The following is a 40,987-nucleotide window of genomic DNA, read 5'->3' as shown; positions in this document are numbered from 1 at the left end:
GATGTGAGCAAGGATTGAAATTACTCACGATGGATGTGAGCAAGGATTGATAAAATCCACATAGGAGTCAGTGGGCAGGAGGTTTAGGATATATCAAAGGATGATGCAGTGTTTTCACACGGATTAATATGGAGATAACTAGGATGGTATCTAACAAATCATAAGTGCATGCTTATAATTAATTAAAAGTATGCACTTATGAACACTTCATAAAAAACAAGTCTGTTAAACTTCGAAAAGCCATGTATCTAAATTAGCAGCCAAGTCGCAGTGCCTAAAAAGGCGAAAATGCCCACGATGTCAGTAACTGTGGTTAATACAACACTCCCTGCAAGTGCAGGATCTATCTTCATTTTTTTCAATAGTAATGGAATACTTGCTCCCGCAATACCGGCCGCTACTAAATTCATAAACATTGCAAATGCTAATACGCCACCAAGCTTGAAGTCCCACTGCCACAGTGCAACAACACCGGCAATTAAAATAGACCACACCATACCGTTGATAGCACCGATTGCCAGCTCTTTTAATAGCAAGAATCGTTGGTTTGTCTGATTTATGTGCCCTACAGCAATACCACGAATAACCAGTGTTAGTGTTTGACTACCTGCAACTCCACCCATTGAAGGCACAATACCATTAAGTACAGCTAGGATCGGTAATATGGCTAAGGTGTTTTCAAAAAAGCTTGCCACAATTGCTGCTAATAATGCTGTTAGTAAGTTTACTCCAAGCCATATTGAACGCTTTTTGGAGCTTTTTAATACGGGAGCAAAGGTGTCTTCTTCATCATCAAGACCAGCGAGGCTTAATAAACTATGCTCAGCATCTTCTCGGATTACATCAACGATATCATCGATTGTGATTCGCCCTAATAAGTGGTCGTTATCGTCAACAACAGGGGCCGAGATCCAATTGTGGCGCTCGAATAATTGAGCAACTTCACTTTCATCCATGGCAATAGAAATAGATTCACAATCTTCGTCCATTAAATCACGAATTATTTTATCAGGTGGGTTGGTCAGTAAGGTAGTAAGTGACATCGCACCTAAAAAGCAATTATGTTTATCAACAACGTATAAGTCATCGGTTCCCTCAGGTAGCTCGCCACGCAAACGTAAGTAACGTAATACCACATCGATAGTGACATCGGGGCGTATGGTTACCGTATCGGTATTCATCAATGCGCCCGCAGAACGCTCTTGATAAGACAGGGCTTGTGTTGCTCGCTCTCTATCTTGGCTATCCATAGCGCCAACAACGTCTTGATAGACGGTCTCTGGTAAGCTACGTAATACTTCCCCTAAATCATCGTGGCTCATGTCCTCTGTCGCCGCGGCAATATGCTCAGGCTCCATTTGGGCAATGATCCCTAGGCGTACGTCTTCAGAAAGTTCTTCTAAAACATCGCCTCTGACATCCGGATCAACAAGTTGCCATAGCAGAGTTCTTATTTTATGGGGGGAAGATTCAAGAAGAAGTGCCGTATCACACGGTGCTGTTTTTGCCAGCATGCGCCTAACTTGAACAAATTGACCACTATTAAGTGACTGAGTCACCTGTTTTAGTTGTTGTAGTGGGTAATCTTGTTCAAAAGCTTCTGGCATTAGTGTCCTTATATCATGTGTTTTTCAAAGGGTAGGTCAAAAACTAATAATAAATTGCAGTGCTTACATGCATGGTTAGTTTAACTTACTTTTAAGTGACTGACCACGCGCTATTCATGCTCGTGAAAGCGTTGTTCTATCAGTTCTCCAATAGAGTTAAGAGCCGGCTCTGCATCAGGCCCTTCACACACAACTTTTACTTCTTTTCCTTGACTGCTTTCTAGTAACATCAAAGCTAACACGCTGTCACCTGCCGCTTGTTTCTCATCTTGGAAAAGTGTGATGGTTGCATCAAATTTAACAGCGAGTTGAGCTAATACAGTCGCGGCCCTTGCGTGCAAACCTAGTTTATTTCTAATTAAAAAAGTACCTTCTGAACGCATACACAACAGGCCTATTTAAAATCAGTCTTGCTCGCGATGGCGAATTTTTACATTGTTATGGCTCATAGCAAAGCTTTCACCTATGGTTTGAGCTAAATATACGGAGCGGTGTTGCCCTCCGGTACAGCCAATAGCAATAGTTAAATAGCTACGGTTGTTTCGTTCTAAATGCGGTAGCCATGTTTGTACAAACGTTTGGATTTGCCACGTAAATTTTTGCACTATGCTGTGGCTGGCCAAATAATCTTTTACAGGCTGGTCTAAACCTGTTAGAGGCTTTAATTCTGGTTCCCAATGTGGGTTGGGTAAAAAGCGTGCATCAAAAACATAATCTGCTTGTTTAGGTATGCCGTGTTTAAAGCCAAAAGATTCAAATGTTATGATCAGGGTTTTATCTTTTTTGCCTAAGATCTTTTCTCGAATTGATTCTGCCAGTTGATGCACACTGAGCTCAGTGGTATCTAAGATAAAGTCAGCGCGAGTTATCAGCACATCGAGTAATATTTTTTCTTGTTTAATTGCCAAATCTAGCGGCAAACTATCGATAGAAAGAGGGTGTAAACGACGCGTTTCAGAAAAGCGTTTGATGAGTGTTTGGTCATCACTATCGAGGTAAAATAAAGTTGGGTTTGCAAAGCCTGGCAAATACTCAAGGATGTCGTTGAACTCTTCTTGTTCTTTAGGTAAGTTGCGTACATCAATGCTGACTGCAATCTTATCGTAATTTTCTGACACACTTCGTACTAAGGAAGGGAGCAAATTGACCGGAATATTATCAACACAGTAATAGCCAAGATCTTCAAGCACGCGAAGCGCGACGGACTTACCTGAACCAGACCGTCCACTGATAATAATCAATTCCATGTAACCTCTCCTTCACTTTCTTATGAATGCTCAACAATAACTTGATACAAATCGTGATCTGTTTTTGCGCTACGTAGTTGTTTACAAAACTCTTTATCGTTAAGTTTATCAGCAATTGTTGCTAACGTCTTTAAATGAAGTTGGCAATCTCCATCAGGTACGATCAGTGCCACAAAAATATCGACAGGACGATTATCAATTGCATCAAAGCTAATAGGGGTTTCACTCACTAAGATTAGTGCTAGTGGAGATTGCGCGCCACTCATGCGACCATGTGGTATAGCAATACCTCGACCAATGCCTGTGCTACCAAGCTTTTCCCGGTTTAATAATGCGTTAAGGATCTCTTGCTGTGTGAGGTGAGGAAGCTTTTCATGAGCCAATTGGCTAATAAATTCTAGAATTCGTTTTTTGCTATTAAAAAGGACCGCAGCTTTACTGCAGTCCTCAGAAGTAAGTGAACTTAATTTCATAGTATTAGTGTCGAGCGTGCTTCTCTTTGTGTTTTATTACTTGGCGGTCTAATTTATCAATTAGCCCGTCAATCGCAGCATACATATCTTGATGTTCAGTTGAAGCAAACAAATCAGCACCGCTAACATGTATTGTGGCTTCTGCTTTTTGACTTAATTTTTCTACGTCAAGAATCACATGTACATTATTAATACTATCAAAGTGCCTTTCAAGCTTCGCAAACTTATTATGTACATAGTCTCTAAGTGAATCGGTAATTTCTACGTGGCGACCAGTTAAGTTAATTTGCATAAGCATTTTCCTTCTTTGTTTTTTACGCCTTAAATCAAACTCTTTCTTTGATTTGACGGTGGAATAGCTAGTGACTCACGATATTTTGCAATGGTGCGTCTAGCTACTTTGATACCTTGCTCAGCCAATATATCTGCAATTTTACTATCACTCAATGGTTTCGCTGAGTTTTCTGCGCTAATTAACTTTTTGATTAATGCGCGAATAGCTGTAGAAGAGCATTCGCCGCCATTTTCAGTACTTACGTGACTGGAGAAAAAGTACTTCAACTCAAAAATACCCCGTGGAGTATGCATATACTTTTGAGTTGTTACGCGTGAGATCGTTGACTCATGCATTTCTACCATTTCAGCTACGTCATTAAGTACCATTGGGCGCATAGCTTCGGGGCCGTGTTCAAAAAAACCTTGCTGTTGTTTTACTATACAGTTAGTTACTTTGAGTAATGTCTCATTACGGCTTTCTAAGCTTTTAATAAACCATTTTGCTTCTTGCAGATGCGAACGAATAAACTGACTGTCACTGCTCGATTTTACTGAGCGAGACATGGCGGCATACTGGCTGTTCACTCTAATTTTAGGCATGCTGTCTGGATTTAATTCCACCATCCAGCGCCCTTTAACTTTTTTCACTGAAACATCAGGGATAACATACTCAGACTCTTCGCGAACAATGGTATCTGCTGGCTTAGGGTTTAAGCTGTGTATCAGTGTCATGACTTCTTTTAGCTCATCTTCTTTAAGCTTAGTCTTTTTCATTAAAGTGCGATAGTCACGACTTGCCAAAAGATCGATATGCTCGGTTAAAATCATTTTAGTCTCTGCAAGCCATGGCGTTGCAGGGTCAAATTGATTCAGTTGTATACATAAACACTCTTGTAAGCTGCGTGCGGCAATCCCTATTGGATCAAATAATTGGATGCGCTTTAAAACAGCTTGGACTTCATCAAGTTCTATTTCTTCTTCGTTATTATCTTTATTTAGACTTTCTACAATATCTTCGCAGCTCAATGTTAAAATACCCGATTCATCAATCGCTTCTACAATAGCAATGGCGATGGCTTCGTCGGTCGGGCTAAATGGCGTTAATTGTAGTTGCCACATGATGTATTCATGCAGGGTTTCAGTGGAAGCACCTTGGTAAATAGACTCATCTTCAGGCATGGGTCCTGATGAGCTAGAAGGAGCAGCGCTCATATACTCATCCCATGTCACATCCATTGCCATTTCGTCACTGACAGTTTCTTTATTGAGTGCTTCACTACTTTCTTGTTCGTATTCACTTGGCGTTTCATCAGCAGATGCACTGACAGTTACTTCATCGGTGTCTTGCTTTTGCTCATTTTTGCCTGCAGTTTCATCACTAAACTCATGTTCCTCAACTTCAAGTAAAGGATTACTATCGAGCGCTTCTTGAATTTCTTGTTGGAGATCCAATGTACTGAGTTGCAACAAACGAATAGCTTGTTGTAACTGAGGTGTCATTGTCAATTGCTGGCCCATGCGCAGCTGGAGTGATTGCCTCATTTATCTTTAACAATCCTTTTAATATGTAATCAAAATTAAGTTTAGCAGATAGTTAGCTGAATGTTGGTTTATAGCCTAAATTGCTCACCCAGATAAACATCGCGTACTGTTTGGTCGGCAAGCACATGTTCAGGAGTTCCTGAAGCAATTAACTCACCATGAGAAACAATGTAGGCTTTTTCACAAACATCAAGGGTTTCTCGTACATTATGGTCTGTAATCAACACCCCGATGCCTCGGTTTTTTAGGTGTTCAATTATCTTCTTTATATCTAACACTGAAATTGGATCAACACCAGCAAAAGGCTCATCTAATAGAATAAACTTGGGGTTTGCGGCTAATGCGCGAGCAATTTCAACTCTGCGGCGCTCACCACCTGATAACGCCATACCTTGGCTATCGCGTATGTGTTGTATGCTAAATTCATCCAGCAGGCCATCAAGTGCTTGTTCTCGGCCTTGCTTATTTAAATCGTTTCGTGTTTCTAATATCGCCATCAAGTTTTGATAAACCGTTAATTTACGGAAAATAGATGACTCTTGCGGTAAGTAACCAATACCTAATCGCGCACGGCTATGCATGGGCAGTAATGTAATATCGTTATCATCAATGCTTATTTTGCCTTTGTCGCTCGGTACTAAGCCAACAATCATATAAAAAGTGGTCGTTTTACCTGCACCATTTGGGCCTAGTAAACCGACAATGCTTCCTGCACTTACTTCTAATCCGACACTCTTTACAACTTGGCGGCCTTTATAGCTCTTAGCTAAAAATTCAGCTTTTAATGTACTCATGGCTGGCCTTTTGACTTTGCTTTTTTATTTTCGATGGGCACTAAAATAGTATGCACGCGGTCATCTGAGTCTTCATCTTTTTGCGCACTAATTAGTTGCTGTTCCATGTCGTAAGAGATGCTTTTAGCATTAATCTTTTGACCTGCTTGAGTAACCTGGGCATCACCAATTAGGGTTAAGTAACGTTCAGCTACGTCGTAACGAACTTCGTTTGCGCTGGCACTCATGATTGAACCATCATCTTGTTTTTCTTCGAAATAAGCTGGACTGCCTGTTGCAATAAGGAGTTGCTTATTCTCGCCTAACTTGTCGCGTTTATGTACTTCTAAACGGTCAGCAGTAATGCGTCTTGCGCCATGGATTATTTCAACGTTCGATTCAAAAATACCGACATTAGATTTTAACTGTGCTTGCTGTTTATCAGCACTGATTGATACTTGGTTTGCAGTAGAAAGTTCGCTTTGCGCAACACTTGAGTAAGCAATGAATAGGCTTGGAATTACAAGCATTTGGGCAAGTTTATTGGTCATAATATATGGTTCGCGTATGGTTAATTAATTCAATTACTTCGGCTTTTAAATCGGCTTTTAGCCCGCGCCCAGTAATTTTTAAATCAGGCCCGACTAACTCTACAGGTTGTTCTGAACTCATAGTTTGTAGCTCAATATCAACTTGGATGTTATCGGCATTAATATGATCTATCATGGCATTTTCTGTAAGGTTAATTGCCGTCACATTGCCTTCTAAAATCAGCTGGTTATTTTCATATAATGTGGCCTCAGCTGCATTAATTTGCCACATTTGCTCTTGGTTATATAAGGTAAAAATAGGCTCTTCAAAGTAAGTAAATCCTAACTGCTGATAGAGTTCCATTTTTGCAGCAGTTACTTTGTGGCTTATTTTTCCTTGCTCGTCAAAGGCGGTTTGTTTTAATGCGACAGCTGTGTAATCAGGCTTTGCAATAATATCCTCTTCAACGAGCTGCTGTGTGTTAGATTGGTTAAAGTATGGATACCAAAGCCAAACCATACAGCCTATAAATAGTACGCTTAAAATTAAACGCGCACTATTCATGAGCTAGTCCCTTCGTTTGTTAGTGCTTTGCCATTTTCCAACATGAGTAAATCGGTTAGTTCACGTACTGCACCAAACCCACCCGGTAACATGGTTGTATAATGTGCTATTCGTTTTACCAACGGGTGCGCATCATTTACGGCAACAGCAAAGCCAACTTGCTGCATTACGGGTAAATCAGGGCCATCATCACCAATGTAGGCAATTTGCTCATCGGTTAAAGCCAGCTTATCTTTTAATTCTTGATAGGCCTGCAATTTATTCTCTTGGCCTTGATAAATATGTTTAACAGTTAGACTAGTCATGCGCTGCTGAACAATGTGTGAATGGCGACCCGTAATCACTGCCACTTCAATATCGCTGTTTATCAACGCTTTAATACCAAAGCCGTCTTTAGTGTTAAAGGCTTTTAATTCTTCGCCTTGGTTACCAAGGTAAATACGACCATCAGAAAAAACACCATCAATATCGCAGATTAGTAGCTTTACTTTTTTTGCGCGGGTCTGCGCATCTTTACTCAGTGGTTGATATAAATCAGCAAACTGCATTTATAAAACTCCTGCTTTTAGCAAGTCTTGCATATTTAGGGCACCAATAGGGTGTTGGTTATCGTCAATAACAATAAGACCATTTATTCGTTTACGTTCCATGATGTTTAGCGCTTCGGCAGCAAGCATATCGGCTGTCGCTGTTGTACAAGAGCGCGTCATAACCTCACTGATTAGAGTGTTATGGATATCAATACGCTGCTCTAAAATTCTGCGTAAATCACCATCGGTAAACAGGCCTGTTAATTGTCCAGCTTCATTGACCACCGCGGTCATGCCTAACCCCTTGGCTGACATTTCTATTAAGGCATCTTTAATGCGCTGGGTGTCTTTAATGATAGGTGTTGCATCACCATTGTGCATCAAATCTTTTAGGCATAGTAACAAACGCTTGCCTAAACTTCCTCCAGGGTGAGAAAGCGCAAAGTCATCGGCGGTAAAGCCTCTGGTTTCAAGTAAAGCAACTGCAATAGCATCGCCCATAGCAAGTGTTGCAGTTGTACTTGCTGTGGGGGCTAATCCAAGCGGGCATGCTTCTTGTGAAACTTTTATACATACGTGTGCATCCGCCCATTTTGCCATTGAAGAGCTTGGGTTACCTGTCATAGCAACCATTTTAGCCCCTATGCGCTTGATAACAGGAATAATATTGAGTACTTCGCTAGTTTCCCCTGAGTTAGAAATCAGCATAACGACATCATTTTGCGTTATCATGCCCAAGTCACCGTGACTTGCCTCTCCAGGGTGAACAAAAAATGCGGGGGTGCCAGTACTTGCAAGTGTTGCAGCAATTTTGTTACCAATATGACCGGACTTGCCCATACCAACAACAATAATTCGCCCTTGGCATTGAAACATTAATTGGCATGCTGTGTTAAAGCTATCATCTAAATACTGAATGATATCATCAAGTGCTTGGCGCTCAATTGTGAGTACGCGCCTACCTTGCTCAATAAAATTTAACTGCGTCATTTGTTATCCATTTATGTTGGCATTAAGCTACTTGGCTGAAAATATAACCTTGGTACGCTACAAATGCAGCGAGCAGTAAACCACCTTCAATTCTATTTATTCGCTGAGTCCCTTTAATACTTAGTGACATAGCTATTAACGCGAGTGTTGCACCAATCATTATAAGTGCGTCACGGTTTGCTGCTGATGGGTCGATAATTGATGGATTGATAATACCTGCTAAAGGCAATACAGCTAATATATTAAAAATATTTGAGCCAACAATGTTGCCTAATGCAAGATCATCTTCATTTTTTAACACCCCGGCTATACAGGCTGCTAATTCAGGTAAGCTGGTGCCAATGGCAATAATCGTTAGACCAATAACAAGGTCGCTCAAGCCAAAATACTTTGCGATATCAACAGCAGACCCAACTAGAAAGTGTGAACTTAAGGGCAGTAATATCATGCCTACCACGAGCCAGAAAAAGGCGTTTTTAGTTGGCACGTTATCTGGTACATCTTCACATGCTTCACTTACAAAAGGGTCATCAGCTTGGTTTTTGTCACGAATAGAAATAATGATTAACCCGGCGATAAACACAATAAAAGCAATTAATAATGCTACACCTTCGGCAAATGAAAAGTAGTTATCAGAAAAAACAAACCATGCACCCAGAGAAACAATCAATACAAGCGGCATTTCACGCTTGAGTGTTGTCGATGACACTAAAAGAGGGCGAAGAAGTGCTGTAATACCGAGCACTAATAAAATATTAGTAATATTTGAACCAACGGCATTACCAACTGCTGTGTCGGTTTTACCCGCAAGCGCGGCAGAAGCTGAGACCATCATTTCTGGTGCAGAGGAGCCCATAGCAACAACGGTTAAACCTACAATTAAAGTAGGTACACCAAAGTTTTTTGCCAGCGCTGCTGCGCCATATACAAAGCGATCTGCGCTCCAAACAAGCCCAGCAAATCCAAGAATCAAAATGACAAAAGAAGTCACCATTACATTACGCCAATTATTCAATATCAAATTGACTTAAATAATATCAAAAGCCAGCTTGAAAGTATAAATAAAAGAATCAGGTCAAATTGTTAGTAAGAGAGAAGTTATACATATAAAAACAATGTTAGATATCATGCTAACCTGTGTTTTCAATGCTTAGGTTGTTATTACATAGAATATTACAAAATTTTACGATTTGTTTTTTCCATCTGAGTACAAAAAGCTTTAAAATAGAAAAAGTAGTGAAAATGATAATGGAGAGCGACTTGTCGCAACCAATAGTAGAAATCAAGGATGTAAGCTTTTCAAGGGGCGACAGAAGCATATATAAAAATATGAGCTTCAGTGTTCCTAAGGGTAAGATCACTGCCATTATGGGGCCCAGCGGTATAGGTAAAACAACCATGCTGCGATTAATTGGTGGCCAATTAAAACCTGATAGCGGCACGATTTTATTTGAAGGTGATAATATCCCAACCATGACGCGCAAAGAGCTTTATGCCGCGCGTACAAAAATGAGCATGTTATTTCAAAGTGGCGCATTATTTACAGATATGTCAGTGTTTGACAACATCGCTTTTCCACTTAGAGAGCATACCCGTCTCAGCGAAGATTTAATCCGTCTTGTCGTATTGATGAAACTTCAGGCCGTTGGCTTGCGCGGTGCTCAAGACTTGATGCCTTCGGAACTCTCTGGTGGCATGGCACGACGTGCTGCCTTGGCGCGTTCAATTGCACTTGATCCAGAACTCATTATGTATGACGAGCCATTTGCTGGACAAGACCCTATCTCAATGGGGGTTTTGGTCAAGCTAATCAAATCACTTAACCAAGTATTAGGCTTATCCTCATTAATTGTTACACATGATGTAACAGAAGTTATGAGTATCGCAGATCATGTGATTATCATTGCTGACCAAGGTGTGATTGGAAGTGGTTCTCCAGAACAAATGCGTAATCATGAGTCGCCATTAGTACAGCAGTTCTTAAAAGGATTGTCTGATGGACCAGTACCGTTCCATTTCCCCGCAGAACCTTATAATGACGAATTACTTGGAGTGCTTAGCTAATGTTCGATATGTTACAAAAGCTAGGCCAGAAAACATTTGGCCGATTTGCAGCGCTTGGCCGCTCTACCCAAATGTTAATTGGCGCGTTGTGGAACTTACCAAACTTTCGTAAAGGAACCCCGTTACTTGTTCGTCAGTTATATATGGTTGGTTCGCAATCTTTACTGATTATTATGGTATCAGGCTTATTTATCGGCATGGTGCTCGCGTTGCAAGGTTACACCGTATTGGTGGGCTATGGTGCTGAGGATAGTCTTGGGCCATTGGTTGCGTTAAGTTTACTTAGAGAGTTGGGGCCTGTAGTGACAGCTCTGCTATTTGCTGGACGAGCAGGCAGTGCGTTAACTGCAGAGATAGGCCTTATGAAAGCAACCGAGCAGCTTTCAAGCCTAGAAATGATGGCTATCGACCCACTTAAACGCATTATAGCGCCACGGTTTTGGGCAGGCTTTATCAGTATGCCGTTACTTGCATTGATATTTTCAGCGGTCGCTATAATCGGCGCTCACTTAGTGGGCGTAGATTGGCTAGGGGTTGATACAGGTAGTTTTTGGTCAATCATGCAATCTCAAGTGTCATTCCAACAGGATATTTTAAATGGCATGATCAAGAGTTTTGTATTTGCCATCGTTGTCACGTGGATTGCACTTTATAAAGGGTATGACTGTGTGCCGACATCAGAAGGTATTAGTAAAGCAACAACAGAGACCGTTGTGCACTCATCTCTGGCTGTTTTAGGGTTTGATTTTATTTTGACAGCGGTAATGTTTACCAGCTAAAAAAGGTATAGATAATGAATTCACGGAAATTAGAAATTTTAGTTGGCTTTTTCGTCGCTTTAGGGATTGCAGCATTTGCAATGTTGGCATTGAAAGTGGCTAACGCAGGTATCAGTGGTAATGGAGATACTTATTTATTAAAGGCTAAATTTGATAATATTGGCTCACTAAAAGCGCGAGCGCCGATTAAGGTCGGTGGCGTAGTTGTTGGCCGTGTTGAAGCAATCTCAATCCATCCACAAGAGTTTTTACCCGTGGTTGATATGACAATTGATGCGCAATATCAATGTCGATTTTCGGATACTAGCTCAGTGTCTATTTTAACATCAGGTATCTTAGGTGAGCAGTACTTAGGCATTAACCCTGTTATTGCGCCTAAATCAGCTGAGCAGTCATGTTTAGGGCTTGAAGTAACAAGCAATGATGGCGATTTAGGATTAGACGAGTTGTTTGGTGTAGAGAGTAAAGCATTAAACGATGGTGACTTTATTACAGACACTAAATCAGCACTAGTACTTGAAGAATTAATTGGTCAGTTCTTATTCAACCAAGGTGGCGAGTAATTATTATGTTTAAAAAACTTTTAGCTTTAATCACGTTTGTTTTTATCGCAACCAATGCAAATGCAAATACAGATTCGGTCAATTTAAAAGACCCATACAAGATGGTGCGTCAAGTATCAGATAATACCTTTCAACGTATTACGCGTGATCAGCCACTCATCGAAAAAGATAAAGAACATTTACGTATTATAGTTTCTGAGGAGTTAATGCCTTATATCGACTATAAATACGCTGCTCTTCGCGTGTTAGGTAGCCATGTTTCGAAAGTGCGTGCGATTAAAGATCCCGCAGAACAAAAACAAGCTATCGAAGATATCAAAACATTTATTGATGTTTTCCAAGAGTACTTAATTGCCACGTATGCGGGTGTGTTTACGCAGTACACTAACCAGCAGGTTGAGTTTGCTCCTAGTCGAGAATTTGCTGGCCAAGATGTTGTATTAGTTAAAACTAAAATTGTTGATCCAGGTAAACCTGATATCAAAATTGATTTTAAAGTACGTGAAGATAGAAGCGGCGAATGGCGTGCGTACGACATGGTAGCAGAAGGCATTAGTTTACTTGATGCAAAGCAAAGTGAGCTTCAAGGCATTCTTCGCCAGCAAGGCATTGAGCATGTAAGTAACTTACTAAAACAAAAAAGTCAGTTACCTGTCCAGTTCAGAGGTGAGGGTGGTAATGAGTAAAGTCAGTGTTACTCAAGTAACCGATCATGAGTTTCGTATCAGTGGCGAGCTGACGCGAAACTCAATCGCAACTGAACGGCTTCTTAATAAAAACCCACAAAGTAACCATAAAACCTGGTATTTTGACCTTTCTGAGGTGTCTAGGGTTGACACGGCGGGCTTAGCTTGGTTAATTCACTCTTTCGCAGAATTAAAGCAACAAGGCATTCGCCTTGAATTGCAAAATATTCCTGAGCAACTGCAAAATTTAATGCAGTTGGGACAGGTTACAACCTTATTTGAGTGAGAGTTATGCAAACAAGCGAAGTCGAAACATTATTACGCGACGAATTACAATTAACAGAAGTACATGTAAAAGCCAACGGTAGCCATTATGAAGTGGTTGCTGTGGGTGAGTGTTTTGATGGCTTAAGCCGTGTTAAAAAACAACAGTTAGTGTACGGCCCATTGATGAATACTATTTCTGACGGAACAATCCACGCTGTGTCTATTCGTGCATTTACACCGACAGAGTGGAAGCGTGAACAAAAATTTATCTTACCGCAATAGTTAAGGCCTCCCAATGGATCAATTTGTAATTCAAGGTGGCACTGGCTTAGCTGGTGAAGTGACCATTTCTGGCGCTAAAAATGCCGCATTACCTATTCTTTTTGCTGCGTTGTTGGCTGATGGAAAAAGCACTTTTAACAATGTTCCACGTTTACGTGATATTGGCACAACAGAGGCGCTATTACAGACCCTTGGTGCAAAAGTGCTGTGGCAAAATGACCAACTTGTAATTGATGGTGCGACAGTAAATAAAACACTCGCACCTTACGAGTTAGTAAAACAAATGCGGGCCTCTGTGCTTGCGTTAGGACCTTTGGTCGCTCGCTTTGGACAAGCGCAGGTTTCCCTTCCTGGTGGCTGCGCTATTGGTGCTCGCCCTGTTGATATCCATATTCAAGGCCTTGAGCGCATGGGCGCGACGATTAAGGTTGAAAACGGCTATATCAATGCCAGTGTAGAAGGGCGTTTGAAAGGCGCTGAAATCTTCATGGAAATGGTTAGTGTCGGTGCAACTGAGAACTTGCTAATGGCAGCTACTTTGGCCGATGGTAAAACGGTTCTAGAAAATGCAGCACGCGAACCTGAGATCGCTGATTTAGCGGCCTGCTTAACTGCGATGGGTGCTAAAATATCGGGTGCAGGTACTAGCCGCATCGAAGTTGAAGGTGTTGAGAAGCTAAATGGTTGTGAGCATCGTATTTTACCTGATCGCATAGAAACCGGTACTTTCTTGGTTGCTGCGGCAATGGCAGGTGGCGAAGTACTTTGTAAAGCAACTGATTTTCACAGCCTTGAACCTGTTATTGAAAAGCTTCGCGCAGCTAATGCACTAGTTGAGGTGACTGATAACAGCATATATTTAGATATGCGTAACCGTGAATTAAAAGCGGTTAATATCAAAACCATGCCACACCCAGGCTTCCCAACAGACATGCAAGCGCAATTTACAGCGCTAAATGTGGTGGCTAATGGCAGTGCAACAATCACAGAAACAATTTTCGAAAACCGTTTTATGCATGTACCAGAACTACAGCGCATGGGTGCTAATATTCGTTTAGAGGGAAACACTGCAATTTGTGGTGAGACTCAAAGCTTAAGCGGTGCGCAAGTGATGGCAACAGATTTACGTGCTTCGGCGAGTTTGATTTTAACGGGGATTGTAGCCAAAGGTGAGACTATTGTAGATCGTATCTATCATGTAGATCGCGGTTACCAACGTATAGAAGATAAGCTCAGTGCCTTAGGTGCTAATATCAAGCGAAGAAGTAGTTAATAGCCTAGAACCCAGGGCCTAGAACCTAGGTCCTAGCTTCTAGGCCCTGGGTTCTATAATTCTGTTTCAAGTTCGGCCACTTTGACCATCACTTTTAGAATTTCCCCACTTCGATAAAGCTGAAACTCAATCTCATTTCCAGGTTCTGAATTTCCTATTAACGTAAGCGTACGTTGCGGGTTACTAACATCTTTCCCTGCTATCTTAACGATTATATCCTGCTCTTTTATACCAGCCTGCCATGCAGGGCCGAACGGATCTAAGCTTGTAATACGAAGCCCTGCAACAGGGGTATAATTATCGCTGACTTCTTTACCTGTATTATCAACAGCAGTGCCTGTGAAGCCCAAATAACCTCTTACAACACGGCCGTGTCGAATTAACTTATCCATCACTTCTTTTGCTAAAGAATAGGGCACAGCGAAGAAAATACCTTGAATGTCCAAATTTTCACGCGTTTTGAACTGTGCCGATGTTATCCCCACCAAGTCACCTTTAGAGTTGACTAACGCGCCGCCTGAGTTTCCTACATTTATGGCAGCATCCATTTGTAATAGGCTATTGAATGGGCTGTCAGTGATTTTTTGTTTGCCTGTTGCGCTGATTATTCCTTGAGTAATTGTTTGCCCTAAATTAAGTGGATTTCCTATCGCAAGTACTACATCTCCCACACGTGGGTTAAAGTTATTATTCACTGGAATGACAGGTAGGTGTTCGGCATTAATTTTTAATAACGCCAAGTCTGTTATGGTATCAAAGCCGATAAGTTGTACATCAAAAAAGCGACGGCCATCAGTGAGGATCACCATTATTTGATCTGCATTATTAATCACGTGATAGTTAGTTAATATATAACCATCACTGGACATGATAACGCCTGATCCGAGTTCTTGAACTGTGTTTTGGCGTTTATATCGAGGTTGGCTAGAAATACTCTCAGAGAAAATGGTGACAACGGATGGCCCAGCTCTCTCTACTGCATCAGAAAAGCTCAGGTGCTGACTTGTTATAGCGCTGGGCAGGGCAACATTTGGTAAAAGAGCCGCTCGCATATTAGGGCTAAAGAATACCACTAAGAAAGCGATACCGAGGCCAGCAAATAGAGGGGGAAGTACAAATTTAAAAAATCTTAGCACGGTATTCTTATTATTAGAGGGCAATCCTGTTATTTTGGCACAAAAAAAATAACAGCGGCAAGTGCCGCTGTTATAAATTTTATTATTTAATCGATATTTATACTATTGAATCAATACAAACACAGATTCACGGCCTCTTTGAACGCCTAGAACGATATTACCTCTTGTGTTTTCGATGATTTTATTCATTTCTCTGATATTTTCTACGCGTTGACGGTTAACCTGCATAATAATGTCACCTTCTTCTAAGCCAACACGTGCAGCTGGAGAACGAGGATCGACAGATTCAAGCTCAACACCTTTTGCGCCATTTCGCTGGGTTGATTTGAGTGTTGCACCTTGGAATGCCGGATGTAATTCATCACCTGAAGCGCTTTGACCAGAAGCACCATCAAGAGTGACGCTCACTGTTTTTACTTTACCGTCACGATAAATCCCCAGTTTCACTTTTTTACCTTCGCCTAGCGTAGCAATCTTACTGCGCAGTTCAAGGAATCCGCTGATTTCAGTGCCATCAACGCTAGTAATTACATCACCTGCTTTGATACCTGCTTTACTAGCTGCAGAATCATCCATTACTTGCATGACATAGGCCCCTTGCTTAACATCGAGTTTCTGTGCTTTAGCAAGACCAGCATCCAGTGGGCGTCCAGAGATACCTAAAGATCCTCTTCGGGTTTCACCATGTTCAATTATTTGATCAACCAGGTTTTTCATCATATTGGAAGGAATAGCAAAACCAATACCTACATTACCACCCGATGCGCCCAATATGGCGGTATTGATACCAATTAGTTCGCCATTTAAGTTAACAAGTGCGCCACCGGAATTACCTTGATTGATTGCAGCATCTGTTTGAATGAAATCTTCATAACCTTCAATATTTAAGCCGCTGCGGCCAAGTGCACTAACAATACCTGATGTTACTGTGTGACTTAAGCCAAATGGATTTCCGATTGCGACCGCAAAATCACCAACACGCAATTGATCTGAATTAGCAAGTTTAATTTCGACCAAGTCATCCGCATCGATTTGTAATAAGGCAATGTCGGATTCTTTATCACTGCCGATCCGTTTAGCTTCGTATTCACGGCCATCCTCAAGTGTAACAAGCATTTTTTCAGCATCTTGTACCACGTGATTATTGGTTACTACATAGCCCTCATCGGCATCAATAATAACGCCTGATCCTAATCCGCTAAATTCACGTTTTTGGCTGCGTGGCTGAGGATTGCCAAAAAAGAAGTCAAGGGGATCGGCGCGTCTGCGTACTTCTTTAGACCCTGATACTTGAATACTAACAACTCCAGGGGTGATTTGTTCTAGCATTGGGGCTAAAGTTGGTAATTGTTGACCATTTACTGCAATTGGCATTTTGGCCGTTGAAACTGCAGGGGTTAATAGTAGGCTCGCAGATAGGACAGCTGAGCTGATTAACGATAATTTCATTTTCATAGTCAAGGTTTACTCCACATCACAGGAAAAGCAAAAACTAAAAAGGCTGCAAATAGCAGCCTCATTAAGGTATAGATATTATATAAAGCTGTTATATCTAAAGACTATGGGGTCAAAAAAAAGTTCCTCAAGATGCTTTTGATTGTTCTGAAACTTTGTTTTCACCAGCAAATAAACCAGATTCACCCGAGACATAATCAGCGGGTTGAGCATTAGCAGATGAACGGTCGCTTTGGCGCTCTTTTAAGGAGCGCTGAAGTTGTTCTGTGGTTTCTTTTGAGAAAAATGGTTCAGCAGGGTGCTGCTTTTTATCATTTAATAACAGCTTATTGGTTTCATCAACGTGGTTAAGCAATTGATCGTAGTTGTCTTTCATTCGATTAACTAATTTGCCAGTGCTGGCTAAATGGTCGGCAACATCTTGTCTGTATTGCTCCAAAGCGTGCTTAGCTTGTTCAGCTTGTTGTTCAAGCTCGTCTTGCTTAAATTGTTTTTTTGTAACAAACGCACCAAGAAAAAAAGCTGCTACTGCAACGATAACGGTAATACCAATCCAAGTAATTGTACCCATAAAATCCACCCCTTTGGGAAATGCAAAAATAACCAATAATAGTTCGCACGATGGATAACTCAATACGTGCTTTGATAACCTGATGTCAGGTTACATAAATCTTACTATGACTAATATACCCCGAGTTACGATGCGTGTTAATATGTTGCGTAAATTAAACCGTCTTTTATTGTAACTACCTATGACACCTTGGCAAAAGTACCAACAAGATTTACAGCGTGACGATTTTGTACATGATGCTGCGCAAGAAAATGCAGTGCGTCATTTACAGCGGCTATACGATGATTTAACGACAGCAAAGCCAGCTGAAAAAAACTGGTTTGCAAAGCTCTTTAATAAAGATAGCACGCCACCAATAAAAGGACTGTATTTTTGGGGAGGTGTCGGACGTGGTAAAACCTATTTAGTTGATACTTTTTATGAAGCCTTGCCGGGTAAACGAAAAATGCGTGTGCACTTTCATCGTTTTATGCACCGCGTTCATGATGAGCTAAAAAAGTTAAATAATAAGTCGAATCCATTAGAAATCGTTGCAGACATATTTAAGGCTGAAACGGATATTATCTGTTTTGACGAATTTTTTGTGCAAGACATCACGGATGCTATGTTGTTGGGTGGTTTAATGGAGGCGTTATTTGAACGTGGTATTGTTTTAGTCGCTACTTCTAATATCGTGCCTGATGAGCTTTACCGCAATGGGCTTCAGCGTGCACGTTTTTTACCTGCAATTGCATTGGTTAATGAAAATACTGAAATTGTTAATGTTGATTCGGGTATTGATTATCGCTTACGGACACTTGAGCAAGCTGAAATTTTTCACAGCCCACTAGATGCACAGGCTGATAAAAACTTGTTTGAATATTTTGATAAGTTATCGCCAGAGCCTGGCACCTTGGATACAGCGATAGAAATTGAAGGGCGGATGATCAAAACGCGTAAAGTATCGGATTGTATCGTCATGTTTGATTTTCCTGAACTATGTGAAACGGCCCGTAGCCAAGTGGACTATATGGAAATAAGCCGTTTGTATAACACGGTTATCTTATCAAACGTAAAACAGCTTGGACAAACTAACGACGATGCTGCGCGCCGCTTTATTGCATTAGTGGATGAGTTTTATGAGCGTAATGTGACATTAATCATCTCTGCGGAAAAACCAATCACTGAACTTTACACTCAAGGAAACCTAAACTTTGAGTTCAAACGTTGTATTAGTCGATTACAAGAAATGCAGTCACTGGAGTATCTTGCAAGAGAGCATTTAGCTTAATTAAACAGAGCAGTTAAATTTCTTGCGGAAAAAACAAGCGCCAGGTAGCAATGTGGTTTAAGTGCTGGTATACTCCCGCGTCTGCCACGTTGCGTTCTATTGCCTTCATTAGCTTAGCCTCTTTTGAATGGCGCAAAAGTCTTAAACTCGAAGGGGTTGGAGCAAACATTTAGAGCGGTAATTAATAATAATTACCTGTGGTTTTAATTGAAAAACATTGGATTTTTATAAATGAAAACGTTTGTTGCTAAGCCAGAAACAGTAAAACGTGACTGGTACGTAGTTGACGCTGAAGGTAAAACTTTAGGTCGCATCGCTACTGAAATCGCTCATCGCCTACGCGGTAAGCACAAAGCTGAATATACTCCACACGTAGATACTGGTGATTACATCATCGTTATCAACGCGGAGAAAGTTACTGTAACTGGTAACAAATTCAAAGATAAAGTTTACTACGCTCACTCTGGTTTCCCAGGTGGTCTTAAGTCTACTACTTTTGATAAACTTCAAGCTGCAAAGCCTGAAATGATCATCGAAAAAGCTGTTAAAGGCATGTTGCCACGTGGTCCTTTAGGCCGCGCTATGTACCGTAAACTTAAAGTTTACGCGGGTACTGAGCACAACCATGCTGCACAACAGCCTCAGGTTCTAGACATTTAAGGAGCACTATCATGGCAAATCAATACTACGGTACAGGTCGTCGTAAAAGTTCAAGTGCTCGCGTATTCTTACGCCCAGGCACTGGTAACATCGTAATCAACAAGCGCTCTTTAGAAGAGTACTTTGGTCGCGAAACAGCACGTATGGTTGTTCGTCAAGCTCTTGAGCTTGTAGATATGACTGAAAAGTTTGACTTACACATCACTGTTGCAGGTGGTGGTACTACTGGTCAAGCTGGCGCAATCCGTCACGGTATCACTCGTGCACTTATGGAGTTTGACGAGTCACTACGTCCACAACTTCGTAAAGCCGGTTTCGTTACTCGTGATGCGCGTAAAGTTGAGCGTAAGAAAGTGGGTCTTAAGAAAGCACGTAAGCGTCCACAGTTCTCAAAACGTTAATATTACGTTTTACAGAATTCCAAAAACCCAGCTTCGGCTGGGTTTTTTGTTTATGGATGAAAAAGTTAGCGATAAACACAGTGTTATCCTATACACCGTAGCGTGGGTTGAGTATCACCAAACCTACGAGCAAAAACTCCCCCCCAAAGCTCGATGCATCCCTTTAAACCGGATTGCAGTAAATTTGAGAAACTCGTACTTTTTATCAAGTAATCAGCAAACGAGTATTAAATATACGCCTAATAATTAACCTGCTTGGGCCTTTACTGCGTATAACTTTAAAAAAAGTTCAATAATAATCATAATAAGTGTAAATCCATCAGTTAATTGATGGATTTTTTTGCTACAATTGTCTGGCAAGTAATGTGAGTGAGTTCAACAGCACCATGTGCAGTTTATCTGCTTCCTCTTAGTGAGGTTGATCTTGGTCAGTATATTGTTTTTGTAAAAGTTATATCATAGAGACGGCTCTATGCTCGAGCTAGCTTAATCAGTTTTTGATAAAGTCAGGATTATTCGAGCATGAGGCTGTTAATAACCTTGTTTTAATAATGGGTTTTAATTATGATCGCTTCTATTTTAAAATTTCGAAAAATTAACCTGCTGTAACTGATGTTCTCAATATAGCAAGTGTTGGGAATCATAGTGGAGATAAGTGGATGAGCAATGCGCCTGTAGACAATGGCCGACGTCGCTTTTTAACCATAGCTACCTCTGTTGTTGGTGGTGTTGGTGCGGCTGGGGCTGCTGTTCCTTTTATTGCGTCTTGGAATCCAAGTGAGCGAGCTAAATCTGCGGGTGCGCCTGTAGAAGTAGATATCAGCAAACTTGAGCCAGGACAATTAATACGTGTCGAGTGGCGTGGTAAACCTGTATGGGTTGTATCACGGACCCCAAAAATGCTTGAGCAGATGAAAGCTCACGAAGGTCAACTTCGTGATCCGCAATCGCAAGAGCCACAACAATTAGAATCATCAACGAATGATTTCCGTTCAATACGTCCAGAGATTTTTGTCGCTGTTGGTATTTGTACGCATCTAGGGTGTTCACCTAGCTTCCTACAAGGTGGCTTTGGTGAAAAAGTGGAAGGGACTGAAGACGGTTTTTACTGTCCATGTCATGGTTCTAAATTTGATATGGCTGGCCGTGTTTTCCAATCGGTACCAGCACCATTAAACCTAGAAATTCCACCATATACTTTTCTTGATGAGACCACTATTTTAGTGGGCGAAGAACAAGGGGTGGCCTAATGTTTGGTAAAATTGTTGATTGGATAGACGACCGTATCCCAATGACACGTGTTTGGAACATGCATATTGCACAGTATCCAGCACCTAAAAACTTTAACTTCTGGTACTTCTTTGGCTCGCTAGCCATGCTAGTACTAGTAAACCAAATCCTAACTGGGATTTGGTTGACAATGAACTACGTGCCTTCAGCAGAAGGGGCGTTTGCTTCTATTGAATACATCATGCGTGATGTTGAGTATGGTTGGCTCTTACGCTATCTACATTCAACGGGTGCATCAGCATTCTTCATTGTTGTATACCTTCATATGTTCCGTGGCATGATCTACGGTTCTTACCAAAAGCCGCGTGAATTACTGTGGTTATTCGGTATGTTCATCTTCTTAGCCCTAATGGCTGAAGCGTTCATGGGGTATTTATTACCATGGGGCCAAATGTCGTTCTGGGGTGCACAGGTAATTATCTCACTATTCGGTGCTATTCCGGTTATTGGTGACGATTTAACACTGTGGATCCGTGGTGACTACGTAATTTCTGGTGCAACGCTTAACCGCTTCTTTGCATTACATGTAATTGCATTGCCATTGGTTATTGTTATTTTAGTATTCTTACACATTGTTGCACTACATGAAGTGGGTTCAAACAACCCTGATGGTATTGATAACAAACGTAAAAAAGGAACTGTGGCTGAAGAAGACAAGCCTAAATTTAAGTTCCATGAATACTATACTGATAAGAAAGACATCATTGATGCAATTCCGTTCCATCCTTACTATACAGTTAAAGATATTGTGGGCGTGGTTGGTTTCTTAATCTTATTCTGTTGGGTTGTGTTCTTTATGCCAGCGATGGGCGGCTTCTTCTTAGAAGCGCCAAACTTTGAAGCTGCTAATCCACTTAAAACACCAGAGCATATTTTCCCTGTTTGGTACTTCACGCCATTCTATGCAATCTTACGTGCAATCCCTGATAAATTAATGGGTGTTGCTGCAATGGGTGCATCAATTGTCGTACTAGCATTATTACCTTGGATTGACCGTGGTTCGGTTCGTTCAGTTCGTTACCGTTGTGGTTTCCACAAATGGAACATTGCAGGTTTTGTTGTTACTTTCGTTCTTCTAGGTTGGGTTGGTGCTACACCACAAACTGACTTTAAAACGATTGTTTCGCAAGTCTGTACTGTGACTTACTTTATGTTCTTCGTACTGTTATTTGTTTACAGTAAGAATGAAAAAACTAAGCCATTGCCTGAGAGGTTAACGAAATGATGAAAAAACTACTTATTGGTTTATTCGCTTTATCAGTAAACGTGTTGCCTGCAATGGCGGCAGGCCCGTCAGTTCCTTTAATGGAAGCGGGTAACGATATATCTGATCAACCTTCTTTGCAGCGTGGCGCAAAGTTGTTCATGAACTACTGCCTAGGTTGTCACCAAATGCAGTATCAACGTTATGAACGTACTTTTCGTGACATTGGAATTCCAACAGAGGTTGGTAAAGAACAACTTATCTTTGATGGTTCAAAAGTAGGTGGCCACATTCTTAATGCTATGGCTAAAGAAGATGCTGCAAAATGGTTTGGCGCAGCGCCACCTGATTTAACTAATGTTGCACGAGTTCGTGGTAGTGATTGGATTTATACTTACTTAAAATCATTTTACAAAGACGAATCTCGTCCATTTGGCGTGAATAATACGTTATTCCCATCAGTAGGTATGCCTCATGTTCTACAAGAACTTCAAGGTTTACCAACACCTATAGTCGAAGAAGTTGAAGAAAATGGTCACACTGTGACTAAGGTCGTCGGCACTGAGACAGATGGTACTGGTGAAATGAGCGTGGATGAATACGACCAAGCGGCTCGTGACTTAACTAACTTCCTTGAGTATGTAGGTGAACCTACACGTCTTGAGTCTGAAGCGTTAGGTATTAAGGTAATAGGGTTCTTAATTATCCTATTTATCTTGGCATTCATGCTGAAGAAAGAATACTGGAGAGATGTTCATTAATTTTGAACATATTTAAAGGTAATTTTGCAATAGGGGCTTAAGCCCCTATTGCTGTTTTAGTTATATAATGGAGGTAGGCATGGCCGTAGCTGCCAATAAGCGCCCTGTAATGACCCTTTTTTCTGGTGCTAACTGTATGTATAGTCACCAAGTACGTATTGTACTTGCAGAAAAAGGTGTAAGTGTAGATATTCATTTGGCTGAAAAGGATAATCTGCCAGAAGCACTTCACGAAATTAACCCTTACGGTACAGTGCCAACACTGATTGACCGTGAGCTTGGTTTATATCAGGCAAACATCATCATGGAATACCTTGATGAACGTTTTCCTCACCCTCCACTAATGCCTGTTTACCCGGTAATGCGTGGTCGTAGCCGTTTGATGATGCACCGTATCGATACTGACTGGTATAGCCTAGCGGCAAAAATTTATGCTAATGGTGCTGAATCAGCTCAAGCTCGTAAAGAGCTAACTGAAGCACTACTAGCAGTATCAGCAATCTTTACTGAAGCGCCATACTTTATGAGCGAAGAATTCAGCTTAGTTGATTGTTACTTAGCACCTCTATTATGGCGTTTACCAGAACTTGGTATTGAGCTAAATGGTGCAGGTTCTAAAGAAATGAAAGAGTACATGATTCGTTTATTCGAACGTGAATCTTTCCAAGCTTCTTTAACAGAAGCTGAGCGTGAGATACGTTTGTAATGACATCTAATCGTCCTTATTTGCTTCGTGCATTTTTTGATTGGATTGTTGATAATCAGTGTACACCACATCTAGTAGTGAACGCTGATTTTCCTGCAGTGCAAATTCCAACTCAATTTGTCCAAGATGGTCAAATTGTTTTGAACATTAGCCCGTCAGCCGTTACGCAGTTTTCGATGGATAACCAACAATTAAGCTTTAATGCTCGATTTGGTGGTCAACCAATGCAAGTATATGTACCAATAGGTGCTGTACTTGCAATATATGCACGCGAAAACGGTGAAGGAACTGTATTTACTGCAGAAGAGTTTTTAGAGGACGAAGACGATTTTGCACTACAGCCTGAGCCGGTTGAATTAGTTGATGAACCGATCATTGACGAGCCTGCGTCACCTAAACCTGACAAGAAGAAAGGCTCCCATTTGCGTGTTATAAAATAAAACGTGAATAATTAAAAAAACCGCTTTATAGCGGTTTTTTTGTGCCTGTAAGATTATAAACAGTTTAGTTAATGGGTTTGATATTCCAGCTCTGAGTCTTAGTACACACTATTTGATAAACTTTGTTACACATTAAAATCGTTTGCCATTGCACAGTCATATATTGTTTTGCTGATCAGGTTTAAAATGATGGATGCGAATAGATTGATGAGGTTTATCGTTTCTACGCATTTAATCAATAATTAAAAAACGAGGCTTTCATGAAAAAAGTAACGCTTACGGCAGCAAGTATTGCGCTGGCATTGGGTTTAGTAGGGTGCGGGGAAAAACAACAAGCAGAAATAGCAGCACCTCAAACACAAGTCCAGCAATTGGATTCAGGAATAGAGTTAGCGAATATGGACAAATCAGTTCGAGCGCAAGATGACTTTTATTACCACGTGAATGGTCAATGGTTAGAGACAACACAGATTCCGGGTGATAAATCTAATTATGGATCTTTTACACAACTATATGACGACTCTCAAAAAGCAATGAAGGCTGTATTAGAAAAAGCAGCAGCGAATAAGTCGGTTAAAGCTGGTACAGATGAGTTTAAATTAGCCTCATTTTATAATAGCTATATGAATGAAGCTAAACGTGAAGCGCTTGGAATTCAACCTTTAACGCCTGTGTTAAAGAATATTGATGAAGTTAAAGCTAAAAGTGATTTGGTCACGTTAATGGCTCAGTTACGTATTCAAGGTGGTAGCGTACCGTTTGGTTGGTATATTAACAATGACGCTAAAAACTCAAGTGAATATGCTCTTTATGCTTATCAGTCAGGTCTGGGCTTACCTGATCGTGATTACTATTTAAAAGATGATGAAAAGTTTAGCAAAATACGTGAAGAGTATAAGGCATACATTACTGCTGTGCTTGAACGATCAAATGTAGAAAACGCAAAAAGCGCCGCAGAAACAATTTTAGCGTTAGAGAAAACCATTGCACAGGCACAGTGGAGCAGAGTGGAAAGCCGCGATGCAACTAAATCTTATAATAAGATGAGTATATCTGATGCGAGTAAGCTTACAGGTACATTTGACCTAGAGACTTATTTTACAGCCTCAGGTGTGGACTCAACGGATATTATTGTTGGGCAGCCTAGCTACTTTGAAAAGTTTGCCGGTATTTATAGCAACACGGATTTAGATACATGGAAAAATTATCTGAAATTTCATTTCGTTAATAATTATGCAAGGCTGTTAAACAAAGATTTGGTCAACTTAAACTTTGATTTTTACAGTACCACTTTGCGAGGTGTAAAAGAGCAAGCTCCACTGTGGAAAAAAACGGTGGATGCCTCTAACAGTGTATTAGGCGAAATTTTAGGCAAGGTTTACGTTAAAGAAAACTTCCCGCCTGAAGCCAAAGCACGAATGGAAGAGTTAGTCGATAACGTGATTCTAGGCTATGGTGTTGCTATTGAAAACCTAGAATGGATGAGTCCTGAAACAAAATTAGCAGCCAAAGAGAAGCTGGACAAGTTCACGCATAAAATTGGTTATCCCGACAAGTGGAAAGATTACTCTAAGTTGGAAATCAAATCGGATGATTTGGTTGGAAATTATATTCGCTTTAGTGAATGGTCATACGCAGATATGACGGCGAAGCTTGGTCAACCTGTTGATCGGTCTGAATGGCATATGACTCCACAAACAGTTAACGCGTATTACAACCCGGTTAATAATGAAATAGTATTCCCAGCAGCAATATTACAACCACCGTTCTTTAATTTAGAGGCTGATGATGCAGTAAATTACGGAGCTATCGGTGCTGTTATTGGACATGAGTTAGGGCATGGTTTTGACGATCAAGGTGCTAAATATGATGGTGATGGTAACTTGCGCAACTGGTGGAGCGAATCAGACCTCAAACAATTTGAAGAGCGTACAGCGCAGTTAGTTGCACAATATAATGAATATAAGCCATTTGAAGATGCAGCTGTCAATGGTGAGCTAACATTAGGCGAAAACATTGGTGACTTAGGTGGTTTAACCGTTGCCTATACCGCATACCAATTATCATTAGGTGAAACCAAAGCGCCTATCATTGATGGCTACACTGGTGAGCAGCGCTTCTTTATGGGTTGGTCACAAATCTGGCGTCGTAAATACCGTGATGAAGAGTTACGCAACAGACTGATGACTGACTCTCATTCACCGAGCCATTATCGCGTTATTGGTATTTTGTCTAACATGCCGGAGTTTTATCAAGCATTTGATGTAAAAGAGGGAGACAAAATGTACATCAAACCAGCAGACCGAGTTAAAATTTGGTAGTCGTCTTTTTTAGATCGATGTTTAATCGGTGGCCTAATCATCAGGCCACCGTTTTTGCTTTATAACCGTTTAATCCTACCTGTGTTCAGCTAGACCTATTATTGAAAGCTGGTACAATTCTTCCCAATAAAAATAATATGAGTTAGTCATGGAAAAAAGTAAACACTCGCTCAGTTTGGTTGTACTTGCCGGTGGTTTAGGTAGTCGCTTTGGTGGTAATAAGCAAATTGCAGAAGTGGCTGGGCTAGGTTGTACAATAATGGAATTGAGCATCGCTGATGCACACTCTGCGGGAGTTACTCAAGTAGTACTTGTCATTAACCAAAATGTTAGAGCGGAGGTTGAAAATACAATCTTACCTCGATTACCGCAAGGTCTAGAGGTGCTACTTGTAGAGCAGCATATTGATTCAGTTCCACAGCGCTTTGTTGATTTAGCTAGTAATAGAGTTAAACCTTGGGGTACAGGCCACGCATTATTATGTGCTAAAGAGCACATTAAAAACCCAGCTATTGTGATTACGGCAGATGATTACTACGGGGCTTCGTCATTTAAAATACTCAGTGACCATTTTAAGTCTGAACAAAGTTGGGCCATGGTCGGATACCCTATTGAGGCCACATTATCAACACAAGGGGGTGTTAACAGAGGTATCTGCCAAGTTGATAGTGGTTATTTACAAGGGGTAGAAGAGTATTTAAATATCACTCAAAGCGATACGGGGTTAACAGGAGTAAACCCACTCGGTGAGCAAAAACAAATAGCGTTGGAAGCCTTAAGCTCAATGAGTTTTTGGGGGATTACTCCTACTTTTCTTGAGCGTTTGGAACATGGTTTTGTTGAGTTTTTAGAAATGGATGACAGCGATGTCAAAAGGGAGTATTATTTACCCGATCAAATACAGTGGTCAATCATTAACAATAAACAAAAAGTCCGCGTTTATACGGCCCAAGAGTCGTGGTATGGCGTGACTTACAAGTCTGAGTTACAGGATGTTGCAGGGAAATTATATGAACTACGCCATGGATGAGGTAATCCCATCCCAGCCCTTTTCTGGGCACGAAAATAGTGAAATAGGTATGAAGTTAGACCCAGTTGCGGTGCAGTTGTCAGAAAGCTTTGGGCTTGGCAATGAATGTGTAAGCATTAAACCAATCGGTAATGGTCATATTAATAGCACCATGTTATTGACCATGCCTGAGAAGTCATTGGTAGTACAAAAGTTGAATACAGAGGTGTTTCCAGAGCCGGAGATGTTAGTTAAGAATGCTCGACTCATTGAGCGTCATTTAACTCAAAAACATCAATCAGGAAATTATGAGTTAGACATTATTAGGCATGTACCTACTCAGTCACGTGAGTTCTTAGTGGACTGTGATCAAGGTGTGTGGCGTGCTCTCGAATTTATTGGCGGCAGTTATAGTGAAGATGTAGTAGCGAATACTTCACAAGCAGAAATTGCCGCCAATGCGTTTGGACAGTTTGCAGCAGCACTAGAAGATTTTGATGCTGAGCAACTGCATCATGTTATTCCTGATTTTCATAATTTAGCAATGCGCGGCAAAAACTTCAAAGCAGTGATAGAGCAAGATCCGGTATCACGTTTGGCGAGTTGTCAGTCAGAAGTAGACTTTTGTTTATCTCAGTTTGGTTTGATTGATGAATTAAAAGCCCTGGCAGGAAACGTACCTGTTAGACCATGTCATAATGATACTAAAATTAATAACATGTTGTTTTGTAATAAGTCACATACGGCCAAGGCTGTTATTGATTTAGATACCTGTATGCCTGGATATTGGTTGTATGATTTTGGCGATATGGTGCGTACTTTTTGTTCTCCAGAAGAAGAAGATTCAACTAATCTAGATAATGTACGCGTGCGCGAAGAGATTTTTGCAGCTGTGGTAAAGGGCTATATTGAGCCATTAAAAGGCCTCATTACAGATGAAGAGAAGCAAAGTTTCTGGTTGGGTACAAAAGTGATGACCTTTATGATAGGTCTACGCTTTCTTACTGATTATATTGATGGCGACAATTATTTTGCGACAAAACACGCAACACATAACCTTGAGCGTGCGCAAAACCAATTTGCACTTTACCGTGATATCATCGCTAAAAAGCAAATACTCAAAGCAATCATAAGCGACGTTTAATTAATAGGCCTAGCGTGTCTTGCGCTAGGCTTAACGTCTCATTCCTCAGCTCACCGCATATTCTTGTTAATTACCTTGGTCTACTTTACCTCTACAGCTATCTTAGGTAAGTTAAACTTAGGTTTATCAAGGAAAAAATAATGAAACAGTTTAATCGCCGCGACTTTCTAAAAGCCGCTAGTGCAGCTGCCGCTGCTAGCGTTGTTGCCGGGTGCGCAACATCTAAGACTCCCATAATTCCAGCGCAACAAGGGCAGTCAGTTATAGGCTTAATAGCACCAAAAATGGATGTTGTTCGGGTTGGCTTTATTGGTGTTGGCCAGCGAGGATTTGGTCACGTAAAAAGAATGAGCCACATTGATGGCACTCAAATTGTTGCAATATGTGACACCCATGATGAAGTACTTGAGCGTTCAGCAAATTATTTAACTGAAAATGGCTTTGTAAAGCCAGCTTTATATTCTGGGGCTGATAACGCATACCAAGCAATGCTCGATCGAGACGATATCGACATTGTGATTATTTCTACGCCTTGGGCATGGCATGCCCCGATGGCAATAGACACAATGAATAGTGGCAAACATGCATTTGTTGAGGTGCCACTTGCGTTAACAGTAGAAGAAATTTGGCAAATTGTTGATACGGCAGAGCGTACACAAAAGAATTGTATGATGATGGAAAACGTCAACTATGGCCGTGATGAGTTGATGGTCTTGAATATGGTTCGTCAAGGTGTATTTGGTGAGCTATTGCACGGCGAAGCGGCTTATATTCATGAGCTTCGCTGGCAAATGAAAGAGATTACTCATAAAACGGGTTCGTGGCGAACGGCTTGGCATGCCAAACGCGATGGTAATCTATACCCAACTCATGGTTTAGGCCCTGTTTCGCAGTATATGAATATTAACCGTGGCGACCGTTTTGATTTTTTAACCTCTATGAGTTCACCCGCGCTTGGCCGAAAAGCGTACGCAGAACAAGAGTTCCCGCCTGAGCATCAACGAAACCAGCTTAATTATATTGCCGGAGATATGAATACTACACTTATCAAAACAGTGAAGGGACGAAGCATTATGGTTCAGCACGACACTACCACACCAAGGCCTTACTCTCGTCATAATTTAATACAGGGCACAAATGGGGTGTTTGCAGGCTTTCCAAACCGAATAGCACTGGAAAAAGGAAGTGAAAAGAGCTTCCACGAGTGGGATCACGATATGTCTTCGTGGTATAAAAAATACGATCACCCATTATGGCTTAAGATGGGCGAAGAAGCGCAACGAAATGGTGGGCATGGCGGTATGGACTTTCTGATGTTTTGGCGCATGATTTATTGTTTGCGTAATGGTGAGGCACTGGATCAAGATGTATACGATGGGGCTGCGTGGTCAGTTATTTCGCCATTATCGGCTCAGTCAGTGAGTAATCGTAGCGACTCTGTAGATATCCCAGACTTTACCCGAGGTGCATGGAAAACAGCCCAACCTTTAGGGATTGTTGGTTAATATAGTGTTTACTTTAGGTTTGTAAAGGATAGGGGTGTTTAGTAAACAACATAAACTTTGCAAACCTATAGCTAGCCACAGGTTACTGATTAGGAAGAACTGTCTAATAATTGAAACTACATTAAAAGGGGGTGCCCTATTGGTGTAGCTTCAATAAAAGTACATGGTGTAATTAAGTAAGCTTAAACTTATTAATTCACCTTATTTGCACTTTACACTTAGTATTCATACTAAAGTTAAGGAAACAAAATGATTACTCAAGGCCATACTTTACCTGCTGTAAGTTTAACCCAACTAACAGAAGATGGGTTGCAAACCCTTAGCAATAACGAGCTATTTTTAGATAAAAAAGTCGTGTTATTTGCTGTACCTGGGGCGTTTACTCCAACCTGTTCTAATGCGCACCTGCCTGAATTTATTGCGCTTGCAGATAAAATTAAAGCCAAAGGCATTGATGCTATTTATTGTGTATCAGTAAACGATGCTTTTGTAATGAAAGCATGGGGTGAGCAGCATAATGCGCAAGAAATTGACATGCTTGCGGACGGTGATGCAAGTTTCACTAAAGCCCTTGGCTTAGATAAAGACACAGCAGGGTTTGGCGGTGTACGATCAACGCGTTATGCAATGGTTGTAGAAAACCAAACTGTGACTGATTTGTATGTTGAGCAAGATAAAGAATTTGCAGTGAGCCGTGCTGAAGCTGTGCTAGCTACACTTTAGCGAAAAAAGCCGAGCAAAGCTCGGCTAAAAATTACCAGGGGAACTGGTTAAAGAGAAGCCTAATAAACTAGGCTTTTCTTTTATTACTTAAGGTTGATACTGTGCATCAATTGTTAAGCCTGAGAATGTTCTGTAGGCGTTAACGCTCATATGCCAAGTACCTGCTTGCGGGTTGCTAAATGTACATGTTTCAGCATTACCATTTTTATATGGACGGCAATCATAGCTTGACGTTGTTGGTTGGCTACCAAACTTAACAAATAAGTCAGCATCACCTGAACCGCCTGATGTTGTCACTGTAAAGCTTGCCATACCAGCAGGTACGTCTAGCGTATAATGTTTCCATTGGCCTGCGTTAGCAGATACATTTTCAACTGTACCGCCACCTGCTTGCGGAGTACCTGTACCACCGCCAGACGTTGTTAAGTTACCTACTAAACTTACGCCAGAGTATGCCGAATAACCGCGTAGCATTACATGATATGTACCCGCTGCAGGGCTGTCGATAGAACACTCTTCGCTGTTACCGCCTTTATAAGGACGGCAATCATAAGTTGACGTAGTAGGAGCGCTACCAGCGCGTACATACAAGTCAGCATCACCCGTGCCGCCACTCATTGTGAAAGTTACATTGGTTGCACCGCTTGGTACAGTCATTGTGTAGAAAGTTTCGCTGCTGGCAGCGCCACTTAAGCCAGTTTGTGCTTGGCCATCTAGTAATTCATTACCGCCTGGTTGTGGTGGTGTACCACCTGTTGCAGCAGCAACCGCTGCGGCAGCGTCAACAATACCTGTTCCGCAATTATTGCAGGTAGCAGCAAATGAACGAGTTGTTGATTTTAGAATGCTTTCAATTTCATCCGGTGTTGCAGACGGTTTAGCTTGCTTAATTAGAGCAGCTACACCCGCAACATGAGGTGCCGCCATAGACGTACCTTGCGAGTAATGATAACTATCACTTGAAGGGCTTGATGAACCTGAGTTATGGGTTGAAAGCACGCCTTCAGAATCATTAGCAAAACTTTGTGCGCCACCAGGTGCTGCAACATCGATATTGCTACCGTAGTTAGAGTAGTAAGCGCGACCACCATTACGGCCAACCGATGCAACGTTTACTACGCCGCTACAGTTACCTGGGTTATAGTTTGCAGAGTTATCATTGTCATTACCAGCCGCAATAACAACTACCGCACCATTACCACGTGCTTGGTTAATTGCAGATTGCGTAGTTGAGCTACAAGAGCCACTACCACCAAGGCTCATATTAATAACATCAGCTGGGTTTGCATTGCTTGGAATGCCAGAAACAGAACCACCTGAAGCCCAGATAATACCATCAGCAATATCTGAGGTTAAACCACCACACTTACCAAGTACACGAACAGGAACAACTTTAGCGTCGTAAGCAACACCAGCTACACCTTCACCATTGTTAGAAACAGCTGCAACAGTACCCGCAACATGAGTACCATGCCAGCTAGAACCTTGCGCACCATTGTTACCACATTCGCCTGCTGCAACAGCATCACCTGGATCGCGTGCATCATTATCACGGCCACCGCCATCATTAGCTACAAACGTATCAGAAATCATATCGTAGCCGGGTAAAATATTACCATTCAAATCAATATGCGGACGATAACCTGTATCTAGCACTGCAACGGTTACACCGCTACCAGTTGCTGTATCCCAAGCTGTTGGTAGGTTTAAGCCACCTGCTTGTTCAAAGTAATGCCACTGATCTGAATAACGAGGATCGTTAGGCGTTGCAAATGGCTTTAGCATTTGGTCAATTTCAATGTACTCTACGTTACCTGTAGCGATAACGTCTTGCATATATTCTTGTGCCTCAGAAGCGCTTAATTTTTTGTCTGCACGCATAACGTGGTGATTACTTAATGCCATTGCGCGGACATACTGCGCTTTAACTTTACCTTTTTTGCTCGTAAAGTTTTTAACGAAGCCTTGCGCTTTTTTGTTCATCATTTGTGGGCTAGCATCCATAGCTGAAAGCGTCGCCATTTCACTTGAGTTGTTTTTATATTTGATGATGAAACGTGTACCTAAAGGATCTTGCCCTTGAAGCTTTGCGGTTGTTTCAGCCATTGATGGCATAATTGATTGGCTTGGATTAGCCATGGTGGTTGTTGCAGTAAATAGCGTACCCAATGTGAGTGCTAATGCACACTTTTTAAAACTTGTTGTTGTCATAATTATCCCTAGATTGTTATGTATTACTTCACAATGAATTGTTGTGAAGGGGTACAAAAGTAAACGATCTGTTAAAACTGTGAAAATAACGTTTCGTTATGTCTGTCACCATTTTGGTTATATAGAGATGTTTATATGGCTAAATAATATTTTTAGCTTTGTTTTTTCATTAGTTTTTAGTCATAAAGTATTGTTTTTGATGTGGCAATAATCCCGATAAAATCTTTATTGTTATTAATTTAATAGTTAAATACATCTCAGTTTGTCGAGCTAAGTTTGTTATAATTCAAAAAAATTTAGCGAGAAAAGTAAATGACCCAAGTAGATGTAATAGTGATAGGTGCCGGTGCTGCAGGTTTAATGTGCGCTGCTCAAGCAGGTTACCGAGGACGCAATGTTACGGTGCTTGATATGGGTAAAAAGCCAGGACGTAAAATTTTAATTAGTGGAGGAGGGCGTTGTAACTTCACCAACGAAAATGCGAGCCCTGACAATTACCTTTGCGGCAATCCTCATTTTGTTAAATCATGTCTAAGTCGTTATACCCAGCATGACTTCATTGAATTGGTCGATCGCCACAGTTTAGCCTATCATCATAAAACCCTAGGTCAGTTATTTTGTGATAACAGTGCTCAAGACATTGTTAATATATTGCTCACCGAATGTGAGTGGGCAGGGGTTAATGTTGCGCTTCGCAATGAAGTGCTAAACGTAACAAAAACCGATACTGGTTATCAGGTAACCACAGAGCAAGAAACCTATCAGTGTGAATCACTTGTAGTTGCTTCGGGTGGCTTAACAATGCCAAAGCTTGGTGCCACACCAATAGGTTATAAGGTTGCTGAACAATTTGGTTTGAAAGTATTACCTACCATGGCTGCACTTGTACCCTTCACCTTGCACCAACATGATAAAGACCGCTTTGAAGGGTTATCAGGGATCAGTATTCCCTGTATTGTCAGTAGCGAAGACGGCACGACTTTTAAAGAAAATATTCTGTTTACTCATCGTGGTTTATCCGGCCCTGCCATATTACAAATAAGCTCGTTTTGGCGAGCAGGGCAAGCAGTTACTATAAACCTATTACCAGAGCTTAATTTAAAAGAGCAACTAGCAACATGGCGCGAAAGCCAAGCACAAAAATCATTAAAGAATAGCCTAGCAACTATTTTACCAAAACGTTTTGTTGAAATATTACATGAAAGTAAAGCAATTCCAGATTGTAATATAAACCAGCTTACTCACAGCCAAATTGACGAGCTATCTGATTACATACATAACTGGCAAATTAAACCTAACGGGACTGAAGGCTATCGCACCGCAGAAGTTACATTAGGCGGAGTAGACACCGACGAACTCAGTTCAAAGACCTTTGAAGCTAAAAAGGCTAAAAATTTATATTTTATTGGCGAAGTAACAGATGTAACGGGTTGGTTGGGAGGCTATAACTTTCAATACGCTTGGAGCTGTGGTTTTGCAGCAGGGCAATTCTGTTAGGTTGTGATATATGCTGTGAAGGTGGTTTTTAAAGTTTAAATTGCTATAAACACCACTATAAAGCATTGTGGCGATTACTATTTAGGCAGTTGGCTTACAGATTGTTAAAATAAAGGTTTTTGCTAGTGACAAGCCAGTAAAAACTTTTTATACTGCAACCCGCTTTAGTCAATCAAGTGACTAAACGCTTCAAAATTTAGCTGTATATAAACGCTAATATATAAGTGGCCCCTTAGCTCAGTTGGTTAGAGCACACGACTCATAATCGTTAGGTCCCCAGTTCGAGTCTGGGAGGGGCCACCACTTTTATACATTCACTCTATTGATGGTAATAACTTTTTTAACTCCAACATCATTTTAAATGCGCTGTCACCTGAGATTTTATATGGGTTAAAATCAGTGCTGCCTGAAAATTTAAGGTTAATAGAGCTGCTGAGGCTTGATGAAGGTACATATCCCATGGACCAGTCAGCGAAATCCCTTACAGCAATTTCATTATAGTAAAGTAGGGTTATGTCCGTGTGGCGTTCATCATTTAAAATTCGTTTATAGGTTTGGTTTACTTGCGTGCGTGCTCCTTCTAGACACTGTAAGAAATAGTTACTATTAAAGCACAACATGCCTGTTATATGATTTTTGACGTTATCTTCAGATGCCTTTCTAATAATGTGCTCAATACTTGAGTTTGAAAAGCTTTCTGTAATTCGGCTTGCGTAAATTAAGCGGGTAAGGAACATTATTGCAACTCTGTAGTTAATTACTGCCTTTAAATATACGACACTTTGAGTAGAAAGCTAAAAAAACGCGTACTTAGTTATTTTTAGTGTTGTATTGGAAGATGCATAGGTAATATTGCCGCGATAGCGATAAGTGCACTTAACAACCTTAAGCAGGCTTTAAGTTCCTATTGATAATAAACCCAGCCCGATTAACCCTCCCATGGCGTCGACCCTATATAAAAGCCTACATCTAACGATACGCCATGGCTGTTAGCAAGACTGGCAATCTATTAACTGTGAAGTGCTTATAAGGGCTCTCCCATTAGAAAGTTTCGGTCAAGCAGGCTGTTGTGTTTTCTTGATCTTTTAATTAAAAAACCAAGTGTTGTTTTTTTAACTCACTTTAAATATGACTATGCATCCAGTAATGACGTCGATTGGTGTGAATATGCACCAGTCACCCATATTAAATTAGGCAAAGCATCATTTAGATGAAAAATTCTACGCGTGTAGACTTTGAACTTAGCTCAAGTGAGAAAAAGCGGGTTTATAATCAAGTCTTGAGGCGAGCAATTTTCCTCAAGTACAAGCAGTAAATAAGGCACATGTAGGTCAAGGGCAATAAGTAAAAAGCCCCGCCTAGGGACTTTTTTAGTTCTAAGAATATTAGTTAAAAAGTTACCCTAAGCGCTGTGATTAAACAATAAACCTGAACTAGTGTTTCCTGCTGACGAAAATAAACTTCCCATCAACGTTGATACATTTTTTTTAACGCTTAATTGTATTGCAACGAGTTCTTCATCTAACTCTTGCTGTAATTCGCCAATTTGTGTTTGTTGATCTGCTTTTGTTAGGCTGTCGTCAGCTTCTAGCGCGCGAATTTTTTCTTGTAGTGTTTTTATGTGTGTAATCATCTGTTGCTGCGTGCTTTGTTTGGTTTCATCAGTGTTAGCTTCGTCTTGGGTGGTTTGCTCATCAGCAACTTTTGCTGAAGTAGCTGTTGGTGCGCTATCTTCAGCTTGGTTCATGGTTTGTTGTGTGCCAGCTTGGGTTTGCTTTAACAAGTTTGGATCAGAAATTAATGACGAAGGTATGTTGGTTAGATTCATTGAGCGTCCCGTGCGACTATAAATTGACATGTTTTTTAATGTCAAAAATCATGCATTAAATGTTCCATATTTAGGTAAGTTGCTTAGTCGTGAGCTGTCTTATTTTTGAAACTGCAGAGCCCTGCATGGTAAACACCATGCAGGTGTAAACTCAGTTACTGTGCAGGAACGTCGGCTTGTTGTGGCAATGCTAGTGATAGCAGGGCAGCTAAGGCAATAAATGCGCTTGAAATCCATAAACAGGCTTCAAGTCCGTACTGTTGATATACCCAGCCCGATAGAACAGTACCAATTAATCGGCCCATGGCGTTGGCCATATAGTAAAAGCCTACATCTAACGACACGCCATCACTATCTGCAAGGCTGACAATCAAGTAACTATGTAATGATGAGTTTATAGCAAAGACTGCACCGAACAGTAGTAAGCCTACAATAATTGATACCTGAATATGAAAGTCAAAATGTAGTGCTAAAGCAATGAATGCAGGCAATAGCGTTAAATAACTCGCCCATAAAAATGCGCTGCGGCCACTTGGGACTTGCCCTGACTTTTTACCGGTAAAAGAGGGGGCAAAAGATTGCACTACGCCATAACCAATTACCCAGCTTGCCATAAAGCCACCAACCCACCAATGATCCCAACCAAAAGTTGCGGCTAAAAATACAGGCAAGGCAACCACAAACCAGACATCTCTAGCGCCGAATAAAAACATCCGTGCAGCTGACAGTACGTTTATAGCTTTACTTTTGGAAAATAACTCACTGAATTTGGCTTTATTTTTAGCTTTGCCTAAGTCATCTTTTAACGCGAATAAGCTAAATAGCCATACTGCCGTAAGCATGCAAATCATACTAAGAATTGCACCGTGGAACTCTAGTAAGGTAAGCAACAAACCACCTAAAAAGAAGCCAACCCCTTTGAGTGCATTTTTAGATCCAGTTAATATTGCCACCCATTTATATAGCTGGCCTTGCGCATCTTTTGGTACTAGGAGTTTTATCGCACTCTTTGCGCTCATTTTGTTGAGATCTTTGGCTATTCCAGATAACGCCTGTGCTGTCATGACATAAATAACAGTAAGTGCATCAACAGGTACCATGAGCATGGCTAAAGAAACTATTTGTAAGCCCAAGCCAATGTTCATGGTTTTATTGAGGCCGAATCGAGCGCCAAGCCAACCACCCACTAAATTAGTGATCACACCAAAAATTTCATAAAACAAAAATAACATCGCTATGCTAAGCGGGCTGTAACCAAGCTGGTGGAAGTACAGCACTACAAGCATACGCAATGCACCGTCAGTAAGGGTAAACGCCCAATAATTACCGGTAATTATTAAATATTGTTTTATTTGTGGCGGAAGTGCTTTTAATCGCTCCACGGTCAATTATTCCTTATCGGCTAGGCCAACTTTACGTACAAGTTCGGCAGTACGGTTTGCATATCCCCACTCATTGTCGTACCACACGTAAAGCTTAACTTGTGTGTCGTTGATCACCATAGTTGAAAGTGCATCAATAACACTTGAGCGAGGGTCGGTTTTGTAATCAATAGACACAAGCGGGCGTTCTTCATAGCCCATAATGTCTTTCAGCTCACCCGCGGCTGCATCTTTTAGTAAGGTATTTACTTCATCAATCGTTGTGCCACGTTCAAGTTCAAACACACAATCAGTGATGGATGCATTAGTAAGTGGTACGCGAATCGCGTGACCGTTTAATTTGCCTTTTAACTCAGGGAAAATATGCGTGATAGCTGTTGCTGACCCTGTGGTGGTAGGAATTAAACTCGTGCCACATGAGCGCGCACGACGTAAGTCTTTATGTGGAGCATCAATAATTGTTTGGGTATTGGTTATGTCGTGAATCGTGGTGATTGAACCATGTTTAATACCAATCTTTTCATGAATAACTTTAACCACAGGCGCTAAGCAGTTAGTTGTACATGAAGCAGCAGTAACAATGGAATGAGTGTCTTTGTTATAAAGGTGATCGTTTACACCCATTACAACATTTAAAATACCGTCTTCTTTTACTGGCGCTGTTACAACAACGCGTTTTACACCTTGATCAAGGTAAGCTTGCAGTAGTGCTTTAGTTTTAATTTTGCCAGATGCTTCAATAACCACATCGCATTGTGACCAATCAGTCTCTTGTGTTTTAGTGTTTTGACTAAAGCCAATTTTTTTACCGTTTATAATAATGGCATTGTCGTTATGGCTTGCTTCGTGATGCCATTTGCCGTGAACAGAATCAAATGTCATTAAATGAGCGAATGTTTCAGCGTTACCTGCAGGGTCGTTAATCTGGACGATTTCCACATCATCCCAATCGAAAGCTGCCCGCATTGATAAACGGCCCATACGGCCAAAACCATTTATACCTACTTTAATTGTCATTGTTTATTCCTTAATACTGATTATAACTGTGAATTAAAATAATTAAGTTGAAGTGTATTTCTAAGTGCTTTTGGCCTTATTTGTTGTACCTGTTGAATTATTTTGTCACTAGGCCAACCATATGTAAGTAAAATAAGCGCAATTACTAAGCCTGTTCTGCCTGTGCCGCCTTTACAATGCACCGCAATAGTTGCTTGGTTATTTACTGCGTTTAGAATGGCTTCTTTATGTTGTAGCCACTGCGCTTCAAACTCTTTATCGGGGGCATCGTCATCTAATATAGGCAGCTGCAACCAAGAGATATCATGTTCAGCACAAATAGTGGGTAGCTGCTTAATCTTATTTTTAGCAATTTCATGGTCATACATTAGCGTAAGTAACATGCTGGTGCCGGCTTGCTTAAGTGTGAAAACTGACTCTTCAAGGGATGCTTGTTTAGTACCAGGGCAAGGCGTAAAAATAAGCTTTGCGCCATTATCTAACGTTAATGTGTCAAAGGGGTGAAGTTGCATTGTAAAATCCTATATTAGCGACAAAAGTCAGTTTTACTTGGACGGTTCCGCATGTTTGCGAGGTTGTCCAGGTTGTTGGCTATCAGTGTGAGGTTGCTTTCAGTTGTTTCATTGATCACTTTTTTGATCCATATAGGTAGGTCTGGATTAATTCTATAGAACACCCACTGGCCATGTTTTCTATCTGTGATAATGCCCGCTCGCTTTAAAACAGCTAAATTACGCGACACTTTGGGTTGGCTGTCTTCTTGTAATGCTTCCATCAACTCGCACACACATAGTTCACCGTGATAATTAGTCAGCATCAGTGTTTTTAAACGTATATCGTCTGTTAAGCACTTATAAAATGAAACAGGATCAATCGTAAAAGAATCAAGTTCAGAAATTTGTTCATCAATACGCAGGTTCAATGCAGTCTTGTTATTTGGCTGATTTTTACTTTCTAAAAGTAGAAACATCGACAAGCGATTGTTTAATTCACTTAATGTGGTAGCAAAAGGGTTATTACAGCATCGGCCTTTTGGGTCTGGAAAATCCCAAGCTAATTGTGCTTTGGCGCCAGGGAAGTTACGGCATTCTTTATTTGCTTTATCACAAAGGGTAATAACAAAGTCAAACTCTTTGCCTGAGAACTCATCAACACTTTTAGATTTAAGGTTATCTATAGTCAAACCAAATTTCTCAATGGCATCTAAAGTACGGGGGTCAATCAATTCAGGTGACGTACCTGCGCTGAAAATATCATATAGATCGCCTGCTTTGTGACGAAGTAATGCTTCGGCCATTTGTGAGCGAGCAGAGTTACCAGTACACAGGAATAAAACCGAACGCTTATTAGCGGAAGTTTGATTACTCATAAATAACGCCTTAAGTCTAATATATGATAAAGTGTATATTCGTTTTTGTGTATGTTCAAGCTGGGATGTGCGTTTTATAGTAATAACCTAAGTTGCTATTGTGTGGATCTTAGCCAAAGATATAGTTAACTAGGTTATATAAGTTGTTTTGCAGATAGTTTAGCTGTGTTTTTATGCTGTTCGTTTGAAAATCATACCAAATGCTAATTAATTACAAATAACTTTAAAAAACGCTTGCGTATAATTCGGATCTCCCTATAATGCGACCCCACTGAGACGGCAGAGCAGGCAACGCTTAGCGAGGCAAGCAAGTCACTTAGTAAGTCGAGTAAAACTTGAGTTTAGGTTTTTTAAAAAGTTTAAAATTAAGTGTTGACAAAAAAATAGGAAAGCGTAACATGCGCAGCCCTAGCGAGATAAAGTAAAGCACTTTAATCGCAACGTTCTTTAACAATATAAAGCAATCATCTGTGTGGGCACTCGTACAGATTGAGTTCTAACAGCCAAGCTACTTCGGTAGTGAGGAAAAAAATTTAGAGTCTCAATTGAAACTGAGTGACCAACAGCAATAAATTTATTTATTGCAGCACAGTCAATTCAATATCGAAAGATATTAAATAATTCAGAATTCATTGAGCTG

44 protein-coding genes and 1 tRNA gene are annotated in these 40,987 nt (G+C 40.8%); 23 read left to right on the top strand and 22 right to left on the bottom strand.

Going from position 1 to position 40,987, the window contains the following annotated elements; translation table 11 throughout:
- Nucleotides 1–248: 248 nt before the first annotated feature.
- From mgtE to C7Y70_RS01145, 12 genes are all read right to left on the bottom strand, one after another.
- Complete coding sequence (gene mgtE, locus C7Y70_RS01200) at nucleotides 249–1,607, bottom strand: magnesium transporter (protein WP_099295316.1); 1,359 nt, start codon at nucleotides 1,605–1,607, stop codon at nucleotides 249–251.
- Nucleotides 1,608–1,717: 110 nt separating this feature from the next.
- Nucleotides 1,718–1,990 (bottom strand): HPr family phosphocarrier protein, encoded by a 273-nt coding sequence (locus C7Y70_RS01195; protein ID WP_099295315.1) that lies wholly within the window; start codon nucleotides 1,988–1,990, stop codon nucleotides 1,718–1,720.
- 21 nt (nucleotides 1,991–2,011) lie between these two features.
- Nucleotides 2,012–2,854 (bottom strand): RNase adapter RapZ, encoded by an 843-nt coding sequence (gene rapZ / locus C7Y70_RS01190; RefSeq protein ID WP_099295314.1) that lies wholly within the window; start codon nucleotides 2,852–2,854, stop codon nucleotides 2,012–2,014.
- 20 nt (nucleotides 2,855–2,874) lie between these two features.
- Nucleotides 2,875–3,327: a PTS IIA-like nitrogen regulatory protein PtsN gene (gene ptsN / locus C7Y70_RS01185; protein ID WP_099295313.1), complete on the bottom strand. Its 453-nt coding sequence runs from the start codon at nucleotides 3,325–3,327 to the stop codon at nucleotides 2,875–2,877.
- Between the two features lie 4 nt (nucleotides 3,328–3,331).
- A complete protein-coding gene (gene hpf, locus C7Y70_RS01180) occupies nucleotides 3,332–3,619 on the bottom strand; it encodes a ribosome hibernation promoting factor (RefSeq protein WP_099295312.1) in 288 nt (95 codons plus the stop codon).
- 29 nt (nucleotides 3,620–3,648) lie between these two features.
- Nucleotides 3,649–5,145 carry an RNA polymerase factor sigma-54 gene (locus tag C7Y70_RS01175; RefSeq protein WP_099295311.1) on the bottom strand — a complete coding sequence of 499 codons (1,497 nt, stop codon included), beginning with the start codon at nucleotides 5,143–5,145 and terminating at the stop codon, nucleotides 3,649–3,651.
- 68 nt (nucleotides 5,146–5,213) lie between these two features.
- Nucleotides 5,214–5,939 (bottom strand): LPS export ABC transporter ATP-binding protein, encoded by a 726-nt coding sequence (gene lptB, locus C7Y70_RS01170; protein ID WP_099295310.1) that lies wholly within the window; start codon nucleotides 5,937–5,939, stop codon nucleotides 5,214–5,216.
- Nucleotides 5,936–6,469 carry a lipopolysaccharide transport periplasmic protein LptA gene (gene lptA, locus C7Y70_RS01165; RefSeq protein WP_135473086.1) on the bottom strand — a complete coding sequence of 178 codons (534 nt, stop codon included), beginning with the start codon at nucleotides 6,467–6,469 and terminating at the stop codon, nucleotides 5,936–5,938. The genes lptB and lptA overlap by 4 nt, the downstream gene beginning before the upstream one ends.
- Complete coding sequence (gene lptC / locus C7Y70_RS01160) at nucleotides 6,459–7,013, bottom strand: LPS export ABC transporter periplasmic protein LptC (protein WP_135473085.1); 555 nt, start codon at nucleotides 7,011–7,013, stop codon at nucleotides 6,459–6,461. Before lptC ends, lptA begins: the two co-directional genes overlap by 11 nt.
- Nucleotides 7,010–7,561: a 3-deoxy-manno-octulosonate-8-phosphatase KdsC gene (gene kdsC, locus C7Y70_RS01155; RefSeq protein ID WP_099295307.1), complete on the bottom strand. Its 552-nt coding sequence runs from the start codon at nucleotides 7,559–7,561 to the stop codon at nucleotides 7,010–7,012. The genes lptC and kdsC overlap by 4 nt, the downstream gene beginning before the upstream one ends.
- Nucleotides 7,562–8,533, bottom strand: a complete 972-nt coding sequence (locus C7Y70_RS01150) for a KpsF/GutQ family sugar-phosphate isomerase (protein WP_135473084.1) — start codon at nucleotides 8,531–8,533, stop codon at nucleotides 7,562–7,564.
- A gap of 22 nt (nucleotides 8,534–8,555) precedes the next feature.
- Nucleotides 8,556–9,527, bottom strand: coding sequence for a calcium/sodium antiporter (locus C7Y70_RS01145; protein WP_099295305.1), 972 nt, complete (start codon nucleotides 9,525–9,527; stop codon nucleotides 8,556–8,558).
- Between the two features lie 254 nt (nucleotides 9,528–9,781).
- On the opposite strand from C7Y70_RS01145, the gene mlaF reads away from it, so the two are divergent.
- From mlaF to murA, 7 genes are read left to right on the top strand one after another with little or no spacing between them, the layout of a single operon-like run.
- Nucleotides 9,782–10,597 (top strand): phospholipid ABC transporter ATP-binding protein MlaF, encoded by an 816-nt coding sequence (mlaF, locus tag C7Y70_RS01140; RefSeq protein ID WP_099295483.1) that lies wholly within the window; start codon nucleotides 9,782–9,784, stop codon nucleotides 10,595–10,597.
- Complete coding sequence (gene mlaE / locus C7Y70_RS01135; protein ID WP_099295303.1) at nucleotides 10,597–11,376, top strand: lipid asymmetry maintenance ABC transporter permease subunit MlaE; 780 nt, start codon at nucleotides 10,597–10,599, stop codon at nucleotides 11,374–11,376. The genes mlaF and mlaE overlap by 1 nt, the downstream gene beginning before the upstream one ends.
- 14 nt (nucleotides 11,377–11,390) lie before the next feature.
- Complete coding sequence (mlaD, locus tag C7Y70_RS01130; RefSeq protein WP_135473083.1) at nucleotides 11,391–11,939, top strand: outer membrane lipid asymmetry maintenance protein MlaD; 549 nt, start codon at nucleotides 11,391–11,393, stop codon at nucleotides 11,937–11,939.
- A 5-nt stretch (nucleotides 11,940–11,944) separates the two neighbouring features.
- Nucleotides 11,945–12,625 carry an ABC transporter substrate-binding protein gene (locus C7Y70_RS01125; RefSeq protein WP_099295302.1) on the top strand — a complete coding sequence of 227 codons (681 nt, stop codon included), beginning with the start codon at nucleotides 11,945–11,947 and terminating at the stop codon, nucleotides 12,623–12,625.
- Entirely contained in the window at nucleotides 12,618–12,911 is a 294-nt protein-coding gene (locus C7Y70_RS01120) for an STAS domain-containing protein (RefSeq protein ID WP_099295301.1), read from the top strand. The genes C7Y70_RS01125 and C7Y70_RS01120 overlap by 8 nt, the downstream gene beginning before the upstream one ends.
- Before the next feature lie 5 nt (nucleotides 12,912–12,916).
- Nucleotides 12,917–13,174, top strand: coding sequence for a BolA family protein (locus C7Y70_RS01115; protein WP_099295300.1), 258 nt, complete (start codon nucleotides 12,917–12,919; stop codon nucleotides 13,172–13,174).
- Nucleotides 13,175–13,187: 13 nt separating this feature from the next.
- Nucleotides 13,188–14,447 carry a UDP-N-acetylglucosamine 1-carboxyvinyltransferase gene (murA, locus tag C7Y70_RS01110; protein WP_099295299.1) on the top strand — a complete coding sequence of 420 codons (1,260 nt, stop codon included), beginning with the start codon at nucleotides 13,188–13,190 and terminating at the stop codon, nucleotides 14,445–14,447.
- A 53-nt stretch (nucleotides 14,448–14,500) separates the two neighbouring features.
- Here murA and C7Y70_RS01105 read toward each other — a convergent pair whose 3' ends face one another.
- From C7Y70_RS01105 to C7Y70_RS01095, 3 genes are all read right to left on the bottom strand, one after another.
- On the bottom strand, nucleotides 14,501–15,583 hold the full coding sequence (locus C7Y70_RS01105) for a trypsin-like peptidase domain-containing protein (RefSeq protein WP_099295298.1): 1,083 nt from the start codon (nucleotides 15,581–15,583) through the stop codon (nucleotides 14,501–14,503).
- Between the two features lie 102 nt (nucleotides 15,584–15,685).
- The gene (locus C7Y70_RS01100; RefSeq protein ID WP_099295297.1) at nucleotides 15,686–17,038 is read right to left on the bottom strand and encodes a Do family serine endopeptidase; all 1,353 of its coding nucleotides are present in this window, start codon (nucleotides 17,036–17,038) and stop codon (nucleotides 15,686–15,688) included.
- Between the two features lie 127 nt (nucleotides 17,039–17,165).
- Nucleotides 17,166–17,609, bottom strand: coding sequence for a YhcB family protein (locus C7Y70_RS01095; protein ID WP_099295296.1), 444 nt, complete (start codon nucleotides 17,607–17,609; stop codon nucleotides 17,166–17,168).
- A gap of 181 nt (nucleotides 17,610–17,790) precedes the next feature.
- On the opposite strand from C7Y70_RS01095, the gene zapE reads away from it, so the two are divergent.
- The 14 genes from zapE to C7Y70_RS01030 all read left to right on the top strand — a co-directional run bounded on the left by zapE (nucleotide 17,791) and on the right by C7Y70_RS01030 (nucleotide 31,043).
- On the top strand, nucleotides 17,791–18,879 hold the full coding sequence (gene zapE, locus C7Y70_RS01090; protein WP_099295295.1) for a cell division protein ZapE: 1,089 nt from the start codon (nucleotides 17,791–17,793) through the stop codon (nucleotides 18,877–18,879).
- Between the two features lie 231 nt (nucleotides 18,880–19,110).
- Nucleotides 19,111–19,539, top strand: coding sequence for a 50S ribosomal protein L13 (gene rplM, locus C7Y70_RS01085; RefSeq protein WP_002957960.1), 429 nt, complete (start codon nucleotides 19,111–19,113; stop codon nucleotides 19,537–19,539).
- A gap of 8 nt (nucleotides 19,540–19,547) precedes the next feature.
- Complete coding sequence (gene rpsI / locus C7Y70_RS01080; RefSeq protein WP_024600778.1) at nucleotides 19,548–19,940, top strand: 30S ribosomal protein S9; 393 nt, start codon at nucleotides 19,548–19,550, stop codon at nucleotides 19,938–19,940.
- 52 nt (nucleotides 19,941–19,992) lie between these two features.
- Nucleotides 19,993–20,190, top strand: coding sequence for a hypothetical protein (locus C7Y70_RS20470; RefSeq protein WP_167850777.1), 198 nt, complete (start codon nucleotides 19,993–19,995; stop codon nucleotides 20,188–20,190).
- A 409-nt stretch (nucleotides 20,191–20,599) separates the two neighbouring features.
- On the top strand, nucleotides 20,600–21,190 hold the full coding sequence (gene petA, locus C7Y70_RS01075; protein WP_058560963.1) for a ubiquinol-cytochrome c reductase iron-sulfur subunit: 591 nt from the start codon (nucleotides 20,600–20,602) through the stop codon (nucleotides 21,188–21,190).
- The gene (locus C7Y70_RS01070; protein ID WP_058560964.1) at nucleotides 21,190–22,455 is read left to right on the top strand and encodes a cytochrome b N-terminal domain-containing protein; all 1,266 of its coding nucleotides are present in this window, start codon (nucleotides 21,190–21,192) and stop codon (nucleotides 22,453–22,455) included. Before petA ends, C7Y70_RS01070 begins: the two co-directional genes overlap by 1 nt.
- Complete coding sequence (locus C7Y70_RS01065) at nucleotides 22,452–23,195, top strand: cytochrome c1 (protein ID WP_099295294.1); 744 nt, start codon at nucleotides 22,452–22,454, stop codon at nucleotides 23,193–23,195. Before C7Y70_RS01070 ends, C7Y70_RS01065 begins: the two co-directional genes overlap by 4 nt.
- A 79-nt stretch (nucleotides 23,196–23,274) precedes the next feature.
- Nucleotides 23,275–23,901, top strand: coding sequence for a stringent starvation protein SspA (gene sspA / locus C7Y70_RS01060; RefSeq protein WP_087533162.1), 627 nt, complete (start codon nucleotides 23,275–23,277; stop codon nucleotides 23,899–23,901).
- Nucleotides 23,901–24,341 (top strand): ClpXP protease specificity-enhancing factor, encoded by a 441-nt coding sequence (locus C7Y70_RS01055; RefSeq protein ID WP_099295293.1) that lies wholly within the window; start codon nucleotides 23,901–23,903, stop codon nucleotides 24,339–24,341. The genes sspA and C7Y70_RS01055 overlap by 1 nt, the downstream gene beginning before the upstream one ends.
- 260 nt (nucleotides 24,342–24,601) lie before the next feature.
- Nucleotides 24,602–26,662 (top strand): M13-type metalloendopeptidase, encoded by a 2,061-nt coding sequence (locus C7Y70_RS01050; RefSeq protein WP_135473082.1) that lies wholly within the window; start codon nucleotides 24,602–24,604, stop codon nucleotides 26,660–26,662.
- A 148-nt stretch (nucleotides 26,663–26,810) separates the two neighbouring features.
- Nucleotides 26,811–27,692 (top strand): NTP transferase domain-containing protein, encoded by an 882-nt coding sequence (locus C7Y70_RS01045; protein WP_135473081.1) that lies wholly within the window; start codon nucleotides 26,811–26,813, stop codon nucleotides 27,690–27,692.
- 49 nt (nucleotides 27,693–27,741) lie between these two features.
- Nucleotides 27,742–28,815 carry an aminoglycoside phosphotransferase family protein gene (locus C7Y70_RS01040; RefSeq protein WP_099295482.1) on the top strand — a complete coding sequence of 358 codons (1,074 nt, stop codon included), beginning with the start codon at nucleotides 27,742–27,744 and terminating at the stop codon, nucleotides 28,813–28,815.
- A gap of 140 nt (nucleotides 28,816–28,955) precedes the next feature.
- On the top strand, nucleotides 28,956–30,320 hold the full coding sequence (locus tag C7Y70_RS01035) for a Gfo/Idh/MocA family oxidoreductase (protein WP_135473080.1): 1,365 nt from the start codon (nucleotides 28,956–28,958) through the stop codon (nucleotides 30,318–30,320).
- A gap of 249 nt (nucleotides 30,321–30,569) precedes the next feature.
- Nucleotides 30,570–31,043, top strand: a complete 474-nt coding sequence (locus tag C7Y70_RS01030; protein WP_135473079.1) for a peroxiredoxin — start codon at nucleotides 30,570–30,572, stop codon at nucleotides 31,041–31,043.
- A gap of 87 nt (nucleotides 31,044–31,130) precedes the next feature.
- On the opposite strand, the gene C7Y70_RS01025 is transcribed toward C7Y70_RS01030, so the two are convergent.
- The gene (locus C7Y70_RS01025) at nucleotides 31,131–33,257 is read right to left on the bottom strand and encodes a S8 family peptidase (protein WP_099295481.1); all 2,127 of its coding nucleotides are present in this window, start codon (nucleotides 33,255–33,257) and stop codon (nucleotides 31,131–31,133) included.
- Nucleotides 33,258–33,566: 309 nt separating this feature from the next.
- Between C7Y70_RS01025 and C7Y70_RS01020 the strand changes: the two genes are divergently transcribed.
- A complete protein-coding gene (locus C7Y70_RS01020) occupies nucleotides 33,567–34,751 on the top strand; it encodes an NAD(P)/FAD-dependent oxidoreductase (protein ID WP_135473078.1) in 1,185 nt (394 codons plus the stop codon).
- Between the two features lie 226 nt (nucleotides 34,752–34,977).
- A tRNA-Ile gene (locus tag C7Y70_RS01015) sits at nucleotides 34,978–35,054 on the top strand.
- Nucleotides 35,055–35,065: 11 nt separating this feature from the next.
- Here the strand turns inward: C7Y70_RS01015 and C7Y70_RS01010 are convergent.
- From C7Y70_RS01010 to C7Y70_RS00985, 6 genes are all read right to left on the bottom strand, one after another.
- Nucleotides 35,066–35,488 (bottom strand): BLUF domain-containing protein, encoded by a 423-nt coding sequence (locus C7Y70_RS01010; RefSeq protein ID WP_135473077.1) that lies wholly within the window; start codon nucleotides 35,486–35,488, stop codon nucleotides 35,066–35,068.
- A 665-nt stretch (nucleotides 35,489–36,153) separates the two neighbouring features.
- Nucleotides 36,154–36,579 carry a hypothetical protein gene (locus C7Y70_RS01005; protein ID WP_135473076.1) on the bottom strand — a complete coding sequence of 142 codons (426 nt, stop codon included), beginning with the start codon at nucleotides 36,577–36,579 and terminating at the stop codon, nucleotides 36,154–36,156.
- 155 nt (nucleotides 36,580–36,734) lie between these two features.
- Nucleotides 36,735–37,967, bottom strand: coding sequence for an organoarsenical effux MFS transporter ArsJ (arsJ, locus tag C7Y70_RS01000; RefSeq protein WP_210114647.1), 1,233 nt, complete (start codon nucleotides 37,965–37,967; stop codon nucleotides 36,735–36,737).
- Nucleotides 37,968–38,978 (bottom strand): ArsJ-associated glyceraldehyde-3-phosphate dehydrogenase, encoded by a 1,011-nt coding sequence (locus C7Y70_RS00995; RefSeq protein WP_135473074.1) that lies wholly within the window; start codon nucleotides 38,976–38,978, stop codon nucleotides 37,968–37,970.
- A 20-nt stretch (nucleotides 38,979–38,998) separates the two neighbouring features.
- Nucleotides 38,999–39,490: a dual specificity protein phosphatase family protein gene (locus tag C7Y70_RS00990; protein WP_135473073.1), complete on the bottom strand. Its 492-nt coding sequence runs from the start codon at nucleotides 39,488–39,490 to the stop codon at nucleotides 38,999–39,001.
- 14 nt (nucleotides 39,491–39,504) lie between these two features.
- On the bottom strand, nucleotides 39,505–40,347 hold the full coding sequence (locus C7Y70_RS00985; protein ID WP_135473072.1) for a metalloregulator ArsR/SmtB family transcription factor: 843 nt from the start codon (nucleotides 40,345–40,347) through the stop codon (nucleotides 39,505–39,507).
- Nucleotides 40,348–40,987 lie beyond the last annotated feature (640 nt).

The organism is Pseudoalteromonas sp. KS88, from assembly GCF_004766475.1.
In the GTDB taxonomy this organism is placed as follows: domain Bacteria; phylum Pseudomonadota; class Gammaproteobacteria; order Enterobacterales; family Alteromonadaceae; genus Pseudoalteromonas.
Note: the sequence above shows the minus strand (reverse complement) of the source record. Positions and strands in the feature narration are given on the sequence as shown.

Coding starts and splice junctions, on each gene's coding strand:
- mgtE (WP_099295316.1), bottom strand. CDS start 1,607: ATGCCAGAAGCTTTTGAACAAGATTACCCACTACAACAACTAAAACAG.
- C7Y70_RS01195 (WP_099295315.1), bottom strand. CDS start 1,990: ATGCGTTCAGAAGGTACTTTTTTAATTAGAAATAAACTAGGTTTGCAC.
- rapZ (WP_099295314.1), bottom strand. CDS start 2,854: ATGGAATTGATTATTATCAGTGGACGGTCTGGTTCAGGTAAGTCCGTC.
- ptsN (WP_099295313.1), bottom strand. CDS start 3,327: ATGAAATTAAGTTCACTTACTTCTGAGGACTGCAGTAAAGCTGCGGTC.
- hpf (WP_099295312.1), bottom strand. CDS start 3,619: ATGCAAATTAACTTAACTGGTCGCCACGTAGAAATTACCGATTCACTT.
- C7Y70_RS01175 (WP_099295311.1), bottom strand. CDS start 5,145: ATGAGGCAATCACTCCAGCTGCGCATGGGCCAGCAATTGACAATGACA.
- lptB (WP_099295310.1), bottom strand. CDS start 5,939: ATGAGTACATTAAAAGCTGAATTTTTAGCTAAGAGCTATAAAGGCCGC.
- lptA (WP_135473086.1), bottom strand. CDS start 6,469: ATGACCAATAAACTTGCCCAAATGCTTGTAATTCCAAGCCTATTCATT.
- lptC (WP_135473085.1), bottom strand. CDS start 7,013: ATGAATAGTGCGCGTTTAATTTTAAGCGTACTATTTATAGGCTGTATG.
- kdsC (WP_099295307.1), bottom strand. CDS start 7,561: ATGCAGTTTGCTGATTTATATCAACCACTGAGTAAAGATGCGCAGACC.
- C7Y70_RS01150 (WP_135473084.1), bottom strand. CDS start 8,533: ATGACGCAGTTAAATTTTATTGAGCAAGGTAGGCGCGTACTCACAATT.
- C7Y70_RS01145 (WP_099295305.1), bottom strand. CDS start 9,527: ATGGTGACTTCTTTTGTCATTTTGATTCTTGGATTTGCTGGGCTTGTT.
- mlaF (WP_099295483.1), top strand. CDS start 9,782: ATGGAGAGCGACTTGTCGCAACCAATAGTAGAAATCAAGGATGTAAGC.
- mlaE (WP_099295303.1), top strand. CDS start 10,597: ATGTTCGATATGTTACAAAAGCTAGGCCAGAAAACATTTGGCCGATTT.
- mlaD (WP_135473083.1), top strand. CDS start 11,391: ATGAATTCACGGAAATTAGAAATTTTAGTTGGCTTTTTCGTCGCTTTA.
- C7Y70_RS01125 (WP_099295302.1), top strand. CDS start 11,945: ATGTTTAAAAAACTTTTAGCTTTAATCACGTTTGTTTTTATCGCAACC.
- C7Y70_RS01120 (WP_099295301.1), top strand. CDS start 12,618: ATGAGTAAAGTCAGTGTTACTCAAGTAACCGATCATGAGTTTCGTATC.
- C7Y70_RS01115 (WP_099295300.1), top strand. CDS start 12,917: ATGCAAACAAGCGAAGTCGAAACATTATTACGCGACGAATTACAATTA.
- murA (WP_099295299.1), top strand. CDS start 13,188: ATGGATCAATTTGTAATTCAAGGTGGCACTGGCTTAGCTGGTGAAGTG.
- C7Y70_RS01100 (WP_099295297.1), bottom strand. CDS start 17,038: ATGAAAATGAAATTATCGTTAATCAGCTCAGCTGTCCTATCTGCGAGC.
- C7Y70_RS01095 (WP_099295296.1), bottom strand. CDS start 17,609: ATGGGTACAATTACTTGGATTGGTATTACCGTTATCGTTGCAGTAGCA.
- zapE (WP_099295295.1), top strand. CDS start 17,791: ATGACACCTTGGCAAAAGTACCAACAAGATTTACAGCGTGACGATTTT.
- rplM (WP_002957960.1), top strand. CDS start 19,111: ATGAAAACGTTTGTTGCTAAGCCAGAAACAGTAAAACGTGACTGGTAC.
- C7Y70_RS20470 (WP_167850777.1), top strand. CDS start 19,993: ATGGATGAAAAAGTTAGCGATAAACACAGTGTTATCCTATACACCGTA.
- petA (WP_058560963.1), top strand. CDS start 20,600: ATGAGCAATGCGCCTGTAGACAATGGCCGACGTCGCTTTTTAACCATA.
- C7Y70_RS01070 (WP_058560964.1), top strand. CDS start 21,190: ATGTTTGGTAAAATTGTTGATTGGATAGACGACCGTATCCCAATGACA.
- C7Y70_RS01065 (WP_099295294.1), top strand. CDS start 22,452: ATGATGAAAAAACTACTTATTGGTTTATTCGCTTTATCAGTAAACGTG.
- sspA (WP_087533162.1), top strand. CDS start 23,275: ATGGCCGTAGCTGCCAATAAGCGCCCTGTAATGACCCTTTTTTCTGGT.
- C7Y70_RS01055 (WP_099295293.1), top strand. CDS start 23,901: ATGACATCTAATCGTCCTTATTTGCTTCGTGCATTTTTTGATTGGATT.
- C7Y70_RS01050 (WP_135473082.1), top strand. CDS start 24,602: ATGAAAAAAGTAACGCTTACGGCAGCAAGTATTGCGCTGGCATTGGGT.
- C7Y70_RS01045 (WP_135473081.1), top strand. CDS start 26,811: ATGGAAAAAAGTAAACACTCGCTCAGTTTGGTTGTACTTGCCGGTGGT.
- C7Y70_RS01040 (WP_099295482.1), top strand. CDS start 27,742: ATGAAGTTAGACCCAGTTGCGGTGCAGTTGTCAGAAAGCTTTGGGCTT.
- C7Y70_RS01035 (WP_135473080.1), top strand. CDS start 28,956: ATGAAACAGTTTAATCGCCGCGACTTTCTAAAAGCCGCTAGTGCAGCT.
- C7Y70_RS01030 (WP_135473079.1), top strand. CDS start 30,570: ATGATTACTCAAGGCCATACTTTACCTGCTGTAAGTTTAACCCAACTA.
- C7Y70_RS01020 (WP_135473078.1), top strand. CDS start 33,567: ATGACCCAAGTAGATGTAATAGTGATAGGTGCCGGTGCTGCAGGTTTA.
- C7Y70_RS01010 (WP_135473077.1), bottom strand. CDS start 35,488: ATGTTCCTTACCCGCTTAATTTACGCAAGCCGAATTACAGAAAGCTTT.
- C7Y70_RS01005 (WP_135473076.1), bottom strand. CDS start 36,579: ATGAATCTAACCAACATACCTTCGTCATTAATTTCTGATCCAAACTTG.
- C7Y70_RS00995 (WP_135473074.1), bottom strand. CDS start 38,978: ATGACAATTAAAGTAGGTATAAATGGTTTTGGCCGTATGGGCCGTTTA.
- C7Y70_RS00990 (WP_135473073.1), bottom strand. CDS start 39,490: ATGCAACTTCACCCCTTTGACACATTAACGTTAGATAATGGCGCAAAG.
- C7Y70_RS00985 (WP_135473072.1), bottom strand. CDS start 40,347: ATGAGTAATCAAACTTCCGCTAATAAGCGTTCGGTTTTATTCCTGTGT.